Origin of the sequence: Helicobacter pylori (assembly GCF_017594925.1) — a bacterium.
Lineage (GTDB): Bacteria > Campylobacterota > Campylobacteria > Campylobacterales > Helicobacteraceae > Helicobacter > Helicobacter pylori_DP.
Genome location: NZ_JAALNT010000014.1, coordinates 1 through 44,087, shown reverse-complemented (window position 1 = coordinate 44,087; position 44,087 = coordinate 1). Strand labels below are relative to the sequence as shown.

Genomic DNA, 44,087 nt, shown 5'->3' with positions numbered 1-44,087 from the left:
TAAACTCCACCCCCTTAGGTGCTAAAGTTTGGAGTAAGCGCTCTATTTTATGCATTTGGCCCCCTTTAAATTTCTAACTCTTTGATAATAAGATCAAGGCTGTTTCTTAAAGCGCTTTGTTTTTCTACGATTTGAGAAATCTCACTATTAAGCGCTTTAATGTCAATGATTTCTTTCGTGTCTTCTTGCTCCACATAGCGGTTCACCGATAGATTGTAATCGTTTTCTTGAATCCGCTCAATATTAGCTAGAGCGCAAAAATGCTTGATGGCTTTCCTTTCCATATAGGTTTGCAAAATCTTTTCTCGGTTGCGCTCTTTGAGCTTGTTTTTCTTGCCCTCTTTGACAAATTCCTTACTCGCATCAATAAAAAGCGTGGTGTCGTCTTTTTTGTTTTTCTTAAGCACTAAAATGCAAGTAGCGATACTCGTTCCAAAAAAGAGGTTATCCGGTAAAGCGATCACGCAGTCAATGAAATTTTCTCTCACTAAATACTCTCTGATTTTCTTTTCGGCACCGCCTCTATAAAGCACCCCGGGAAATTCCACGATCGCAGCAGTGCCTTGATTGGATAAATAAGAAAGCATGTGCATGGTGAAGGCGAGATCGGCGGCGTTTTTGGGCGCTAGCGCACCGGCCTTATTAAAACGCTCATCGTTGATTAAAAGGGGGTTGTTATCGCCCACCCATTTAGTGGAATAAGGAGGGTTGGAAACGATCGCATCAAAAGGCTCATCGTCTTCATGCTTGGGGTCTAAAAGCGTATCACCTAGCGCGATGTGGAATTTAGAGTAATTAATGTCATGCAAAAACATGTTGATACGGCAGAGGTTGTAAGTGGTCAAATTGATTTCTTGCCCAAAATACCCTTTTGAGACGTTTTTATCGCCTAACACTTTAGAAAATTGTAAAAGTAAGCTTCCGCTCCCACAGCATGGATCATAAACTTTATTGACGCTCTCTTGGTTGTGCAGGGCGATTTTAGCGAGCAGTTCGCTCACTTCTTGGGGGGTGAAAAATTCCCCTCCGCTTTTGCCGGCATTGCTCGCATACATGGCCACTAAATATTCATAAGCGTCGCCAAAAACATCAATCCCGCTTTGTTGGTAATCGCCTAATTGCATGCCTCCTATGGCTTGAAGGATTTTAGTCAATTTTTCCACCCTATTTTGATGAGAGCTCCCTAACTTGTTGCTATTGATGTCTAAATCCGCAAACAAGCCTTTGACGTTTTCTTCTGATGGAGTGCCAAGGCTGGATTTTTCTATTTCGGTGAAAATATTTTGTAGGGTTACATTGAGATCTTCGTTATGGGGCGCGTTTTTTAAAACGTTACAAAATAAAGCGCTAGGCGGGATGAAAAAGCCTTTTTCTTCAATGGTTGATTTTCTTACGATTTGAGCCTCTTCATCGCTTAATGAAGCGTAATCAAAGCTGGGATCAAGCTTTCGCTCGTATTCATTGTGGTAATTAGCCATGTTTTCTGAAATGTAGCGGTAAAAAAGAATGCCTAAAACGTATTGCTTAAAATCCCAGCCATCCACTGAGCCTCTCAACTCGTTAGCCACTTTCCAAATGGTGTTGTGCAATTCGTTGCGCTCTAAAAACGCTTGGTTATTGTTTGTCGTTTGGTTGTTTTCCATGATAATAAGCCCTTTTTTTGTTTTTTGATTGGCGGTTTTGTTTGGCGTTGTCAGCACACCTTTAAAGGCTTCATTATAGCAAAGAATATTATTTTTTATTCCTTGCGTTTTTTCTGTGCGTTTGTGGGATAAAAAAGATATAATCGCCTTTTTTAAAGTCATTTTTTAAAAGGGGTTTGAATGGTATTTGACAGAACAATCAGCGTAAGAGAAAAAAAAGCGGCTAAAACGCTTGGGATTATTGGGGTTGTCTTTTTTATTTTGTTTGGCATCGTGATAAGCGGGGTGGCTTTTCAAAAAGAGTGGGTGCAACAATTGGATTTATTTTTTATAGACTTGATCCGCAACCCTGCCCCCATTCAAGGGAGTGCGTGGCTTTCTTTCGTGTTTTTTAGCACTTGGTTTGCGCAAAGCAAGCTCACCACCCCTATAGCCTTACTCATTGGCTTGTGGTTTGGGTTTCAAAAACGCATCGCTTTGGGGGTGTGGTTTTTCTTTAGCATCTTATTGGGTGAATTCACCTTAAAATCCCTTAAGCTTTTAGTGGCACGCCCACGGCCTGTAACCAATGGCGAATTGGTTTTCGCGCATGGCTTTAGTTTCCCCAGCGGGCATGCTTTAGCTTCAGCGCTTTTTTATGGCTCTTTGGCGTTGTTGCTATGCTATTCTAACGCAAACAATCGCATTAAAACTATTGGCGCTATCATTTTACTTTTTTGGATTGTTTTAATGTCGTATGATAGGGTTTATTTGGGGGTGCATTACCCTAGCGATGTTTTGGGAGGGTTTTTATTAGGGATTGCTTGGTCGTGCTGCTCTTTAGCGCTCTATTTAGGGTTTTTGAAACGCCCTTATAAAGCCGCTTAAGGCGTTTTTAAAATCTTATTTTTTAAAAAGAAAGCGATGGGTTAGGGTATAACTCCTCTTTCTTTTTAACCTCATCAAATTCATCTTTATAGCGGTTTGGGAAATCCGGATCATAATCCACAACGCTCTTTAAAAAACCGCTGAATTTTGGATTTTTCTCGCTAAGCTCTAAAGCCACGGTGTAATCAATCTTTTCTTTGTATTTAGCGTTCAATAAAATAGCACTCTTGTTCTCATCAGTTCTTAAATCAATCACGCCAATCCCAAAACTCGCATGCAAACGCTTCAACAAATCCATGAGTTGGGGATTGTGCGTATCAATATGACGGCCCACCAAATACCCCTCATTAGCCCACGAGCTGTTGGAAATGGCTTGAAAATAACACTCCCTGCAATTATTCACGCTGATTTCTTTTTTCAATTCAAAGCTCACCAGTTTAACGGGCAAAGTGTCAAATTTCTTAGAAAAAGCGATTAAATTTTCATTGGATAATTCAGCGTGTAAAAACCTAACCCCCACCATGTCCGGATAAAGCCACCTGTCCATGCCTTTTATTGATTTTGAACTCTCTTCATGAAAAATGGTTTTCGTGTAGCATTTCAAATTTTCGTTATTAATAGCCATGTAAGTTAAAAAAGGGTGCAAATCCCTTTCATGCGCGATTTTATTATGCACGATTTTAACGCTTGGAGCGCTTATTTTTTCAATGTTTAAAACCGGCTCTTTAGCCGCGCTTTTTAAAGCGATTAAAACCGGCTTTTCTTGCACTTTCAAAAAAGGTAGCTCTTCGCCCTTGTTTAAGGCTGTATAAATAAGGGAGCTAACACTCTGGTGTGGTGTGTTGCCCCCATAATCAAACATTTTTGTAATCTTGCCTTTTTCAAAAAGCTCTTTGGCTTTATCATACACTTCAGTAGGGCTAATCGGTCCTGTGATCTCTAAAACGCTTTGAATGATTTCAATATCTCGTGGTTTCATTTTTTGCTCGCTAAATACTCTTCATAACTGCCTTTAAAATCAATGATTGAAGCGCCTTTAGGGCTTGGGACTAATTCAATGATCCTATTAGCATACGCATCAATGAGCTCTCTGTCATGGCTTATGCAAATCACTGCCCCATCAAATTTAAAGAGCGCTTCACCTAGTGCGATAATGGCTTCTAAATCCAAGTGGTTGGTTGGCTCATCTAAGACTAAGAAATTCCCCCCCTCTAGCATGAGCTTGGATAAAACCATTCGGTGTTTTTCGCCCCCACTTAAAGCGTTCACGCATTTTTCTTGCTCTTCGCCATTAAAAAGCATTCTCCCTAAAGCGTTTCTCACCTCTGCACTTTCAATCTTTTTATTGAAATTAAAAAGCCATTGATACAAGGTCTCTTCCCCGCTAATTTCTTCGCTCACATTTTGAGGAAAATAGCCTTTTAAAACTGTCGCTCCCCATTTCACCACGCCCTTATCCGGCTTTAACTCTTCTACTAAAATTTTACAAAGCGTGGATTTACCCACGCCGTTTGGCCCTATGAGGGCGATCTTGTCTTTAGGCATCACTTTCAGGCTCACTTGATTTAAAACGATTTGGTCGTCATAACTTTTAGAGATGTTTTCGCACTCTAAAGCTTCATTCCCAATGGTGCGTTTGGGTTTGAAAATAATGCTAGGATCCCTCCTGCTGGATATTGCTAAACTTTGAATGTCTAATTTATCCAGTTGTTTTTGGCGGCTGGTAGCTTGCTTGGCTTTAGAAGCGTTAGCGCTAAAACGAGCGATGAATTTTTCTAGCTCTTCTTTTTCTTTGAGTTTTTTATTGCGTTCGGCCTCTTGCTGTTTAGCGATCAGAGTGGAAGCGATATACCAATCGTCATAATTCCCGCTAAATTCGCGCACGCTGTGAAAATCCAAATCCAAAATATGCGTGCATACCGCATTTAAAAAATGCCTGTCATGGCTGATGACTACCATCGTGCCTTCATGGCGTTTGAGGTTGTTTTCTAACCACTCAATGGCGTTTAAATCCAGGTTGTTGGTCGGCTCATCTAACAGCAAAATGTCCGGTTTAGGGAATAAGACTTGAGCGAGAAGGATTTTAAATTTATCGCTGCTTGGCAAGGTTTTCATCAAATCGTTGTGTTTAGAGCTAGGAATGCCTAAATCTTCTAGGATTTTTTCAATCGCCACTTCGCATTCATACATGGGATCTTCTTCCACGCAAATGGTTTCTAACTCCCCTAGTCTCGCATTCACTTTATCATCGCTCAAATCCCCTTCGGTGTATAAGCGCTCTTTTTCTTTGATAGCGTCATACAAACGCCTATTGCCTATCAAAACCGCATCTTTAAGGCTCAAATCTTCAAAAGCGTATTGATCCTGCCCTAAAACCCCCATTCTCATGCCGCTTGTGATAATGACTTCCCCACTGCTGCAATCAATACTCTTGCTTAAAATCTTTAAAAAAGTGGACTTCCCTGCCCCATTAGCCCCAATCAGCCCGTAGCGCTTGTTTTTATCCAGCTTGATATTCACATTTTCAAACAATTTTTTAGTCGCATAGCGTTGCGTTAAGTTGATGGTTTGCAGCATCTTATGATTTCCTTATTTTTGTGATTAGATTATAGAAAGTTTATTGTAGCGTTTTCTTTGCAATATTGTATCCCTTGCTTATTGTGGTTATTCATAAGGCCTTTGACGCCCAAAATTTGATCGAGCCTATATCTCCTCTTGATTTTTTATTCAATTTAAGGTAAAAATAATGTTTTAAAGCAAAAAAGGATCATGTCAATGAAAGTGTTTGATTACGAAGATGTCCAACTCATTCCTAATAAATGCATCGTGAATAGCCGTTCAGAGTGCGATACGACCGTTATTCTAGGCAAACATGCGTTTAAAATGCCCATAGTCCCAGCCAACATGCAAACGATCATCAACGAACCGATCGCAGAATTTCTAGCAAAAAATGGCTATTTCTATATCATGCACCGCTTTGATGGATCGGCAAGAATCCCGTTTGTCAAAAAGATGAAGGAACGCCAATTAATTAGCTCGATCAGCGTGGGGGTGAAAAAGGAAGAATGTGTTTTTGTAGAAGAGTTGGCCAAGCAAGGATTAGCACCAGACTATATCACGATCGATATTGCGCATGGTCATTCAAACTCTGTCATTGAAATGATCCAACGCATCAAAGCGCGTTTGCCCAAAACTTTTGTGATTGCCGGGAATGTGGGCACGCCAGAAGCAGTCCGTGAATTAGAGAACGCCGGTGCTGACGCTACAAAAGTTGGCATCGGGCCTGGGAAAGTGTGTATCACTAAAATCAAAACAGGCTTTGGCACGGGTGGTTGGCAACTAGCGGCTCTTAGGTGGTGCGCTAAAGCAGCAAGAAAGCCCATTATTGCAGATGGCGGTATTCGCACGCATGGGGATATTGCAAAATCCATACGCTTTGGCGCGACAATGGTAATGATTGGCTCGCTTTTTGCAGGGCATGAAGAATCATCTGGAGAAACAAAAATAGAAAATGGTGTCGCATATAAAGAATATTTCGGTTCGGCATCAGAGTTCCAAAAAGGTGAAAAGAAAAATGTTGAAGGTAAGAAAATTTGGATCCAACATAAAGGCTCGTTAAAAGATACACTGGTTGAAATGCATCAAGATTTGCAATCTTCAATCTCCTATGCAGGTGGGAGAGACCTTGAAGCGATTCGAAAAGTGGATTATGTGATTGTGAAAAATTCAATTTTCAATGGGGACACAATCTAAAAAGATTGATAAAACGAAAGCAAAAGACAGAAAAATTTGCTTTGACTTGGGTTTTTGTTGTTTTTAATCCTTTCTTTATTCTCATTTCTTGTAGGATCATTTTCTTTTTAAATTCAAGCACATAGCCTTTGAATTCAATTTTTACTAGCGAAATGCCTTTCAATGCAATCGCATAAGATGTGGATCATAAGAATGTGCATTTCTTGGATTCGTGGGGTATCATCGCTAGGGACAATCAAAGCGATGTCGCTTAAAGGCTTCATTTTCCCCCCATCACGCCCCGCTAAACTAAGCGTTTTTACCCCTAAATCTTTGGCTTTTTCATAAGCTTTTAGGACATTTTTGGAATTACCGCTTGTAGAAATCCCTATCAAAACATCGTTTTTTACCCCCAACGCTTCTACTTGTCTGGCAAACACTTCTTCATAACCATAATCGTTCGCAATGGCGGTGAGGGCTGAGGTATCCGTGCTTAAGCTTATCGCGCTCAAGCCTTTCCTTTCCAATTTATAGCGCCCGGTCAATTCAGCGGCAAAATGCTGCGCATCGCTAGCGCTCCCCCCGTTACCGCAAATAAGGATTTTCCCTTGATTTTCTAAAGTTTCTATCAAAAGATGAACGCTTTGTTTTAACGCTTCTTGCAAACTCTCTAAACTTTTTTCTAACGCTTCCTTATGGGCTAAAAATTCTTTTTTAATTAAACCATCAATCATTGCATGTCCTTTTAATTTTTTCTATGATAGCGCTTGTGGAATAACCTTCTTCAAATTCTATCAAGCGGGTTTCTTTAGCAAACTCGCTCCCTATGACTTCTTTATTGAGATAGTCCGCTCCCTTGACTAAAATATCAGGCTTTAGGGCTTGAATTAATTTGATTGGCGTGTCTTCTTCAAACACCACGACATAATCCACGCAAGACAAACTCGCTAAAAGAAACGCTCTGTCTTTTTCGCTCACTATGGGACGTTTATCCCCCTTAAGCCTTTTAACGGAAGCGTCGCTATTTAACCCCACAATGAGAATATCCCCTAAAGCTTTAGCCTTTTGCAAATAACTCGCATGCCCTTTATGGAGGAGATCAAAACAGCCATTGGTGAAAACGATTTTTTGCTGGTTGTGTTCTAAAGTTTCTAACAGCTTTTCTAAAGGGAGGATTTTAGGATGCGTTTGGTTCAAAATCAAAACGATTTCTTCTAAACTCGCTAATGCGCTCCCCATTTTACCCACCACCACAGCCGCCGCTGCATTGGCAAACTCGCAAGCATCTTTTAAGCTCTTTGATTCTAATAAAGAGAGCGTTAAAGACGCGATCACCGTATCGCCTGCCCCGGTTACATCATAAACCTCTTTAGCGATAGTGGGGCAATTGACTAGCTCGCCTTTTTCTAAAAAAGCGATGCCTTGTTCGCTCAAAGTTACTAAAGGCATAGCGATTTGATAAGTTTCTTTTAAGATTTGGAGCGCTTTTGACAAATTCGCATGGCTGTCTAACTTCAAATGGAGCGCATGCTCTAATTCAGCGCGATTAGGCGTGATCAAACTCGCATGAGAATATTTGCTATAATCTTTCCCTTTAGGGTCGCATAAAATGAGCTTGTGGTGTTGGTTGGCTAGAGCGATCATTGTTTGAGTGAGTTCAAAATCCAACACGCCCTTATTGTAATCTGAAAGGATCACGCCATCTATTTCTTGGATTTTTTCTGTGAAAAAATCTAAAAGTTTTTTTCTTAAATCAGCGTTTAAGGGGTCTTTGATTTCCTTATCCACGCGTGCGATTTGCTGGTTTTGCGCGATGATGCGCGTCTTAAGCGTGGTGCAACGGGTTTTATCTATTAAGACGCCTGAAGCGTCAATCCCTCTTGTTTTTAAAGCGCTAATGAAATGCTTGCCCTCTAAATCATCGCCCACTACCCCACATAAAAAGACTTTAGCTTTTAAAGAGATAAGATTATTAGCCACATTGGCCGCTCCGCCTAAATTCTTGCTCTCTTTTTTGACTTCTAAAACAGGCACAGGAGCTTCAGGCGAAAGGCGTTCGCTCTTCCCCCACAAATAATAATCAGCGATCAGATCGCCTACGACTAGGATTTTTTTCATGCGCATTGTCCTTTAAAAATCGCATGGATATGGGGCAAATAATCTTTAATACCGCTTTCTAAATCGTATAAAGGGGTGTAATCCAAATCCAAAATAGTAGGCTCAATATGCGCTTGGGTGTGCTTTTGGAAAAAAGCGTAAGGGTTTTTGATATAGCTCACTTTAAAATCCCCTAAATGCTCTTTTAAAATGTTAACGATTTCATTATAACTTCTGGCTTGCGAATAACCCACATTATAAACCCCGCTTTTTTGAGCCTTCATCGCTTTCACATTCGCTTGGATCACATCTTCAATATAGACAAAATCCCTTAATTGCTCGCCAAATTCAAAAAGCTTGACTTCCTTAAACGCCATCGCGCCTAAGGCGAGCTGTAAGATCATAGAGGCGGTTTTTTCTTTATAAAATTCCCTAGGCCCATAGACATTAAAATACCTTAAGCCCACTTGAATATTGTCGTTTGAATGGAATCGGACAAATTCGTCCATGCAAAGCTTGGAAAAGCCATAAACATTTTCAGGGCTTTCGTTTTTGCCTACCACATTGGGGGCTTTGGTGTTGCCATAAACGCCCGCTGAAGAAGCGTAAATCACTTTAGCTTTTTTGGGGCGAGCGATTTCTAAAAGGTTTAAAAAAGCCTGATAATTGGTTTTCATCACTAATTCTTGATCCAGCATGGTCGTATCAGAAACAGCGGCTTGGTGGAACAAATAATCAAAATGCAACTTTTCTAAACGCCTTAAATCTAAGGGATTATTAATATCAGCTATGATCACTTCGCCCTTAAAACCGATTAAATTCTTAAAATGCCCTAAAGAACTGGGGCGGTTATTACTGAAAAGCGTGTTACTGCGAAACTTATCCAAAATGATTACTTTAGCTTTAGGGTGGTTCTCTTGAAAATAAAAGGCCAGATTACTGCCTACAAAGCCAGCCCCACCGGTGATTAAAATCGTTTGATTTTCCAATCCATCATCAATATAACGCATTACTATCCTTATTTAATCCAATCAATCATCTCTTTAAGATCTTTACATTGTATCCAAGAATGAGGAGTTTTTAAAGGGTTTTGAGTGAGCAAAAGGTTATTTTTAACTTTAGCGTTCAAGCCGGCTAGCATGTCGCTCTCTTTATCGCCTATCATGAAAGATCGCTCCAAGCAAATTTGATGCTCTTTAGCGGCTTGTAAAATCAAAAAGGGTTTTGGCTTCCTGCAAGTGCAATTTTCTTCTGGGGCGTGCCTGCAAAAATAGACGCCATCCAAATTAAAACCTAATTCTTTAAACAAGCTTTCTTGGAGGTATGCGGTGAGGTTTTCAAAATCTTTAAGGGTGTAATAGCCTCGGTTGATCCCGGATTGGTTGGTGATTAAAAGCAGTTTGTAGCCTAAAGTTTTCGCATGCTTTAGTAATTCAAAAATCCCTTTTTGAAACTCAAAATCTTCTTTTTGACTCACATAGCCTTTATCAATATTGATAATGCCGTCTCTGTCCAAAAAAAGGGCTTTGTTAGTGGTGATCATGATGGCTTTCTTGCTGTGGTGTGGCATTGTTTTGATGGTGCATTATATCGCTTTGATGATGCATTGCATGGGGTGTTTGGTGGCTAATGAGCATGATCCCCATATAAAGGACATAAAGCCCAAAAACCCCCATTAAACCTTTAGACAAAAGATTGAAAAATTTCCTGTAAGAAATGGAAATCTTGCTTAAAAAAATCCCCATTAAAAACAACGGCACGCTAGTTCCAAGCCCAAAAGAAAGGCCCAGCATCGCTCCCATAAACGCGCTATGGCTGAGAATCACGCTCGCTAAAAACGAATACACCATCATGCAAGGTAAAAACCCGTTCAACACGCCCAAAAAATACAACCCCAGAACGTTTTGAGATTGCAAGGTTTTTTTCATCAAAAAAGAGATGAAAGGAATGGAAAAGCTTAATTTTTCCGCTTTAGCTCCTAAGAGCGCTAAAAGGATTAAAATAATCCCCATGCTCATCAATAAAACGCCCCTAAAACCCATGCTCACGCTAAGACTATGCCCCAAACCTGCCGTTATAGCCCCTAAAAGCATGTAAGTGCTGATCCTCCCCACATTATAGAGGGCATGGCAAGTGAGCTGGTAAGAAAAGCTCGTAATTTTAGAAAATCTTATTTGACTAAACGCGCTCACAATCCCCCCACACATGCCCACACAATGCCCTAAAGACATGCTCAAAGCGGCTAAAAACATGCCCAAAAAACTCAAATTCTGCATCATTTGCATTCTAGTATCCCTGCTTTTTCAAGAGCGATTTCCATCCCGTCAAAAACCAAACGCTCCTTGCAAACAGAATGAGGTAAAAACGCGCTCAAATACTTCGCATCGCCCCCACAAAGATAGATTTTTTGATCTTTGGCTAAATGCTGGATACAAGAGATGACGCTCAAAATCATGCCGTAATTCACAGCGTCTCTAGTGTTTTTAGGTAGAACTTCTAAAGAGTCTAAGGCTTTGAAAGGTTGCTCTAAGATTTTAGCGCTTTTTTTATACGCATGAATATATTGGGCTAAACCGGGCAAAATACACCCTCCTAAATGCTTGCCCTCTTTGACTAAATCAATCGTAATCGCGCTCCCCGCATCCACCACCACGCCATTATTTACCGCCAAACACGCCATTTGCCGGTCTATCCCAAGCCCTACATAGTCGGTTTCTAAATGAAAAAACCCTGCAATATTTTTAGCGTTAGGGTAACAATTTAAAAGGGCTTTTTCATTTTCTTCATTCACGCTAATGTAAAAAATTTCCTTTTGAATACCCAAACGCTTTAAATCTTCTTTAGCGCTTGAAAAGAGCTGATAATTTTGCGCGAAATGGATGTGCGTATTGCCTATATCGCATAAAACCAGGTTTTTCAAATCTGTAAAAGATCGCCCAGCTGGCATAGACTCACTTCTTATTCATTTCTAAAGCTTTTCTTCTTTTTTCAAGCTCTTTTTCATCTCTTTCTTGATGCTCTCTCGCTCTTTGTTCAAATTCTCTCGCTCTTTGTTCGGCTTTGGCTTTTTTCTTTTCTTCTTTCAAGCGGCGTTTTTCTTCTTTAGGGCTGAGTTTTGGCGCTTCTTTAAAAGCGTTATCCTCTTTTGAAACAGGAGCGTTTTTGTTTTCTTGATTTTCTTTTACGCCTTTTTGGATAGCGTTATTTTGATCCTTAATAGGCTCAGGCCTTCTGGTTTTAACCTCTTCTTCTTCAAACCCGCTATTCCCTTGAGTGGGTTTGATTTTTTCCTCTAAAGGCTTTTCTTTAGCTTTATGCCTTTCTTGCAAATAAATAGGAGCGTTCCCTTTTTCGCCTTTTTGAGATTTTTTAGATGCCGATTTTTCCACAACGGGATAAAGTTTTGGTTTAAAATCGTTATAATCTAAATAGTAGCGATCGTAATACACCCGATTTTTGTCATAAAACACCCCTTTATCCAAACGATTGGATGAAAAAAACTTAAAACTACCGATAGTTGGCGTTTTATAGACATTATACGAATCAAAATCATTCAAATCCACCTCTATCACATACCCACGCTTTTCTAAAGAATACAATTTATTGTTATTCAATACAATCGTATTGAGCGAAGCGAAGGGCAGTTTCACGCTGTTTAATTCCCTTAAACTCTTATCCATTTGCAAGATCTGCCCGTCTAGCGTGAGCACGTATAAAGTCCCCTTATCATAAAGCAAGTCTATAATATCCCCATCATAGTTGAACTCTTGACCGCTCACCACTGATAAAATCCGTTTTCCTGTAGAAGCGATCATGTTATTGCCATCCACGATAAGGTAAGTGATATTGTTAAAAAACTTATCGCTGCTGATAACAATGTTTCTAATAGGCGTGGGGTTTCCATGCACATAATCCACGACCAACAAGCGCCCATCTAGCATAGGGAACACCACGACCGTATCCATAAAAATAGGCATCGCCATTAAAGAATTGATCGTGGTGCTTGGGGAACCTTTCTCACTAAAAAGCAATTTTTGAGAAGTGATGTCGTATAAATTCGCTGAATTGTCCGCTAACACCACCGCTAAAAGATTCCCTTTAACGCTCGCGCTCAAGGCAAAAGTTTCCAAAGGAATGATGATAGATTGTTGGCTGGCGTTAGGGTTATTGCTGATCAATTCCACTTGATGACAGACTTTATCTTGGACTTCCGCTTCAACGCCCTTTAATTTCAATTCCGTTTCTTCAGTTTTAGCCACCTTTCTTTTGCTTGTTTTTTTATCAATCTTGTTCAAACAATCTTGCGCAAGGATGAAAAACCCTTGACTCTCATTTAAAAAACTGCTTTCGTAATTGAAATTCTTACCGATTCTTAGCTGCGTTAAACCTTTATCGCCTATAACCGCCCCATTTTTCAAAATGGCTCCATAACGATTGGACGAAACGATACTCTCTTGCAAATGGTTAGGGAAATACGCTTCGCCTTTAACTTGGTGTTTAGCGGGTTTGAAGTATTTTTTCATGTTACAGCCGCTAAAGACAATTAGGGCTATGAGTGAGATTAAAAATGGTTTATTCATCAAATCAATGCGTTCCTTGAATGGTTTCTTTCTTTAGATTAGTTGGTTTGGAAGGGTTTTGCTGAATATCTTCTAACATTCCATAGTGTTTTAGAACAGAAATTATAGCATAGAGTGAAGAACTTAGAGGGATAGTGGATAAAATTTGATGCGCTTTTTTGATCGCGTCTTTAGAATTTTCTCCATACAACAAATTCACTTCTTGTAAAGCACTCATTTCTTTAAGAACGGGGCTTTTTTCAAGCAGGTTTTTATCTTGAGAGAGCGATGCGTAAGAATATTTGGCGAAAATTTTAACGATTTCATTAGAAGATTGCGAAAGTTTTTTAAACATGCTCACATCGTTACGCTCGCTCGCTCTGGCAAACTGATACAAGTCATACAACTCTGGGGCGACTTCTTTCAATCTTTTTTGTAAGGCTATATTATTAGGACTCTCTAGCACTTCGTTATAAATTTGAGTGATCCGCTCTTTAGTTTGCTCACGCTTATAATCTTGTAATTTTGTATCCCCCAAATAAGCGATAAAAGCCACGATAACAAACAACAACACCCACTTGTAGCGTTTGAAAAATTTTTCTAATCTAAACGCCCCCTCTAAAAGCTTTTCATCGCTTTTAAATTCGCTCTTAACCTGCTCTAAATTTTCCTTAATACTCATGCCTTGCTCACTCCCGTGCTGCCAAACCCTCCGCTCCCCCTTGAAGTTTCATCTAATTGTTCGCATTCTATAAATTCGGCTTTATAAGCTTTTTGAACCACCCCTTGAGCGATCCTATCCCCTACCTGGACTTTAAAATCTTTATCGCTCAAATTCGCTAAAATGACCTTAATTTCGCCCCTATAATCATTATCCACCGTGCCAGGAGAGTTTAACACCATCACCTGATGATTCAAAGCCAAACCGCTACGGGTACGCACCTGCAATTCATACCCCACTTCTAAAGACAAACAAATCCCAATCCTTACCAACCCCACGCCATGAGGTTTGATCACTACTTCTTCTACAGCGTGCAAATCAAAGCCTGAAGAGCCTTCGGTTTGGTATTCAGGGATAAGGGCGTTTGGGTGGATTTTTTGGATTTTAATTTTCATCAAAACAAATCTCTTTATAATAAATGTCTAAAATTTCAAAATCGCTCTCGCCGTTGGGTAATTGAATGCTCACCGCATCGCCCTTGCTCTTGCCTATCAAACTCTTAGCGATCGGCGAACCAAAAGAGATTAACCCTTTAGCCGGATCGCTCTCCACGCTCCCTACTATCGTGTAAGAAAACTCTTTATCGTTATCCAAATTAAGGATTTTAATCGTGCTGCCAAAACTCACTTTATTATGGGCTAAAGCGCTCGGATCAATCACTTGAGCGTTAGAAATGATCTCGCTTAAATCCACGATCCTCGCTTCAATGAAGCGTTGTTTTTCTTTAGCGGCATGGTATTCAGCGTTTTCTTTCAAATCCCCATGCCCTCTAGCAATATCAATTTCTTTCACAATATTAGGCCGTTCCACCTCTTTTAATTGCTTCAATTCCGCACAAATCTTATTGTATCCATGCATGCTCATAGGTTCTTTATTCATTTAATCTCCTAAGCTTATTCAGTAGAGATTATAGTAAAAATTAAGTTAAATTCAGCAAAAAAGCCATCTCTTCGGCGACTTTTCTCGCGCTCCCATGTTTTAAATATTCCCTTAATCTCAAACTTTCTTTAAAATAGCGTTCCCTATCCATTTCTTTATACGCTTTTAACAAACCCTCTACACTCAAAAAATGCTGGATCAATTCCGGGTGTAATTGGCTCTCCCCAAGCCCTGGAGTTTCATCATTTAAGGCGTTATAAAAAATGTTAGCGAGTCCTATATAATGCAAATTGACCAACATTCTAGCGATCAAAAAATCCATCGTTTTAGCCCTATACGCTAGCGCAAAAGGCGTGCCAATCAAAGCGGCTTCTAAAGTCGCTGTGCCGCTGCAAATGAACGCAAACTCCGCTTCAAACAAACTCTTATGCGCATCATAAGAAATTTCAAATAATTGAATGTCTTCTCCATAAAGAGCTTTTAAATCCAACCCCTTAAAGAAACTCGGAACGACTAACACACGCCTTTTAAACCCTTCGTTTTGTTCTAAAATTTGAGCCACTTTGACAAATAAAGGGAACATTTTAGCGATTTCGCTTTTTCGGCTTCCTGGCATAAACACCAGAGTTTCGCCCTTAATATCTTTTTTATAATATTTAATTTCATCTAGTAAGGGGTGTCCTACATATTGGGCTTTTTTTTGGTAATAGCCCACTTCAAAAGGCAAAATCGCCCCCAAAAAATCGCAGTATTTTTCAAGGCTTTTAGCGCGCCATTTTTTCCATGCCCAAACTTGCGGTAAAATATAATACATGATTTTTTTATGAGGGTCTTGTTTTTTGATTTTTTTGGCTAGGGGGATATTGAAAGAAGAAGAATCCATTAAAAGCACCAAGTCCGCTTGCTTGGCTAATTGGACCATTTCTTTATGGGCTTTGAGTAAAAACCCCAAACGGCCTATCACATCTCTAAAACCCATGACAGAAAATTCTCTAGGGCTATAGAGTGCGTCTTTCCCTTCAAACACCCCAATGAAACGATAATCTTTGGGCAAATTGCGCCGTAACTTCTCTAAATGCACATTAGAGCTCGCTTCTAAAGCGCTCACTAAAATCGTGGGCATTATTTGTCTTTCAAAAGGTTTTGGACTTGATAGAGCTTGATTTCTTTGCGCAAATCCCTCAATTCAATTTTGAGCAACGAATTTTCAAAATCTTTTTTAGAAAGATGGTTTTTTAAAAGCCTGTTTTCGCGCAAAACGCTGCGGTATTGCAAGTAAAGCCCTTCATTGAATAAACGCTTACATGGTTTTGCCATAATAACCTGATTGTCTTTAGCATAAACTTCCACTTCTTCAAGGGCTTTAGGGAAAATCACATCCTCTTCTGTATTTTGCGTTTCTTTGTTTAAGCAGGAGTTTTCTTTTTCTGATTTTTTTTGATAAATTTCTTGTTTCAAACCTTTTAAAACGCTCTTTTTCTTCCGCAAGATTTCTTGGACTTGCTTCAATTCCAAACGGATTTTTTTTAAAACTCCTCTAGTGTCTTCAATTTCTTGCTGGTAAGCGTTCAATTCTTCTTGCATCGGTTTTTATTCCGCTAACATTTCTAAAGACAACAAACGCATTTCATTGCCTTGAGTGATAACGACATTCTTGCTGTGGCATTTCTCACACACCCCATAATCTAGGGCGTTAGGCTTAAAAACATGCGAACAATCCTTGCATTCCAATTCAACCTTTTCATCCACAATGTCTAAAATAGCGTCTTTACACACCAAAGATTCTTCTCTAAAAGTCTCAAACGCGCTCACAAACAAGCTCTTATCCATAGCGCTTCTTTCACCAATACCAACCACGACTCTTTCAATCTTATGGGCTTGATTCTTCTTCGCATGCTCTTCGCAAAGAGCGATTAAAGAAGAAACGACCGAGTATTCATGCATGCTAAACCTTAATCTCTAAATTAGCCCCTATTATATTGTATTAGAGTAATCCTTTGGTTTATTGCTTGAGATTCAATAGGGTGTTAAGGATTTGATCGGATGTGGTTACCGCTTTAGAGTTCGCTTGAAACCCCCTTTGAACCACAATCAAATTCGTTAAACTCCGGCTCAAATCCACATTACTAGACTCCAGTTTAGATCCTGAAATTGAACCCCTACGCCCCGTATTAGCCGCGCCGATTAAGGCTTGCCCTGAGTTTCCGGTTTGAGAAAAGACATTCCCGCCCAAAGCCTGTAAGCCCGCATCGTTAGCGAAATTCGCTAAAGCCACTTGAGCGAGCGCTAAAGTCCTGCCATTACTGAACGCTCCTAAAAGCACCCCGTCTGAATCAAAGCGGACATCCATTAAATCGCCCGCTTGATAGCCGTTTTGCTCAATCGCATAAGTTTCAGAAATCTTATCCACGCTTGTCAATCCATCAAAACTCCCTGAGGAACCAAAAGCTAAATTGATGCGTTGGGGGGCATCAGCGCCATTTTTAGGGTCAAATTGCAAAAGAGGCGGGTTCATGCCCGCAAGCGATCCGTCATTATTGAAGTGCAAACGGCCTCCTTCAAACACATTAGGCCTAGCCGCTGACCCCCCTACTAATTCCCCAGGCTCAGGCACGATCACTCTAAAGTTCCATTCCGCTCCCCCACTCCTATAAAACTCAATGCGCATGGCGTGTTTAGTGCCTAAGCTGTCTATCACATCAATGCTTGTCGCATGCGTAGCGTGGGTGAATTTAGAACTGCTCGCTGACGCTCCCCCTTCAATCAAAGAAGCGGTATTAAGCCCTTTCATCGCGTTTTTAAACAAAACATTGTTCGTTACGCTGTCTGAAGAATACCCGCTCACAAAGATATTGAGATTTTCTTTAATGACATTTTTATTGTCTTTATTATTGATTTCAAACATGCCGTATTGGTTGACAGTAACTCCTATAGAAGCGGCTGAGTCCTGGTAATTGTCCGCTAGGCTAGGATCTTTAACGATATTAGCGTCATGCTGGATTAAGGCGCGCAAGTCTTCAGTAGTCCTAAACTGCCCAATATCCGCATTAGGGCTGATAGAATGTGTATAGCTGTATTTGAAAGCCGTTACATCTTTATCGCCGTCTAAAAAGTTAGCGAACGCCCCGGTTCCGGCTTGAGTAACCACAATGTTTTTAAGCTTTTCATCGCCGTCCAATTCATTGGTGTTTTCCAAACGCAATTGCTTGCCGTCCAAATAAGCTTCAATGCCTGTTTGGCTTTTGACCGCATTGATCGCATTTTTAGCCGCTACTAAGCTTGAAGTCCGGCTCACCGCTGAATCGTTTGTGAAAGAAATCTTAACCCCATTCAATTCAAGCGTGCTGTTTTCTGCAGAAGGGAGGATGTCTTTGACCATTTTTGCACTCTTATAGCTCACCCAAATCCCTTGATTTTCATTCAATAAAAGAGCGTCGCCATCTTCATTGTATAAAGAGCCCATGTCTTCGGCGACTTGAGCAAGATTCGTGCCTGAATCATACACCGGATTAATGCCATCTGAAGGGGTTTTGGCTGAAGAATCCAAAGCAAATATCGCTGCTGTTTGATCCGCATGCCTTCCAGCGTTTAAATTCGCTCTCATAGAAATGCGGTTACTCGCTCTAGCTGGCATCACCATTCCTGGATCAATCCTAATGTTTTCTAAAGGGCCGGTGTTATCCACTTTTAAAGCGTCTGTATCGCTCCCTTTATTGCCGGTATCGCTCCCGTTTCTCACCCACCCTTGCACCACAAGCCCGCCGGTGGTAACCAAACTCCCTTGCGAGTCAAAAAGGAACTCCCCATCTCTAGTGAAATTGCGCGTGATCCCCCTATCAGGGCTAATGATAAAAAAGCCATCGCCCTGAATCGCTAGATCGGTTTTGACATCTGTGTTTTGGATATTGCCTTGTGAAAAGATTTTAGTCGTCGCATCCACGCCTACCCCAAGCCCCACAGAAAAGTCATTCTGCCCTGCCAACCCGTTTTTATAGGGTGCGGTAGCGATGAGTTTGACTTGAGAGAGCATATCCACAAAAGAAGCCCTAGAATATTTAAAACCAGTGGTATTCACGTTCGCAATATTATTACTCTCAATATCCAAAGCGATTTGGTGGGCTTGCATCCCATTGACACCAGACCATAAAGACCTAAGCATGGTTATCCTTTAATTTAAAGAAATTCAATCTATGCAAAATAAAGCAAAAGTTGTTCCTAAATAGTTTTTTAGAATGATTGGTTGCGGATTTTAAAGTTTTGTTAATCAAAAAGATCGGTCAAATTCATAAGGGGATAGGGAGTTTTGTAACACTACCCCCACAACGCTTTTTAAAGACTATCGCTCAAATTTAAGAATCTAACTCGCTTTAGTGCAAAATCGCGCATTCATGATCTTGAATCTCTTCGGCTGAAGCGCGATTGGAAGTCAATGGGTTAAATCGTGTCGCTAATAAGACAAAGGAGTTATCGCTTTGTTGCACCACCGCTAAGCCATAGTCCCCCATGCGTTTGTGCGCATTAGGCACTTCTTTATTGAGCATGATGAACGGGCTTTTTTGCGCTAATTCGCTCTCTGTTACCCGACGCGCCAAATATTTATGCCCGTTCAAGCCACCTGATAATGGCGACCAACGGCTGCTGATATTTTTTAGATTATTATCCAATTGTTTGCGCGCATCAAGGCTAATGCAAGAGATATGGATGTGAAAATGGTTTTGCGATCGCCCTTTTTTAGAGTTGATCGTCAAAGAGATCGCATAATCAGGAATGGGTTTGCCGTATTTTTTGCTCATAAAATCGCGTGCTTGCCATGATAAATAAAAAAAGTTAGGGGTAGAAGGATCAAGCAACAAAGGGCTTTCAATACCGCTAATGTGAGTTGTTGGCATCAACAAATATTGCAACGGGCCGTTAATATCTTTTAAAACCACATAGCCGGCATCGGGTTTGACTTCTATGCATGGCGAAGGATTCTGATTTTTCTCATAATTGGACAAACATTTCTCAAAAACAATCCTACGCAACACATTCGGATCTTTAGCGCTTAAACTCACAACAACGATAGCCATCAGCGCTAAAAAAAGAAAACCCGCTTTTTTCATCTTTTTCGCTCCTTGTTTTTAATGAGAGTTTTTACAAACCCTCTCGTTATTTTTCTACAATAGTGGTTAAAAGCTTTAATCATTATGGTTATTTTAATGAATTTTAACTTATTAGTAACGTTTAGTAACCTATTTTTAAAAAAGGGCTTTTTGAATACCAACTACAAAAAACTTAAAAAGCGATCTTAGGGGGTTGATACTTATCAAATTAAAGCGTTTTATAACCTTGATTCAGATAACATGGTAGTGCTAATGCCACGATAAGGATAATTATCATGCAAGATTTACCCCCATGCCCTAAATGCAACGACGCCTACACCTACCATGATGGCGCACAACTAATTTGCCCTAGCTGTTTGTATGAATGGAATAAAAATGAAGCTAATGATGAAGAATTGATCGTTAAAGATTGCCACAATAATCTTTTACAAAATGGGGACTCAGTCATTCTCATTAAGGATTTAAAGGTTAAAGGCTCATCTTTAGTGCTTAAAAAAGGCACTAAAATCAAAAATATCAAGCCTGTCAATAGCGATCACAATGTGGATTGTAAAATAGAAGGGCAGAGCCTGTCTTTAAAATCTGAATTTCTCAAAAAAGCTTAGGAAAATACAAAAGCTTAAGAGTGAGAAAAGCTTAGTGACTTTTTAAGCTTATAAAGTCATTTTTTAGAAAAAATCAACTTGTCCAGCTTGAAAAAAATCACCGCTCCAATGGTTTGCCCCAAGAAAAGATTGAGCCACAACGGAAAATTGAAATAATAAAAAATCTCCATAAAAGGCAGCATCACCAACGCGCTCAACATCCATCTAAGCCAATAAACCAAAAACAGCTTGGAAGCGTATTCTGTGCCAAGTTTCTTAAAAAATTCTCGCATAAAGACAATCCTTTAAACCCTTTTTGCAAACTCTCCCTAAAAAGGAAAGCCCGCTATCAAGGAATATTCCTAGATTTCATGCCTTTAGACAATCGTATAGGACACTCTTTTTTCAAAAAGTTTGCTCTCGTAATTGCCTAAATCCCTACCATCCACAAGGGCGAAAGCATCGCCAAAAGTCGCCAATAAGGCAGAATCTAACTGCATGTCTTTATGGCGGTTCAACGGAATAAAGACTTCCTTGTGGTTATTTTGAAAATCAAACGCTAGAAATGAATCTTGCAAATACACTTCCACTCTAGGAGCGTTTTTCACCACGCTGTTTTGACCTAGTTTCAATCCTTGCACTTCAGCGCTTTTAATCCCACACGCATGGCATAAGGACACAAACATGCTCTCTTGTGAAATGGTTGCAAACCAAGGCAAACTCTCACGCTTGGGTAAATTTTCTTTACCCTCTAAAGCCTTCTGTCTCTTAGGCATGTCATGCTTGATAAACGCATAAAAATTGCGGACGCTTTCTTTGGGGGTTGTTCCCTTGAGCTGGTTGGCAATGTTAGCCACGCTCGCATCGTCTCTTTCATAACGCCCCATTGCTACAAAATCGCTCGTTTCAAACAAACGCTCATTCAATTGATAGCTAGCGATCTCATAAGACAAATGGACTTGCTTTTTTTGAGCGCTTTTTAAAAAATCCACTTGCAAATAGGGCACTCCAAAATTGAGCATGCTTTTATAGCTGGCATGATTGCCTTGTAAATGCACATTGCTCGCTGCAACGCTCGGCATGGGAATGAAAAGTGAAGTGTGTTCTGCAGAATCAAAATCAATGCTGTATTGAGCTTCTACTTTATATTTTGCAACACTCCCTTTGCTTTCTTCTGCCTGCAAAATCTGTGCTCCTAAAACAGCACCTGTAGCGCCTAAAGCAGTCGTTTTAATAAAATCCCTTCGTTTCATAACTATAACTCTTTATTGTAATTTTTAAATTCGTTGAATGAATGAAAAAATAGGACACACCACCAAAGGATTGATAAGTATCCAAAAACCTAAATTTTGAAAGACAAAGCGTTCCTAAAAAATAAGAACGCTTAAAGAAAAGGGTTACTTTTTCTTTTTTGTGTGGTGCATGTCTTTTCCATGCATGTCTTTCATCATTTTTTGGTGTTTTTCAAGAGCTTTTTTAACTCCCTCAGCGTATTTGGGGTCAGCTTTCTTGAAATGCTCCAATTGTTTATCCACAATTTCCTTATGGGTAACATGAGCTAAAGACTCTCCAATAGTGTCATGCAACCTTTCTTTTTCATCAGCTGGCAATGAGCGGTAGTAATCACCTGGTTGGGTGTAGTAATCGCTATCCTCAGCTCTGTAATCCCAATTCCACACTTCAAACTCTTTCTCAATATGAGCTAAGTTGAACTTAGGATCTCTCGCGCTCTTATCTTCTTTATAGCCAGGCAATGAGCTAGGCGTATAGTTTTGTAAAGAGCCGTAGTATCCGTTTTGCATGTAACCATCTCTGCTAGAAGAGTGGAACGGGCATCTTGGTTTATTGACCGGTATCTGAGGATAATTAACCCCTAAGCGGTAGCGGTGTGTGTCTCCATAAGAGAACAAGCGCCCTTGCAACATCCTATCAGGGCTATAGCCAATTCCAGGAACGACATTAGCCGGAGTGAATGCCGCTTGCTCCACTTCTGCAAAATAGTTTTCAGGATTTTTGTTCAACTCTACAATGCCCACTTCCATCAATGGATAATCTTTGAGATACCAAATTTTAGTCACATCAAACGGATGGAATCGATACTTTTTAGCATCTTCTTCTGGCATCACTTGAATGCTTAATTTCCATTTTGGGAAATCCCCTCTAGCGATCGCATTGAACAAATCCCTTTGATTGGAATCAGGATCATGCTTTCTGATTTCTGCAGCTTCTTCGTTAGTCAAGTGCTTAACGCCTTGCATGGTTTCAAAGTGGAATTTCACCCAAAAGCGTTCGCCTTTAGCGTTGATAAGACTGAAAGTGTGGCTACCAAAACCATCCATATGGCGGAAAGATTTAGGGATACCTCTATCGCTCATAACCCATGTTACTTGGTATAAGCTTTCAGGAACATTACTCCAAAAATCCCATACCATGTCAGGATTAGGCAAATTGGTTTGAGGATCTCGTTTTTGAGTGTGGATGAAATCAGGGAATTTGATCGCATCACGGATAAAGAAAACAGGCGTGTTGTTCCCTACCAAATCCCAGTTACCTTCTTCAGTGTAATACTTCATCGCAAAACCTCTAGGGTCTCTCACCGCATCCGCACTGCCTTTTTCCCCTGCCACAGTAGAAAATCTGAAAAAGCATTCTGTTTTTTTGCCCACTTTAGAGAAAATTTTCGCTTTAGTGTATTTAGTGATGTCTTTAGTCACGGTGAAAGTGCCATAAGCTCCGCTTCCTTTAGCATGCACTACCCTTTCAGGGATCCTTTCTCGATCAAACGCCGCTAACTTTTCCAAAAACCAAGTGCTTTGCAATAAAACAGGACCTCTAGGGCCAGCCGTAATCACATTGTTGTCATCCCAAACAGGAGTGCCAAAAGCAGTGGTTTGTTTCACATCTTTATTAACCATCTTCTTTCCTTTATTCCTTTATTTTAAATCTTCGTAATCTAACACTAAGCCGATTACTTGTGGTGATTATTACATAATTTGTTATACAAAGACTAACAAGATTCAATTTCCTTAAAAAATCCTTTTTTTAAGAATAAAAAACCCCCTTAAGTATTTCTATTTGTAACAATTAATGAAAATAAGAAAGATTAAAAACAAAATTTTATTTTTAATCTAGTTTTAATAATAATTATCATACTATTCTATCTCAATGCATTGACAGATTTTGTTTTTTTTTTTTTTTTGATTTTTATTTTTTAAATTTTCAGATTAAGGAGAGTTGTTTGATGTTTTTAAGATCATATCCAAAGCTTAGATACGCTTTATGTTTCCCCCTACTCGCTGATACTTGCTATAGCGAGGAGCACACTTTAAATAAGGTTACCACCCAAGCTAAAAGGATTTTCACTTACAACAATGAGTTTAAAGTAACTTCTAAAGAATTGGATCAACGCCAAAGCAATGAAGTCAAGGACTTGTTTAGGACTAACCCTGATGTGAATGTGGGCGGAGGGAGCGTGATGGGGCAGAAAATCTATGTGAGAGGTATTGAAGACAGGCTTTTAAGGGTTACGGTGGATGGGGCTGCACAAAATGGCAATATCTTCCACCACCAAGGCAACACCGTGATTGACCCTGGCATGCTCAAAAGCGTGGAAGTTACCAAAGGTGCAGCGAATGCGAGTGCAGGGCCAGGAGCGATCGCAGGAGTGATTAAAATGGAGACTAAAGGAGCGGCTGATTTTATCCCTAGGGGGAAAAATTATGCCGCGAGTGGGGCGGTGAGTTTTTATACTAATTTTGGGGATCGAGAAACTTTCAGATCGGCTTACCAAAGCGCGCATTTTGATATTATCGCTTACTACACGCACCAAAATATCTTCTACTATAGAAGCGGTGCTACAGCGACAAAAAACCTTTTCAATCCCACACAAGCCGATAAAGAGCCAGGAACTCCTAGCGAGCAAAACAACGCTTTAGTTAAAATGAATGGTTATTTGAGCGACAGAGACACGCTCACTTTCAGCTGGAACATGACACGAGATAACGCTACACGCCCTTTAAGGAGTAACGCTATAGGGTTAGCCTATCCTTGTGAAGCCCCTTTTAGCCCTGATAGCGACCAAGGGTGTCCTAATGTGTTGGATAGTTTCACAAGATACATGTATCACTCCATTAATAGCGCCAACAATCTTTCCTTACAATACAAAAGGGAAGCGGGAAATTCTTTTGGCGACCCACGATTAGATTTTACCCTTTATACAAGCATTAGAAACGCCAAGTTTGATCCCCTATTTGATCCTAATGGCGTTTATGCTAAATTCCCCACTTCTCAAGCGAGCGCATGGGAAAAAGAAAATTACCCATGCGTGGAAGGCGGGTATTGCACCCCAAGCTTTTCAGATGTGGATAAGCCAAGCTCACAGCCTAGGAATTTGTTTTTAAACAACACCGGGTTAAACCTTAAAGTCGCGCATGTGATTGATGAAGCCACAGACAGCCTTTTTGAATACGGATTCAACTACCAAAATTTAAGCGTTTTTGACGCTCGCATCCCTAAATCAGAATTATACAGGCCTAATCAAGTTTATACTGATGATAAAGGGCAAAAACAAATCGCTTGCTCTCTTGTGGATAATAACCCCAATGATCCTACTTTGTGCCAAAGAGGGAAAGCAAACGGGAATATTTATGGAGGCTATGTGCAAGCGAATTACTCGCCTCATAAAATCATCACTTTTGGAGCCGGGGTAAGGTGGGACGCATACACGCTTTATGATAAAGACTGGAATCACCGCTACACTCAAGGCTTTAGCCCTAGCGCAGCTCTTGTGATCAGTCCCATTGAGCCTTTATCTTTAAAAATCACTTATTCTCAAGTTACAAGGGGGGTTATGCCAGGAGATGGCGTGTATATGCGCCAAAACGATTTACGATACGCTAAAAATATCAAGCCTGAAGTGGGCTCTAACGCTGAATTTAATATTGATTATTCAAGCCAGTATTTTAGCGGGAGGGCTGCGGCGTTTTATCAAGCTTTGGATAATTTCATCTCACAATATGCGCAAAGTTTGATTGTAACCAATTTGAGTCAAGCGATTAGGATCTATGGCTATGAAGTGGGTGGGACTTTCAAATACAAAGGCGTGAGTTTGAATGTGGGGATCTCGCGCACTTGGCCCACCACTAGGGGGTATTTAATGGCGGACAGCTATGAGCTTGCCGCAAGCACCGGTAATGTTTTTATCATCAAATTGGATTACACCATCCCCAAAACAGGGATCAATCTTGCTTGGCTTAGCCGTTTTGTTACCGGTTTGGATTATTGCGGGTTTGATATTTACTTGCCTGATTACGGGACGGCTGAGAAACCCAAAACCCCTACCGATTTAGCCAAATGCGGATCCCAATTAGGGTTAGTGCATATGCATAAACCGGGCTATGGCGTGAGTAATTTTTATATCAATTGGAGTCCTAAAACCAAAAGCCGCTGGAAAGGTTTGTTGCTTTCAGCCGTGTTTAATAATGTTTTCAACAAATTCTATGTGGATCAAACAAGCCCTTATATCATGAGCCCGGACATGCCAGGCACTGACGCTGTTAAAAGAGCGATCGCAGAGCCTGGTTTTAACGCGCGTTTTGAAGTAGCTTACAAATGGTAGTTAGTGGGGCTTTAAGCGTTGCGCATGCGTGATAGCAACGGCTATCGCATCGCTAATATCCAAAGGCTTGATTTCGCTTGTGATGTTAAGCAAGCGTTTGACCATAAAGGCCACTTGCTCTTTAGTGGCTTTCCCGTTACCGGTCAGGGCTTTTTTGACTTGTAAGGGCGTGTATTCGCTGAAATTACCGATCCTTTCTAAAATCTTTAAAGACAACGCCCCCCTGAATTGCGCGAGTTTGATCACGCTTTTAGGGTTATACCCAAAGAAAATATCTTCAATCGCCACTTCATTAACTTCGTAACGATCCAATAAGCAATCTAAGGCTTCTATCAAGTCTAAAATCTGTTCTTGCAAGCGTGTCGTGGTGATATTAATGAACCCGGCCGTGATTAAAGAAAGCTTGTTAGAAGTGTGAGAAACGATAGCATACCCGCATTTCCTACTGCCCGGATCTATTCCTAAAATACGCATCAACCATTCCTGTTTGTTTATCGCAAGGTTTAAAAAACGCTATTATTATATCCATGTTTCTTGTGAGCGCAAAATACAAGATTGCATTAAGAACTTTTAAAAAATTTAGCATATAAATAAGGGAGCAATAAATGAAAGCAAACACAATCATATTAGTAGATTGGGAGAATTTCAGGCGCGATATTAAACAAACAAAATGCGTTAATTATAATATCGCTTTAGATGTGATCGTTACTATTAGGGCTTTTTTACTAGATGATGAGAGAATCAGTCGTATTTACTTTTATACCACCCCACCCTTTGATTTTGAACATGCGTTATGGGATAAGAGGAATGACACCCTCCAAAATGAAAAAAATCCGGGAACAGAAATGAAAATCTTCACAAGCAACGACATTGAAGAGATCTTACAAAGCAGTGAAGCGACTAAATGGGAGAAGATTTATAGCGATGTGGAAAATTTCCAACACGATCTAGCTTCATTGGATCAAGTGGAATTGAGATTGGGGAGGACTAAGTTAAACGCAATAAGAGTGGAGTTTGATGGGAGTTATAAGGCGTTATTAGAACAAAAGCAGGTGGATATGCTCATGGGTCTTGACATTCAAAGAATAGCCTTTAAAAAAATAGCCGATAGGATTCTTATATTTTCAAAAGATACGGATTTAATCCCCGCGCTCAAATTAGCCAGAGATGAGGGGCTAAGGGTGGATATTGCCTATTTGTCTAACCGATTGTCTCTCCTTAGCCAGGATTTGAAATACAATTCGGATAAAGTGAGGAAATTGAGCAGTAACGAAGTCAAAGACAAGCTTTTTTTAATCAGAGAGAATCTCACTAAAACCAACTGGGCTTTAAGCTAAAAAATCAACGAAGTTCTAGTAACGATGCAAACAGAGTAACCGAAATTTCTTTTTTTAAAAATTAAAGAAATAAAACAAGGAGCTAGTCCAACCCGATTAATTTAAAAAATACCAAAGATCTGACCAATTAATAATCCTCTTCTTTGGGTTGTGGGAGTTTAAAATGGAGGGTCTTACTGCCCTTATCGGTTCGGATTTTAATCTCCATGAGATTCTTGCAATCGTGTTCTGTTGTCAGAGACTCTCCAAATTTAAGCTTGAGCATAGCGGTTTTTTTGTCTGTGAGTTCTTGGAGTTTTTTTGCACTTGTGGGAGTTGTTCGTTTATACCATTCATTTCGGCTAGAGCAGATTTGTTCTCATCTAAAAACTCTTTAACCTTATTTTGCCATTCTTCAATTGATTGTTCAATAGAACTTAAAAGGCTTTTTTAAGGGATTCAAAATCAAGATCATTATCCCAAGTATAAGAATCTTTATGTTCATTGAGCCATTAACGCCGAATAATCGTCAATATCTTTTACATCTTTGTAGTATTTTTGAAAATTAGCGATTTCATTTTGATACTCTTGGATCGTTTTTTCATTGTCAGCGATGGACTCTTCATCACGATCAAGCTCCTCGAACAATTCAGGCACTCTTTCTTCAAGGTCTTCTAAATCTTTTTGAATTTTTTCCAAATCCTTACTTCAATAAAGTCAATAATACTTTAGCACTTGTCTTCATTTTGCGATTGCTTTTTTACCTTAATTTAGAATGTAAAATACCAAGTCCCTTTGTCAGTTTTGACGCTAACTTCTTTGACATGCCGACAACTATTAACAGGAAAACTAAACCCATAACTATTGCCAAACCCTAGCTTTCACCAATCTTTATACGCCTACAATTCCCACGATTAATTTTTGCACTCACTATAACAATGTTATCAACATTTGAAATTATACTTATTTTATAAAAGTAGATAGGGAGTCCCATCAATGGATCTAGCTCAATGTATTCAGTCATTTCAACATCTATTGGTGGTTTTACACCAAGCGCTTCTAATATCTTTTTGTATTATTATCATTGCACCCAACGAACAAGACAAGACCAAACACCACCATCAATACTAAGCTCGCTCTTTTTATCATACCCACATTAAAACCTTTTATTGTAAGTTTTATCTCAAATAGTTTGAGTATAGTAGACTTAGCTTAAGCGAGTTCTAAAAATTTTAGGGCTGTTGGAGGTGGTTGGGCCTTAAAAAGCACATTAACCTTGGCAAATTCTTGGTAACAACTTGCGTTTTAGTCTTTGGCATGTTGAACATTAAAAGCACTAAGCTACTATCATTTACGATAGGATGAGTCGCTTTATCAAAATTAAGGTTTTTAGCAACGATATTTTTTTAATGAATAGATGCTATCGGCTTCTAACTTGTTGTCTAATTCTTTCAACTTTGCTTCATTAGGCGTTTGTTTGGTACTCCGTAATGCTTGATTAAAATTTTTCTAGCTCCCGCATGCCTTGTGCCTTGATCTAAAATGTAAAGATCGTTTAAATCTATCTTTTTAATCTCGCCTTTGTCTAATTCTCCTTTAAAAACCTTTAAAACTTGTTGCTGTTCTTTAGTAAGCTTGCTTTCATCAATCTTTTGCAATTCTTGTAAGGCTTTTTCGTATTTAGTGGCTTTCTCTTTGATCTCTTCGCTCGCTTGTTTAACGCCATTATTAAGCTCTTCAATGATTTTAAGCGTGTTGTTGCTAAAGTGGGATTTTTGCGCGCTTAATTCTAAATTCTTACTAGGTTTTTAGCGAGCGGATACTAAAAAGCTTTTTTTAAGAGCGCAGTTGTTGTAAGGCTTCTTTAATCGCTGCTTCTATACTGAGATGGGGTTTTAGGGTTTTTAAAACTTTATTGATTTCAGCGCTTTTAAAGCCCAAACTCTCTAAGGCTAAAAAGACTTCATTATGCATGGGTTTTGTTTCATCTTGAATGAAAAAACCAATCAAATCCACCATGATCTTATCAGCGAGCTTTTTGCCAATGCCTGGGACTTGCTGGAGTCTTTTGACTTCTTTAGTGGCGATAATGTTTTCAAATTCATTCGGCGAAAAGCTTGAAAGAATGGCTAAAGCGATACGCCCCCCTACCCCATTGATTTTTAAAAGCCTTTCAAAGAGGATTTTTTCGCTCTCTTCTAAAAACCCGTATAAAAGATGCGCATCTTCTTTAATGACTTGTAAGATTTTCAAACGCGCTTTTTGGCCCGCTTGGAGCAAAGCAGAAGTTCGCATAGAAACTTGCACCCCATAAACAACCCCTTGCACTTCTATATGCGCTTCTAAAGCAGAGATTTTTTCCACAACCCCTATCAAACCCACTATCATTTTATCCCTTTTTTATTTCTCGCTCTAGCCTTTTATAGCGCTTTTAGGGACTTTTTTGATTTTATGATCTTCATAGATCACATTCACGCTTTCATTATGGCTTAACATAGCACTCAAGTTGCTCACTTTAGGGTAATTGCGATGGTAGATCACGATATTTTCTTGCTTGAAAGGGTTTTTAGTCGTAATGCTTGCATGCTGGAAGCTGTTTTCTATGCTAATGAGTTTAGCGTAACATTCGTTATTGATTTTTTGCAATTCTAGCATTTGGGCTTTTAAGATTTTCAAACGCTTTAAGGCAAACATAAACTCGCTATAAGCGTCTTTCACGCTTTCTTGTTGCATTAAAGAGCGTTTGATTTCTTCGGTGGCGTTTTTAAGCTTTTCCATGATGGCTTGATGGTTTTTGACTAAATGGTTTAAGGACTGGTGCTGAGCGATGATTTTTTTGGATTTTAACCCTAACGCATTGAGTTTTTGTTTAGCGGTTTTCAATTCTTCTTGGTTTTCTCGCCCCCCAAAAGCGTAAAAAATAAAGCGGTTACCATTGCCATCCACCTCATCAATCCAACATTGCTTGGAAAAATACAGCTTGTTGTCGCTTTTGAGCTTTTCTAAAGCGATTTCTTTCGCATAGACCACACTCCCCGCGCTCGCTTCCACTTTAACGCTATTAGCATACACTTTAGCGCGCTCTAAATACTTGCACTCAAACTCTTTAGCGTAGCACACGCCCTTATGGTTAGTGATACGCGCTTGATTGGCATAGACATAGCTTTCAGGGTGGATTTGCCCCTCTATGGTAATTTCTTTAGCCACTAAGATCACATTCTTGCCCACATTGCCCTTAACGTTAATCGCGCTCGCTTCTAAAATGAGGTTAGAATCAATCGCATCGCTCAATTCATCTTTAGCTTGGATTTCTAAAACTAACCCGCTCTCCACTCCCCCTAAAAGATTAGGCGTTTCAATGGATTTGATCCCGTTTTTAAAGATAAAATTTTGCTTAGAAACCAAACGCCCTTTTTCCATTTTAACCCCTTGTAAGGCTTTGGAGTAATACACTAAAGCGTTATTTTCTTCTCTTTCTTCAAAAGCGTTTTTGTCATGCCCTATAGGGGTGGGCGAATGGGCAACTTTAGGCAATTCAATATAAAGGCCTTTAAGGTTACGGCCGTCTCTGCCTTGTTTGGGGTAATTCACGCAAGCGACTTTTTGATTTTCTTTAGCGATATAGTAATTTTCTTTAACAAACGATTCTTCTTGATCACTTAAAGGGATAGTATGGGTTGGAAGGTATTCTTCTTCTAGTAAAAAATGCGATTTTTCTTCTACATTAGGGATAAAGGTTAAAGAAGCGTATAAAATAAAGCGCTTATTTTGGGCTTCTTTTTGATATTTTCTCAATTCTGTTTTTAAATTTTCATACATTTGTGAAAGGTGGCGAAACACCACGCCTTGAAAGGCTAAACACTCTTTAATATACGCAAACATTTCTTGGTAATGCTCTTCAGTGTCTAGGACAATAAAACACTCGTCTAAAATAATTTCTATTTTGCTTAAATCTTCATCCACTTCCACTTCAAAAAAGCGCTTATAAGCGTTTGATTTGATTTTAATGTCGTGGGTTTGATAAAGGGTTAGCTCTTTTTTTTCATAGTATTCATCTTCTTCTAGTTGTTGCAATTCCCCACCAAAAGCCTCACTAAAATCGTCTTTAGCGCTGTTTTTGATAAAAATAGAAGTTTTTAAAATCTCAAACCATAGATCTTCTGTTTGTAATTTATTTTCAGCGGCCGCTTTTTTTAATTCTTTTTGAATGTCTTTGCACCGCTCAACTTTTATAGGGGCAAAACGCTCCAAGCTCATTTTTTAATCCTTAAATGGTATTATAAAGATTTAGAAAAAGGAATATGCTAACAAAAAAACACTGAAAATTAGGTAATAACTGCGACTGATATGCTAAAAAAAATATTTTTAACCAATAGCTTAGGGATTTTATGCTCTAGGATTTTTGGCTTTTTACGGGATTTGATGATGGCCAATATTCTAGGGGCTGGGGTGTATAGCGATATTTTCTTTGTGGCTTTCAAATTGCCTAATTTATTCAGGCGTATTTTTGCGGAGGGCTCTTTTTCTCAAAGCTTTTTACCAAGCTTCATACGAAGTTCCATTAAAGGGAGCTTTGCGGGTTTGGTGGGGCTTATTTTTTGTGGCGTTTTATTCATGTGGTGCTTATTAGTGGTGCTCAATCCCTTATGGCTCACCAAACTCCTAGCTTATGGCTTTGATGAAGAGACGCTCAAACTATGCGCCCCTATTGTAGCGATCAATTTTTGGTATCTTTTATTGGTGTTTATCACCACTTTTTTAGGCACGCTTTTACAATACAAACACAGATTTTTTGCCAGCGCTTATAGCGCAAGCTTACTCAATGTATGCATGATTTTAGCCCTTTTCATTTCCAAAGAAAAAACGCACTTAGAAGCACTGTATTATTTGAGCTATGGCGTGCTTTTAGGGGGCGTGGCTCAAATTTTATTGCACTTTTATCCTTTAGTGAAATTGGGCTTATTGAATTTATTATTTAAGGGGTTGTTGAGCTTTAAAACTAAAAACGCGCTCAAAAAAGAATACCGCTCTAAAAGGGCTAAAAAGGACCTAAAAGCGTTTTTCAAGCAATTCCTCCCAAGCGTCTTAGGCAATTCTAGCGCTCAGATCGCTTCTTTTTTAGACACCACAATCGCCTCTTTTCTAGCGAGCGGGAGCGTGTCTTATTTGTATTACGCTAATAGAGTCTTCCAGCTCCCTTTAGCGTTATTTGCTATCGCTATCTCTAGCGCCCTTTTCCCTAGCATTGCGATCGCCATTAAAAACAATCAGCAGGATTTAATCTTACAACGCTTGCAAAAGGCGTGGTTTTTTTTGGTGGGGGTTTTGCTTCTTTGCAGCATTGGGGGGATAATGTTAAGCAAAGAAATCACCGAGCTTTTATTTGAAAGGGGGCAGTTTAGCCCTAAAGACACCTTAATCACTTCGCAAGTCTTTTCGCTCTATCTTTTAGGCTTGCTCCCTTTTGGGCTAACCAAACTCTTTTCTTTGTGGCTTTATGCGAAATTAGAGCAAAAAAAAGCGGCTAAAATCTCTTTAATTTCGCTTTTTTTAGGCTTGGTGGCTTCTTTGAGTTTAATGCCTTTGTTAGGGGTTTTGGGTTTAGCGTTAGCGAATAGTTTGAGCGGGTTATTTTTATTTGTTTTAACGATAAAAGCGTTTGGCTTTCAATTATTCTTGGGTATAATCAAGAATTTAAAATCATGGCTTGTAATCTTTTTTCTCGCTTGCGTGGAAATCTTATTACTCTTAGCGTTCAAATCGTGGGTTACACATTTATATTTATTTTATTATTTTCAAGGTTTTTAAATGTTTATTTATGATACCAAATTAAAACAAAAAGTCCCTTTTGAGCCTTTAGTCCACAATAAGGCGAATATTTATGTGTGCGGGCCTACGGTGTATGATGACGCTCATTTAGGGCATGCCAGGAGCGCGATTGCTTTTGATTTGTTGAGGCGCACGCTTGAATTGAGCGGCTATGAAGTGATGTTAGTAAGGAATTTCACGGATATTGACGATAAGATCATCAACAAAGCCTTAAAAGAAAACAAAAGCATTCAAGAATTAAGCAGCATTTATATTGAATCTTACACGAGGGATTTGAACGCTTTGAACGTGAAACAACCCAGCCTAGAGCCTAAAGCGAGCGAGTATTTAGACGCTATGGTGCGCATGATTGAAACGCTTTTAGAAAAAAATTTCGCCTATCAAGTCTCTAATGGGGATATTTATTTAGACACGAGCAAGGATAAAGATTACGGCTCTTTGAGCGTGCATAATAGCAGCGTTGAATTTGGCCGTATTGGTTTGGTGCAAGAAAAACGGCTTGAGCAGGATTTTGTGTTATGGAAAAGCTATAAGGGGGATAATGATGTGGGCTTTGATAGCCCTTTAGGCAAAGGGCGCCCTGGTTGGCATATAGAATGCTCTAGCATGGTTTTTGAAACTTTAGCGCTCGCTAACGCCCCTTATCAAATTGACATCCATGCAGGCGGAGCGGATTTGTTATTCCCCCACCATGAAAATGAAGCGTGCCAAACCCGTTGCGCCTTTGGCGTGGAGATCGCTAAATACTGGATGCACAATGGCTTTGTGAATATCAATAATGAAAAAATGTCTAAAAGTTTAGGGAATAGTTTTTTTATTAAAGACGCTCTCAAAAACTATGATGGCGAGATTTTGCGCAATTATTTATTGGGGGTGCATTATCGCTCTGTTTTGAATTTCAATGAAGAAGACTTGTTAGTGAGTAAAAAACGCTTGGATAAAATCTATCGTTTGAAACAGCGCGTTTTAGGGACTTTAGGAGGAATAAATCCAAATTTTAAAAAAGAAATTTTAGAGTGCATGCAAGATGATTTAAACATTTCCAAAGCGTTGAGCGTTTTAGAAAGCATGCTTTCTTCCACGAATGAAAAACTGGATCAAAACCCCAAAAACAAGGCTTTAAAGGGTGAAATTTTAGCGAATTTGAAATTCATAGAAGAACTGCTTGGCATCGGGTTTAAAGACCCTAGCGCCTATTTCCAATTAGGCGTGAGCGAGAGCGAAAAACAAGAAATTGAAAACAAGATAGAAGAAAGAAAACGCGCCAAAGAGCAAAAAGATTTTTTAAAAGCCGATAGCATCAGAGAAGAGCTTTTACAACAAAAAATCGCTTTGATGGACACCCCACAAGGCACGATTTGGGAGAAGTTTTTTTAAACGCCTCCAATTTTACATTTTTACACATTCTAGCCACAAATTCTAGTAATATTGCTTTTTAATCTTGTTAAGTTTTATTTTCGTTTACTTTAATTTGATAGAAATTGAATATTGGTTGTAGATACTATATATTTATAGCCTTAATCGTAAATGCAACAGAAATTTTCTAGTCTAAAGTCGCACCCTTTGTGCAAAAATCGTTTTACAAAAAGAAAGGAAGAAAATGGAAATACAACAAACACACCGCAAAATGAATCGCCCTTTAGTTTCTCTCGTTTTAGCAGGAGCGTTGATTAGCGCCATACCGCAAGAGAGTCATGCCGCCTTTTTCACGACCGTGATCATTCCAGCCATTGTTGGGGGCATCGCTACAGGCACCGCTGTAGGAACGGTCTCAGGGCTTCTTAGTTGGGGACTCAAACAAGCCGAAGAAGCGAATAAAACCCCAGATAAACCCGATAAAGTTTGGCGCATTCAAGCAGGAAAAGGCTTTAATGAATTCCCTAACAAGGAATACGACTTATACCAATCCCTTTTATCCAGTAAGATTGATGGAGGTTGGGACTGGGGGAACGCCGCTAGGCATTATTGGGTCAAAGGCGGGCAGCAGAACAAGCTTGAAGTGGATATGAAAGACGCTGTAGGGACTTATAAACTATCAGGGCTAAGAAACTTTACTGGTGGGGATTTAGACGTGAATATGCAAAAAGCCACTTTGCGTTTGGGCCAATTCAATGGCAATTCTTTCACAAGCTATAAGGATAGCGCTGATCGCACCACGAGAGTGAATTTCAACGCTAAAAATATCTCAATTGAAAATTTTGTAGAAATCAACAATCGTGTGGGTTCTGGAGCTGGGAGGAAAGCCAGCTCTACGGTTTTGACTTTGCAAGCTTCAGAAGGGATCACTAGCAGTAAAAATGCGGAAATTTCTCTTTATGATGGCGCCACGCTCAATTTGGCTTCAAACAGCGTTAAATTAAATGGTAATGTGTGGATGGGCCGTTTGCAATACGTGGGAGCGTATTTGGCCCCTTCATACAGCACAATCAACACTTCAAAAGTGACAGGGGAAGTGGATTTTAACCATCTCACTGTGGGGGATCAAAACGCCGCTCAAGCAGGCATTATCGCTAGTAACAAGACTCATATTGGCACACTGGATTTGTGGCAAAGCGCGGCGCTAAACATTATCGCCCCTCCAGAAGGCGGTTATAAGGATAAACCTAAGGATAAACCTAGTAACACCACGCAAAATAATGCTAACAACAACCAACAAAACAGCGCTCAAAACAATAGTAACACTCAGGTCATTAACCCACCCAATAGCGCGCAAAAAACAGAAATCCAACCCACGCAAGTCATTGATGGGCCTTTTGCTGGCGGCAAAGACACGGTTGTCAATATTGATCGCATCAACACTAACGCTGATGGCACGATTAGAGTGGGAGGGTATAAAGCTTCTCTTACCACCAATGCGGCTCATTTGCATATCGGCAAAGGCGGTGTCAATCTGTCCAATCAAGCGAGCGGGCGCTCTCTTTTAGTGGAAAATCTAACTGGGAATATCACCGTTGATGGGCCTTTAAGAGTGAATAATCAAGTGGGTGGTTATGCTTTGGCAGGCTCAAGCGCGAATTTTGAGTTTAAGGCTGGTACGGATACCAAAAACGGCACAGCCACTTTTAATAACGATATTAGTCTGGGAAGATTTGTGAATTTAAAGGTGGATGCTCATACAGCTAATTTTAAAGGTATTGATACGGGTAATGGTGGTTTCAACACCTTAGATTTTAGTGGTGTTACAGACAAAGTCAATATCAACAAGCTCATTACGGCTTCCACTAATGTGGCCGTTAAAAACTTCAACATTAATGAATTGTTGGTTAAGACCAATGGGGTGAGCGTGGGGGAATACACTCATTTTAGCGAAGATATAGGCAGTCAATCGCGCATCAATACCGTGCGTTTGGAAACTGGCACTAGGTCAATCTTTTCTGGGGGTGTCAAATTTAAAAGCGGCGAAAAACTAGTTATCAATGAGTTTTACTATAGCCCTTGGAATTATTTTGACGCTAGAAATGTTAAAAATGTTGAAATCACCAGAAAATTCGCTTCTTCAACCCCAGAAAACCCTTGGGGCACATCAAAGCTCATGTTTAATAATCTAACCCTGGGTCAAAATGCGGTCATGGACTATAGTCAATTTTCAAATTTAACCATTCAGGGGGATTTTATCAACAATCAAGGCACTATCAACTATCTGGTCCGAGGCGGGAAAGTGGCAACCTTAAATGTAGGCAATGCAGCAGCTATGATGTTTAATAATGATATAGACAGCGCGACCGGATTTTACAAACCGCTCATCAAGATTAACAGCGCTCAAGATCTCATTAAAAATACAGAGCATGTGTTAGTGAAAGCGAAAATCATTGGTTATGGTAATGTTTCTACAGGTACCAATGGCATTAGTAATGTTAATCTAGAAGAACAATTCAAAGAGCGCCTAGCCCTTTATAACAACAATAACCGCATGGATACTTGTGTGGTGCGAAATACTGATGACATTAAAGCATGCGGTATGGCTATCGGCGATCAAAGCATGGTGAACAACCCTGACAATTACAAGTATCTTATCGGTAAGGCATGGAAAAATATAGGGATCAGCAAAACAGCTAATGGCTCTAAAATTTCGGTGTATTATTTAGGCAATTCTACGCCTACTGAGAATGGTGGCAGTACCACAAATTTACCCACAAACACCACTAATAATGCGCGTTCTGCTAACTACGCCCTCGTAAAGAACGCTCCTTTCGCTCACAGCGCCACTCCTAATTTAGTCGCTATCAATCAGCATGATTTTGGCACTATTGAAAGCGTGTTTGAATTGGCTAACCGCTCTAAGGATATTGACACGCTCTATACTCATTCAGGCGCGCAAGGCAGGAATCTCTTGCAAACCTTATTGATTGATAGCCATGATGCGGGTTATGCCAGACAAATGATTGATAACACAAGCACTAATGAGATCACCAAGCAATTGAATGCGGCCACTACCACTTTAAACAACATAGCCAGTTTAGAGCATAAAACCAGCGGCTTGCAAACTTTGAGCTTGAGTAATGCGATGATTTTAAATTCTCGTTTAGTCAATCTCTCCAGAAGGCACACCAACAATATTGACTCGTTCGCTCAACGCTTACAAGCTTTAAAAGACCAAAGATTCGCTTCTTTAGAAAGCGCGGCGGAAGTGTTGTATCAATTTGCTCCTAAATATGAAAAACCCACCAATGTTTGGGCTAACGCTATTGGGGGAGCGAGTTTGAATAGCGGTGGCAACGCTTCATTGTATGGCACAAGCGCCGGCGTAGATGCTTACATTAATGGGAATGTGGAAGCCATTGTGGGCGGGTTTGGAAGCTATGGTTATAGCTCTTTTAGCAATCAAGCGAACTCTCTTAACTCTGGGGCCAATAACGCTAATTTTGGCGTGTATAGCCGTTTCTTTGCCAACCAGCATGAATTTGATTTTGAAGCTCAAGGGGCGCTAGGGAGCGATCAATCAAGCTTGAATTTCAAAAGCGCTCTATTACAAGATTTGAATCAAAGCTATAATTACTTAGCCTATAGCGCTGCAACAAGAGCGAGCTATGGTTATGACTTCGCGTTTTTTGGGAACGCTTTAGTGTTAAAACCAAGCGTGGGCGTGAGCTATAACCATTTAGGTTCAACCAACTTTAAAAGCAACAGCAATCAAAAAGTGGCTTTGAAAAATGGCTCTAGCAGTCAGCATTTATTCAACGCTAGCGCCAATGTGGAAGCGCGCTATTATTATGGGGACACTTCATACTTCTATATGAACGCTGGAGTTTTACAAGAGTTCGCTCACTTTGGATCGAATGATGTGGCGTCTTTAAACACCTTTAAAGTGAATACCGCTCGCAACCCTTTAAATACTCATGCGAGAGTGATGATGGGTGGGGAATTAAAATTAGCTAAAGAAGTGTTTTTGAATTTGGGCTTTGTTTATTTGCACAATTTGATTTCCAATATAGGCCATTTCGCCTCCAATTTAGGAATGAGGTATAGTTTCTAACACCACTCTAAAACCCATGCTTTTGGCATGGGGGGTGATGAGTTTAAAAAATATAACTAGGGGGAGTGTGTTTGCAAACCAACCCCAAATAAGGGGTTAGCCTTCAAAATGAACTCCGCTAACGCAAACAAAAAGACTCTAGCTTTTTAAAAATCTTAAACAAAACGTATTGTATAAGGAATTTTTTATTCAGCCTGGTGTTTAAAAATTCAAAAAAACTCTTTTTGTTGTGGTTATTGAGTTCAGTAAAAGTTTCAATTTTACCCACTAAATCCTCAAAAACCAAAGAATCAAAAGAAGTTTTAAAAGCTACTTGGTGCCATTCTTTAGAATACGGGTAGCCAAAATGCTTCCAAGGCTTTTCATCAGCATAAAAATGCAACATGCAAGCATCAGATTTTTTAGGTATCATCCTTGTCCCAACCATGCGTGGATGGACATTATACTTGCAAGGCATTTCTAAAATACACCCTTGACAAACAAGCACGAATAAATCTTGCTCTGGCAACAACAGCCCTTCATCTCGTGTTTTAAAAAAATCAATCAGCTTTTCTTCCAAATGACTCTCCCTCCACAACGCCAAATTGACCAACATAAAACCTACATTAAAAGGGTTTTCATATAGAATTCCCACTTCTTGAAAGGTTAGGCTTTTATGGTTGAGTCTGACACCCATTCCCTTAGACCAATTAAGCCGAGATACAAACAAATCATTAGCGCTATGAATGCCAATCAATGAAAGGTCTTCTTTAGTCGCTCCAAAATACTCTCCATCCATAGGGATAAAAAAGCTCTCGCTAATATCGCCCACAAACAAAGTATCCACATCAAACATGATTATTTTTTCGTATTGAGGGAAAATACTCGCTAGCAACAAACGGCATAAAATCATTTTAGAAAAACGCTTTTTAGCGAAAGGATTGAGTCTTAAGAAAAGTTGAGAAGCCAATTTAAAAGGGTAAGCGTCATTCTTTGAAATATCACAAAATTCAATACCAGAAAACGCGCTAAAGGGGGCTATAGTTCGCTTTAATTTTTCTATATTTTCAGTGCTCAAATTATCCACTAAACAATGGATTTGATAAAAGAGTTTTACCCCATCTCTTTCTTGCGCGCAAGAAGAAAGCATAGAGTATAAACTCACACCAGCAGGGATGCAATAATTATTGTCAAAAGCGACTACTATAGGGATAGTTTGAAATGAGGGGGGGGGTAACAGATGTGCTAATTTTCATATAAACTCCTTGAAAATAAAAATAAACGAAACATTATAACTCAAAATCCCCTATTTTCAACCCCTACAACGCATACACCACAAGCTTATCATCATGCCAGATCGCTTCTAAGGGAGTGTCATAAAGCACGCTTAAATTGTGTGAAGTCATAGCGATTGGCGTGGAAGCTTGCAAAAAAAGTTTTTTATCTTTGAGCATGACCACATGCGTGGAGTGTCTGGCAACCAAATTCGGGTCATGGATATTGACTAAAACGCTCAATTCTCGCTTTTTCATCTCATCTTTAATCGCATCAAAAAAAAGGGCTTGGTTTTTTAAATCTAAAGCGCTCGTAGGCTCATCTAGTAACAACAAGGGCGTTCTTTGCAACAAACTTCTGGCTAAAAGCACCATTTGCCTTTGACCGCCGGACAAATCATTGATGCCTTGATCTTTTAAAGACTCTAAATCCAAGCGCTCTAAAACGCTAGTGGCTTCTTTAATGTGCTTAGCTTTAGGCATAGCGAATAGATTCAAATGCGTCGCTTTCCCCATTAAGACAAAATCCAACACGCTGAAATTAAACGCATAATATTCCACTTGGGGGATATAAGCGATTAGTTTGGCTTTTTCATAAGGCTTTAAGGGTAAAATATCTTTGTTGCACGCTTTAATTTCGGTTTCTTCTAAAGGCTTCAAAAGCCCTAAAAGGCATTTTAAAAGCGTGGTTTTACCCGAGCCATTAGGCGCTAAAATGCTGGTGATGCTGTTTTTTGGCACGCTAAAACTCAACTTGTCTAAAATGAGTTTTTGAGAATATTTAAAGGATAGGTTTTTAACTTCTAAGACCATCACACCCCCCTAGTCCTGAATAAAAGCCACAAGAAGAAAGGCGCTCCTAAAACGCTTGTCGCAATGCCTACCGGTAAATCATAGGGGGTAATGGTTTTAGCCACCACATCCGCTAAAAGCAAGAAAAACGCCCCCATTAACAAAGAGCTTAAAAGCAATTTTTGTAAATTCGCCCCAAAAAACAACCTCGCCACATGCGGAATGACCAACCCAATCCAGCCGATCGTGCCGGACACGCTCACCGCTAAAGCGCTCGCAACGCTCACGCACACCAAACAAAGCGATCGCAACAGCACGGGATTAATCCCCAAACTCAAACTTTGCGCATCGCTCAAGCTCAATAAATTAATACGCCACCTTAACAAAAAGAGCGGGACAAAGCCTAAAGATAGCCCTATGAAAGCGATCAAGCAATCCTTATAACTGCTCAAAGACAAGCTCCCTAAAAGCCACACGACAATCGCTTGCGCTTTTTGGGGGATCACAAAGAATTTGATCGCTCCAGCGAGCGCACTTAAAAACGCGCTCAACACCACCCCTGAAAGCACCAACGAAAGGACGGAATTACCCAAAACCCTATTCATCGCCAAAACAGCAAGGCTGGCTAAAATCGCCCCAAAAAACGCTAAAATCGCAATGTTAGACTCCACTACCGCTATCGCCATCGCCACGCCTAGCATCGCCCCGCTAGAAATCCCTAGTAAAAAAGGATCGACTAAGGGGTTTCTAAAAATCGTTTGCATCACCACCCCACTCCCGGACAAACTCGCTCCCACTAAAAGCGCTAAAATCACTCGTGGTAGTCGTATTTCTAAAATAATAACACTTAAAGAGCTCAGTTCTTCATTGTGCAAAAAGTGGTTTTTCACATTCAGGCACACTTCTTGCCATTCTTCCAAACTCAAGGACTCCCCTCCAAACAAAAGCACCACCACCGCTAAAATCACGCAAGCTAAGGCGATATGATAGGTTTTAAGCATCACGCTTCCTTTTAAGAACGATCAATCTGAACAAAGAATCATACCAACTGCTCGGGAGGATTCTATACAACGCTAGCAATAATTGGGTTTTTAAGCCGATCAAATAGCGGGCCTTGATTTTTTGACTCATGCTAAGAAAAACGATTTTTTGCGCCACGGCTTTAGGGCTTAGGGCGTTTTCATACACGCTCGCATAAAAAGTTTTAGCCGCATTCACTTCTAACGCATAAAGGCTATCTTCGCTCTCAAAATTCTCAACTGAAAAAGCGGTTTTCTCCCAATTGCTTTTCACCGGGCCTGGCTCAATCAAACACACTTGAACGTTAAAGGGTTTGAGCTCTAAACGCAAAGCATCGCTATAAGCTTCTAAGGCATGCTTACTCGCGCTGTAATGGCCTAAAAAGAGCATGCTCACACGCCCTGCTATGGAAGAAAGGTTAAAAATCTTAGAATGGGGCTTGTTTTTTAATAAGGGCAAACAGAGTTGCACCACTTCACAAAGGGCGAAAAAATTCACGCTAAATTGCTTTTTAACCTCTTCAATAGGCGTGTCTTCTACGCTCCCAAACACCCCATAACCGGCGGAATTGATCAAAACATCGCAATGATCTTCTTTAGCGCTGATGTTTGAAAACACTTCCTTTAAAGCGTTAGAATCGCTCACATCAATATCAACGCTCTCGCACAACGCATGGTTTAACGCTACGCACAAAGTCGCACGCCTAGAGAGCGCATAGACCTTATAGCCTTGATCTAACAGCATTAACGTGCACTCTAACCCAATCCCAGAACTCGCCCCAGTGATGATCGCCACCTTTTGGCTTTCTTTTTTCTCTTCTTTCTCTCCAACGCCCATTATCTAACGCTAACCCTCTTATTATTTTTATAATTCCTCTAATATTCACTTAATATTACTTAATTTTTACTAATATATAGTTCTTGGAATGTTTTTTACAAAAAACGTTTTTAACACCAATTTTAATTAAGGAGAAACAATGCCTCAAATACAATCATCGCATTCTAGCCATTTTGATTTTACTATAGACACAGCGGATCGCACTAAATTATTGATGAGCTATTTAGTCGTGCCTACAACCGCTAATTTCAACAACGTCATGCATGGGGGGGAATTATTGAATTTATTGGATAAAGTCGCTTATGTGTGTTCGACTCGTTATTGCACTAAAGGAACGGTCACTTTAAGCGTGGATGGGGTTACTTTTAAATACCCCATTCCTGTAGGGAATTTGCTCACTTTTTTAGCCAGCATCAATTACGTGGGGAACACTTCGTGCGAAGTGGGGATTAAGGTTTTGAGCGAAGACATTAAGACTCGTGAAATCACGCACACCAATTCATGCTATTTCACGATGGTGGCTGTGGAAAATGGCAAACCCACCCCCATGCCTAAATACGAGCCTAAAACAGAGGTTGAAATCCGCCGTTATGAAGGGGCTTTGAAGCGTAAAGAAATGCGCACACGAGGGTATTTAAAAAGCGGCAAACACGAGAATATTTAAAAAATAAAAAAGCGTGAGTGGCGTTTTAACCCTAAATTTTATCCCTAAAAAGGGGTAGTTGGTTTGAGCGGTTAGTTTAAGCGTTATAAGGGGTGTGGGTGGATTAAAACAGCTCGCTATGACTGCCTAGTCTTACTAAAAAGAGGGTGTTTTCTTGTTTTTTAATTTGACAGACAAGCAATAAATCCGGTTTTAGGTGGCATTCCCTAAAGTCTTTTAAAGCACCTTTGAGCGGGTGATCTCTATACTTGGGAGCTAGGGGTTGCTCTGTGGCTAAATTTCCAACCACTTCATACAAAAGCTTTAAATCAAACCCATTTTTAACAAGAATTTTAAGATCCTTATCAAATTTTTTACTGGTTTCAATCATCAGCATTTTTAAATCTCATTTACAAGTTTTCACAATGCTTCTTAAAATCCTCTATGCTTTTAAAACAAAGGCGGTTCTTAGTGTCCTTAGCCCTTGCTAAGATTTCTCGCTCTTCTTCTATGGTGTATCCATTTTCGGTTAAATAGAGCGCTTTAAATTGGAGCGCTTTTTTAATCCTTTGTTTTTGAGCTTGGATTTCTTTCAATTTTTCTAACGCTCTTTTTTGCTTTGCCTTGATAGAATTTAAAAAATTAAAAAGCTGTCTTTGGCTGTATTTTGTGTAATCTTTGTTGGTGGTGTTTGGCATGCTGATTCCTTTTATTAAAAATACCAATTCATTATAGCGCAAGCGATAGAGCGGTATTAAAAAGGCTAGAAAAATCAAAAACTTTGTTTTGTGAAAAAACTTAAAAAAACAGATGAAAAATCAGTGAAAAACTTAAAGATTAAAAGCGGATTGGGAAGTTAATGAAAAAATTAAAGATCAAAAGATTAAACGATCAAAAGATTAAAAAGAAGCGGATTGAAAAATCAGTGAAAAGATCAAAAGATCTGTTAGTAAAAAATTTTAAAAAAGTTTAAAAAAATAAAAGTTCTGTGAGTGAAAAATAATCGTTCTAGATTTGATTTTATAATAAAACGCATTTTCTTAAAGAGATAGGAAGTATTTGAAACCATTCTCCCCCTTTTAATCTCCAACTTAAACCCCCTATATAAAGAAGCGCTTTTTAA

At 39.7% G+C, this 44,087-nt stretch carries 40 protein-coding genes and 2 pseudogenes; 9 read left to right on the top strand and 33 right to left on the bottom strand.

The annotated features are described in order from the left end of the window. Positions 1-65: 65 nt before the first annotated feature. A complete protein-coding gene (locus G6069_RS05950; RefSeq protein WP_197293680.1) occupies positions 66-1,643 on the bottom strand; it encodes a type I restriction-modification system subunit M in 1,578 nt (525 codons plus the stop codon). Between the two features lie 180 nt (positions 1,644-1,823). Between G6069_RS05950 and G6069_RS05945 the strand changes: the two genes are divergently transcribed. Beyond that, entirely contained in the window at positions 1,824-2,510 is a 687-nt protein-coding gene (locus tag G6069_RS05945) for a phosphatase PAP2 family protein (protein ID WP_100972303.1), read from the top strand. A gap of 22 nt (positions 2,511-2,532) precedes the next feature. On the opposite strand, the gene G6069_RS05940 is transcribed toward G6069_RS05945, so the two are convergent. Next, a complete protein-coding gene (locus G6069_RS05940) occupies positions 2,533-3,489 on the bottom strand; it encodes a COG2958 family protein (protein WP_197293679.1) in 957 nt (318 codons plus the stop codon). Continuing rightward, complete coding sequence (locus tag G6069_RS05935) at positions 3,486-5,087, bottom strand: ABC-F family ATP-binding cassette domain-containing protein (RefSeq protein ID WP_197293678.1); 1,602 nt, start codon at positions 5,085-5,087, stop codon at positions 3,486-3,488. The genes G6069_RS05940 and G6069_RS05935 overlap by 4 nt, the downstream gene beginning before the upstream one ends. Before the next feature lie 198 nt (positions 5,088-5,285). Here G6069_RS05935 and G6069_RS05930 point away from each other — a divergent pair, with 198 nt between their 5' ends. Beyond that, positions 5,286-6,263 carry a GMP reductase gene (locus tag G6069_RS05930; protein WP_197293677.1) on the top strand — a complete coding sequence of 326 codons (978 nt, stop codon included), beginning with the start codon at positions 5,286-5,288 and terminating at the stop codon, positions 6,261-6,263. 134 nt (positions 6,264-6,397) lie between these two features. On the opposite strand, the gene gmhA is transcribed toward G6069_RS05930, so the two are convergent. The 15 genes from gmhA to cdh form a co-directional block, all read right to left on the bottom strand. After that, positions 6,398-6,976, bottom strand: coding sequence for a D-sedoheptulose 7-phosphate isomerase (gene gmhA / locus G6069_RS05925; protein WP_187888201.1), 579 nt, complete (start codon positions 6,974-6,976; stop codon positions 6,398-6,400). Next, on the bottom strand, positions 6,969-8,360 hold the full coding sequence (gene rfaE1 / locus G6069_RS05920) for a D-glycero-beta-D-manno-heptose-7-phosphate kinase (protein ID WP_197293676.1): 1,392 nt from the start codon (positions 8,358-8,360) through the stop codon (positions 6,969-6,971). The genes gmhA and rfaE1 overlap by 8 nt, the downstream gene beginning before the upstream one ends. After that, positions 8,357-9,349 carry an ADP-glyceromanno-heptose 6-epimerase gene (rfaD, locus tag G6069_RS05915; protein WP_001268993.1) on the bottom strand — a complete coding sequence of 331 codons (993 nt, stop codon included), beginning with the start codon at positions 9,347-9,349 and terminating at the stop codon, positions 8,357-8,359. Before rfaD ends, rfaE1 begins: the two co-directional genes overlap by 4 nt. 8 nt (positions 9,350-9,357) lie before the next feature. Then, positions 9,358-9,882, bottom strand: a complete 525-nt coding sequence (gene gmhB, locus G6069_RS05910) for a D-glycero-beta-D-manno-heptose 1,7-bisphosphate 7-phosphatase (RefSeq protein ID WP_000633480.1) — start codon at positions 9,880-9,882, stop codon at positions 9,358-9,360. Continuing rightward, the gene (locus G6069_RS05905; RefSeq protein ID WP_197293675.1) at positions 9,869-10,624 is read right to left on the bottom strand and encodes a sulfite exporter TauE/SafE family protein; all 756 of its coding nucleotides are present in this window, start codon (positions 10,622-10,624) and stop codon (positions 9,869-9,871) included. Before G6069_RS05905 ends, gmhB begins: the two co-directional genes overlap by 14 nt. Beyond that, positions 10,615-11,286 carry a type III pantothenate kinase gene (locus tag G6069_RS05900; protein ID WP_197293674.1) on the bottom strand — a complete coding sequence of 224 codons (672 nt, stop codon included), beginning with the start codon at positions 11,284-11,286 and terminating at the stop codon, positions 10,615-10,617. Before G6069_RS05900 ends, G6069_RS05905 begins: the two co-directional genes overlap by 10 nt. 4 nt (positions 11,287-11,290) lie before the next feature. Continuing rightward, entirely contained in the window at positions 11,291-12,919 is a 1,629-nt protein-coding gene (gene pgbB / locus G6069_RS05895) for a plasminogen-binding protein PgbB (protein WP_197293673.1), read from the bottom strand. Between the two features lie 4 nt (positions 12,920-12,923). Next, positions 12,924-13,580, bottom strand: coding sequence for a hypothetical protein (locus G6069_RS05890; RefSeq protein WP_197293672.1), 657 nt, complete (start codon positions 13,578-13,580; stop codon positions 12,924-12,926). After that, positions 13,577-14,014: a dUTP diphosphatase gene (gene dut / locus G6069_RS05885; RefSeq protein WP_197293671.1), complete on the bottom strand. Its 438-nt coding sequence runs from the start codon at positions 14,012-14,014 to the stop codon at positions 13,577-13,579. Before dut ends, G6069_RS05890 begins: the two co-directional genes overlap by 4 nt. After that, a complete protein-coding gene (greA, locus tag G6069_RS05880; RefSeq protein ID WP_001031332.1) occupies positions 14,004-14,498 on the bottom strand; it encodes a transcription elongation factor GreA in 495 nt (164 codons plus the stop codon). The genes dut and greA overlap by 11 nt, the downstream gene beginning before the upstream one ends. Before the next feature lie 40 nt (positions 14,499-14,538). Then, positions 14,539-15,621, bottom strand: a complete 1,083-nt coding sequence (lpxB, locus tag G6069_RS05875; RefSeq protein WP_197293670.1) for a lipid-A-disaccharide synthase — start codon at positions 15,619-15,621, stop codon at positions 14,539-14,541. Then, positions 15,621-16,082 carry a nickel-binding protein Mua gene (gene mua / locus G6069_RS05870; RefSeq protein ID WP_197293669.1) on the bottom strand — a complete coding sequence of 154 codons (462 nt, stop codon included), beginning with the start codon at positions 16,080-16,082 and terminating at the stop codon, positions 15,621-15,623. The genes lpxB and mua overlap by 1 nt, the downstream gene beginning before the upstream one ends. A 6-nt stretch (positions 16,083-16,088) precedes the next feature. After that, entirely contained in the window at positions 16,089-16,442 is a 354-nt protein-coding gene (hypA, locus tag G6069_RS05865) for a hydrogenase/urease nickel incorporation protein HypA (protein WP_000545282.1), read from the bottom strand. Positions 16,443-16,500: 58 nt separating this feature from the next. Beyond that, complete coding sequence (gene flgE / locus G6069_RS05860) at positions 16,501-18,657, bottom strand: flagellar hook protein FlgE (protein WP_000946407.1); 2,157 nt, start codon at positions 18,655-18,657, stop codon at positions 16,501-16,503. A gap of 208 nt (positions 18,658-18,865) precedes the next feature. Next, on the bottom strand, positions 18,866-19,600 hold the full coding sequence (gene cdh, locus G6069_RS05855; RefSeq protein ID WP_231628086.1) for a CDP-diacylglycerol diphosphatase: 735 nt from the start codon (positions 19,598-19,600) through the stop codon (positions 18,866-18,868). 275 nt (positions 19,601-19,875) lie between these two features. On the opposite strand from cdh, the gene G6069_RS05850 reads away from it, so the two are divergent. Further along, entirely contained in the window at positions 19,876-20,205 is a 330-nt protein-coding gene (locus G6069_RS05850) for a zinc ribbon domain-containing protein YjdM (protein ID WP_197293668.1), read from the top strand. Positions 20,206-20,261: 56 nt separating this feature from the next. Here G6069_RS05850 and G6069_RS05845 read toward each other — a convergent pair whose 3' ends face one another. The 3 genes from G6069_RS05845 to G6069_RS05835 all read right to left on the bottom strand — a co-directional run bounded on the left by G6069_RS05845 (position 20,262) and on the right by G6069_RS05835 (position 23,099). Next, a complete protein-coding gene (locus tag G6069_RS05845) occupies positions 20,262-20,477 on the bottom strand; it encodes a hypothetical protein (RefSeq protein WP_001206520.1) in 216 nt (71 codons plus the stop codon). 84 nt (positions 20,478-20,561) lie between these two features. Continuing rightward, positions 20,562-21,437: a twin-arginine translocation signal domain-containing protein gene (locus tag G6069_RS05840; RefSeq protein WP_197293667.1), complete on the bottom strand. Its 876-nt coding sequence runs from the start codon at positions 21,435-21,437 to the stop codon at positions 20,562-20,564. 144 nt (positions 21,438-21,581) lie between these two features. Continuing rightward, entirely contained in the window at positions 21,582-23,099 is a 1,518-nt protein-coding gene (locus G6069_RS05835; protein ID WP_197293666.1) for a catalase, read from the bottom strand. A gap of 326 nt (positions 23,100-23,425) precedes the next feature. On the opposite strand from G6069_RS05835, the gene G6069_RS05830 reads away from it, so the two are divergent. Then, positions 23,426-25,801 carry a TonB-dependent receptor gene (locus tag G6069_RS05830; RefSeq protein WP_197293665.1) on the top strand — a complete coding sequence of 792 codons (2,376 nt, stop codon included), beginning with the start codon at positions 23,426-23,428 and terminating at the stop codon, positions 25,799-25,801. On the opposite strand, the gene ruvC is transcribed toward G6069_RS05830, so the two are convergent. Next, entirely contained in the window at positions 25,802-26,275 is a 474-nt protein-coding gene (gene ruvC / locus G6069_RS05825; protein ID WP_197293664.1) for a crossover junction endodeoxyribonuclease RuvC, read from the bottom strand. Between the two features lie 131 nt (positions 26,276-26,406). Here ruvC and G6069_RS05820 point away from each other — a divergent pair, with 131 nt between their 5' ends. Further along, positions 26,407-27,138: an NYN domain-containing protein gene (locus tag G6069_RS05820; RefSeq protein WP_197293663.1), complete on the top strand. Its 732-nt coding sequence runs from the start codon at positions 26,407-26,409 to the stop codon at positions 27,136-27,138. 480 nt (positions 27,139-27,618) lie between these two features. Here the strand turns inward: G6069_RS05820 and G6069_RS05815 are convergent, their stop codons facing one another. The 5 genes and pseudogenes from G6069_RS05815 to G6069_RS05795 all read right to left on the bottom strand — a co-directional run bounded on the left by G6069_RS05815 (position 27,619) and on the right by G6069_RS05795 (position 31,374). Then, on the bottom strand, positions 27,619-27,816 hold the full coding sequence (locus G6069_RS05815; RefSeq protein WP_197293662.1) for a hypothetical protein: 198 nt from the start codon (positions 27,814-27,816) through the stop codon (positions 27,619-27,621). Between the two features lie 71 nt (positions 27,817-27,887). Then, positions 27,888-28,141: pseudogene (locus G6069_RS07990) on the bottom strand (hypothetical protein). Between the two features lie 451 nt (positions 28,142-28,592). Beyond that, a pseudogene (locus G6069_RS05805) lies at positions 28,593-28,862 on the bottom strand (DUF3519 domain-containing protein); the annotation flags it as partial. A gap of 91 nt (positions 28,863-28,953) precedes the next feature. Next, a complete protein-coding gene (gene ruvA, locus G6069_RS05800) occupies positions 28,954-29,505 on the bottom strand; it encodes a Holliday junction branch migration protein RuvA (RefSeq protein WP_197293661.1) in 552 nt (183 codons plus the stop codon). A gap of 24 nt (positions 29,506-29,529) precedes the next feature. Next, a complete protein-coding gene (locus G6069_RS05795) occupies positions 29,530-31,374 on the bottom strand; it encodes a FapA family protein (RefSeq protein WP_197293660.1) in 1,845 nt (614 codons plus the stop codon). 90 nt (positions 31,375-31,464) lie between these two features. Between G6069_RS05795 and murJ the strand changes: the two genes are divergently transcribed. The 3 genes from murJ (at position 31,465) to G6069_RS05780 (ending at position 38,419) form a co-directional block, all read left to right on the top strand. After that, on the top strand, positions 31,465-32,925 hold the full coding sequence (murJ, locus tag G6069_RS05790) for a murein biosynthesis integral membrane protein MurJ (RefSeq protein ID WP_197293659.1): 1,461 nt from the start codon (positions 31,465-31,467) through the stop codon (positions 32,923-32,925). Further along, a complete protein-coding gene (gene cysS, locus G6069_RS05785; RefSeq protein ID WP_197293658.1) occupies positions 32,926-34,323 on the top strand; it encodes a cysteine--tRNA ligase in 1,398 nt (465 codons plus the stop codon). It begins immediately after the preceding gene. 223 nt (positions 34,324-34,546) lie between these two features. Continuing rightward, a complete protein-coding gene (locus tag G6069_RS05780) occupies positions 34,547-38,419 on the top strand; it encodes a vacuolating cyotoxin family protein (protein WP_197293657.1) in 3,873 nt (1,290 codons plus the stop codon). 118 nt (positions 38,420-38,537) lie between these two features. On the opposite strand, the gene G6069_RS05775 is transcribed toward G6069_RS05780, so the two are convergent. The 4 genes from G6069_RS05775 to G6069_RS05760 form a co-directional block, all read right to left on the bottom strand. Further along, positions 38,538-39,548 carry a glycosyltransferase family 8 protein gene (locus tag G6069_RS05775; RefSeq protein ID WP_231628079.1) on the bottom strand — a complete coding sequence of 337 codons (1,011 nt, stop codon included), beginning with the start codon at positions 39,546-39,548 and terminating at the stop codon, positions 38,538-38,540. A 169-nt stretch (positions 39,549-39,717) separates the two neighbouring features. Further along, the gene (locus G6069_RS05770; protein WP_000242354.1) at positions 39,718-40,485 is read right to left on the bottom strand and encodes an ABC transporter ATP-binding protein; all 768 of its coding nucleotides are present in this window, start codon (positions 40,483-40,485) and stop codon (positions 39,718-39,720) included. Beyond that, complete coding sequence (locus tag G6069_RS05765; protein ID WP_197293656.1) at positions 40,485-41,465, bottom strand: FecCD family ABC transporter permease; 981 nt, start codon at positions 41,463-41,465, stop codon at positions 40,485-40,487. The genes G6069_RS05770 and G6069_RS05765 overlap by 1 nt, the downstream gene beginning before the upstream one ends. Further along, on the bottom strand, positions 41,458-42,321 hold the full coding sequence (locus G6069_RS05760; protein ID WP_197293655.1) for an SDR family oxidoreductase: 864 nt from the start codon (positions 42,319-42,321) through the stop codon (positions 41,458-41,460). The genes G6069_RS05765 and G6069_RS05760 overlap by 8 nt, the downstream gene beginning before the upstream one ends. Before the next feature lie 139 nt (positions 42,322-42,460). On the opposite strand from G6069_RS05760, the gene G6069_RS05755 reads away from it, so the two are divergent. Beyond that, on the top strand, positions 42,461-42,985 hold the full coding sequence (locus G6069_RS05755; protein WP_001135633.1) for an acyl-CoA thioesterase: 525 nt from the start codon (positions 42,461-42,463) through the stop codon (positions 42,983-42,985). Between the two features lie 103 nt (positions 42,986-43,088). Here G6069_RS05755 and G6069_RS05750 read toward each other — a convergent pair whose 3' ends face one another. Next, positions 43,089-43,361: an HP0892 family type II toxin-antitoxin system mRNA interferase toxin gene (locus G6069_RS05750; protein ID WP_197293654.1), complete on the bottom strand. Its 273-nt coding sequence runs from the start codon at positions 43,359-43,361 to the stop codon at positions 43,089-43,091. A gap of 13 nt (positions 43,362-43,374) precedes the next feature. Further along, the gene (locus tag G6069_RS05745; RefSeq protein WP_197293653.1) at positions 43,375-43,662 is read right to left on the bottom strand and encodes a type II toxin-antitoxin system antitoxin; all 288 of its coding nucleotides are present in this window, start codon (positions 43,660-43,662) and stop codon (positions 43,375-43,377) included. Positions 43,663-44,087 lie beyond the last annotated feature (425 nt).

Coding starts and splice junctions, on each gene's coding strand:
- G6069_RS05950 (WP_197293680.1), bottom strand. CDS start 1,643: ATGGAAAACAACCAAACGACAAACAATAACCAAGCGTTTTTAGAGCGC.
- G6069_RS05945 (WP_100972303.1), top strand. CDS start 1,824: ATGGTATTTGACAGAACAATCAGCGTAAGAGAAAAAAAAGCGGCTAAA.
- G6069_RS05940 (WP_197293679.1), bottom strand. CDS start 3,489: ATGAAACCACGAGATATTGAAATCATTCAAAGCGTTTTAGAGATCACA.
- G6069_RS05935 (WP_197293678.1), bottom strand. CDS start 5,087: ATGCTGCAAACCATCAACTTAACGCAACGCTATGCGACTAAAAAATTG.
- G6069_RS05930 (WP_197293677.1), top strand. CDS start 5,286: ATGAAAGTGTTTGATTACGAAGATGTCCAACTCATTCCTAATAAATGC.
- gmhA (WP_187888201.1), bottom strand. CDS start 6,976: ATGATTGATGGTTTAATTAAAAAAGAATTTTTAGCCCATAAGGAAGCG.
- rfaE1 (WP_197293676.1), bottom strand. CDS start 8,360: ATGAAAAAAATCCTAGTCGTAGGCGATCTGATCGCTGATTATTATTTG.
- rfaD (WP_001268993.1), bottom strand. CDS start 9,349: ATGCGTTATATTGATGATGGATTGGAAAATCAAACGATTTTAATCACC.
- gmhB (WP_000633480.1), bottom strand. CDS start 9,882: ATGATCACCACTAACAAAGCCCTTTTTTTGGACAGAGACGGCATTATC.
- G6069_RS05905 (WP_197293675.1), bottom strand. CDS start 10,624: ATGCAAATGATGCAGAATTTGAGTTTTTTGGGCATGTTTTTAGCCGCT.
- G6069_RS05900 (WP_197293674.1), bottom strand. CDS start 11,286: ATGCCAGCTGGGCGATCTTTTACAGATTTGAAAAACCTGGTTTTATGC.
- pgbB (WP_197293673.1), bottom strand. CDS start 12,919: ATGAATAAACCATTTTTAATCTCACTCATAGCCCTAATTGTCTTTAGC.
- G6069_RS05890 (WP_197293672.1), bottom strand. CDS start 13,580: ATGAGTATTAAGGAAAATTTAGAGCAGGTTAAGAGCGAATTTAAAAGC.
- dut (WP_197293671.1), bottom strand. CDS start 14,014: ATGAAAATTAAAATCCAAAAAATCCACCCAAACGCCCTTATCCCTGAA.
- greA (WP_001031332.1), bottom strand. CDS start 14,498: ATGAATAAAGAACCTATGAGCATGCATGGATACAATAAGATTTGTGCG.
- lpxB (WP_197293670.1), bottom strand. CDS start 15,621: ATGCCCACGATTTTAGTGAGCGCTTTAGAAGCGAGCTCTAATGTGCAT.
- mua (WP_197293669.1), bottom strand. CDS start 16,082: ATGCAAGAAGAATTGAACGCTTACCAGCAAGAAATTGAAGACACTAGA.
- hypA (WP_000545282.1), bottom strand. CDS start 16,442: ATGCATGAATACTCGGTCGTTTCTTCTTTAATCGCTCTTTGCGAAGAG.
- flgE (WP_000946407.1), bottom strand. CDS start 18,657: ATGCTTAGGTCTTTATGGTCTGGTGTCAATGGGATGCAAGCCCACCAA.
- cdh (WP_231628086.1), bottom strand. CDS start 19,600: ATGAAAAAAGCGGGTTTTCTTTTTTTAGCGCTGATGGCTATCGTTGTT.
- G6069_RS05850 (WP_197293668.1), top strand. CDS start 19,876: ATGCAAGATTTACCCCCATGCCCTAAATGCAACGACGCCTACACCTAC.
- G6069_RS05845 (WP_001206520.1), bottom strand. CDS start 20,477: ATGCGAGAATTTTTTAAGAAACTTGGCACAGAATACGCTTCCAAGCTG.
- G6069_RS05840 (WP_197293667.1), bottom strand. CDS start 21,437: ATGAAACGAAGGGATTTTATTAAAACGACTGCTTTAGGCGCTACAGGT.
- G6069_RS05835 (WP_197293666.1), bottom strand. CDS start 23,099: ATGGTTAATAAAGATGTGAAACAAACCACTGCTTTTGGCACTCCTGTT.
- G6069_RS05830 (WP_197293665.1), top strand. CDS start 23,426: ATGTTTTTAAGATCATATCCAAAGCTTAGATACGCTTTATGTTTCCCC.
- ruvC (WP_197293664.1), bottom strand. CDS start 26,275: ATGCGTATTTTAGGAATAGATCCGGGCAGTAGGAAATGCGGGTATGCT.
- G6069_RS05820 (WP_197293663.1), top strand. CDS start 26,407: ATGAAAGCAAACACAATCATATTAGTAGATTGGGAGAATTTCAGGCGC.
- ruvA (WP_197293661.1), bottom strand. CDS start 29,505: ATGATAGTGGGTTTGATAGGGGTTGTGGAAAAAATCTCTGCTTTAGAA.
- G6069_RS05795 (WP_197293660.1), bottom strand. CDS start 31,374: ATGAGCTTGGAGCGTTTTGCCCCTATAAAAGTTGAGCGGTGCAAAGAC.
- murJ (WP_197293659.1), top strand. CDS start 31,465: ATGCTAAAAAAAATATTTTTAACCAATAGCTTAGGGATTTTATGCTCT.
- cysS (WP_197293658.1), top strand. CDS start 32,926: ATGTTTATTTATGATACCAAATTAAAACAAAAAGTCCCTTTTGAGCCT.
- G6069_RS05780 (WP_197293657.1), top strand. CDS start 34,547: ATGGAAATACAACAAACACACCGCAAAATGAATCGCCCTTTAGTTTCT.
- G6069_RS05775 (WP_231628079.1), bottom strand. CDS start 39,548: ATGCTTTCTTCTTGCGCGCAAGAAAGAGATGGGGTAAAACTCTTTTAT.
- G6069_RS05770 (WP_000242354.1), bottom strand. CDS start 40,485: ATGGTCTTAGAAGTTAAAAACCTATCCTTTAAATATTCTCAAAAACTC.
- G6069_RS05765 (WP_197293656.1), bottom strand. CDS start 41,465: ATGCTTAAAACCTATCATATCGCCTTAGCTTGCGTGATTTTAGCGGTG.
- G6069_RS05760 (WP_197293655.1), bottom strand. CDS start 42,321: ATGGGCGTTGGAGAGAAAGAAGAGAAAAAAGAAAGCCAAAAGGTGGCG.
- G6069_RS05755 (WP_001135633.1), top strand. CDS start 42,461: ATGCCTCAAATACAATCATCGCATTCTAGCCATTTTGATTTTACTATA.
- G6069_RS05750 (WP_197293654.1), bottom strand. CDS start 43,361: ATGCTGATGATTGAAACCAGTAAAAAATTTGATAAGGATCTTAAAATT.
- G6069_RS05745 (WP_197293653.1), bottom strand. CDS start 43,662: ATGCCAAACACCACCAACAAAGATTACACAAAATACAGCCAAAGACAG.